Annotated in this window: 50 protein-coding genes (2 of these 50 running past the window's edge); 26 read left to right on the top strand and 24 right to left on the bottom strand. The window is 67.6% G+C overall.

The features are described 5' to 3' along the window. The 10 genes from ISF28_RS03535 to ISF28_RS03490 all read right to left on the bottom strand — a co-directional run. Positions 1–80: the beginning of a ligand-binding sensor domain-containing diguanylate cyclase gene (locus ISF28_RS03535; protein ID WP_229518891.1), read on the bottom strand. The gene continues 3,208 nt to the left of window position 1, outside the view; only the first 80 of its 3,288 coding nucleotides appear in the window; its start codon is at positions 78–80; its stop codon lies off the left edge, out of view. Between the two features lie 190 nt (positions 81–270). Then, on the bottom strand, positions 271–1,209 hold the full coding sequence (locus tag ISF28_RS03530; protein WP_198115779.1) for a carbohydrate kinase family protein: 939 nt from the start codon (positions 1,207–1,209) through the stop codon (positions 271–273). Positions 1,210–1,217: 8 nt separating this feature from the next. Beyond that, positions 1,218–2,741, bottom strand: a complete 1,524-nt coding sequence (locus ISF28_RS03525) for a DUF3426 domain-containing protein (RefSeq protein ID WP_198115778.1) — start codon at positions 2,739–2,741, stop codon at positions 1,218–1,220. Positions 2,742–2,744: 3 nt separating this feature from the next. After that, a complete protein-coding gene (gene prmA / locus ISF28_RS03520; RefSeq protein ID WP_198115777.1) occupies positions 2,745–3,668 on the bottom strand; it encodes a 50S ribosomal protein L11 methyltransferase in 924 nt (307 codons plus the stop codon). After that, positions 3,665–5,074 (bottom strand): acetyl-CoA carboxylase biotin carboxylase subunit, encoded by a 1,410-nt coding sequence (gene accC, locus ISF28_RS03515; RefSeq protein WP_198115776.1) that lies wholly within the window; start codon positions 5,072–5,074, stop codon positions 3,665–3,667. The genes prmA and accC overlap by 4 nt, the downstream gene beginning before the upstream one ends. 73 nt (positions 5,075–5,147) lie before the next feature. Beyond that, positions 5,148–5,612, bottom strand: a complete 465-nt coding sequence (accB, locus tag ISF28_RS03510; protein WP_198115775.1) for an acetyl-CoA carboxylase biotin carboxyl carrier protein — start codon at positions 5,610–5,612, stop codon at positions 5,148–5,150. Positions 5,613–5,700: 88 nt separating this feature from the next. Then, the gene (gene aroQ, locus ISF28_RS03505) at positions 5,701–6,138 is read right to left on the bottom strand and encodes a type II 3-dehydroquinate dehydratase (RefSeq protein WP_198115774.1); all 438 of its coding nucleotides are present in this window, start codon (positions 6,136–6,138) and stop codon (positions 5,701–5,703) included. Between the two features lie 119 nt (positions 6,139–6,257). Beyond that, positions 6,258–6,812 carry a TlpA family protein disulfide reductase gene (locus ISF28_RS03500; RefSeq protein ID WP_198115773.1) on the bottom strand — a complete coding sequence of 185 codons (555 nt, stop codon included), beginning with the start codon at positions 6,810–6,812 and terminating at the stop codon, positions 6,258–6,260. Further along, a complete protein-coding gene (locus tag ISF28_RS03495) occupies positions 6,805–7,434 on the bottom strand; it encodes a hypothetical protein (RefSeq protein ID WP_198115772.1) in 630 nt (209 codons plus the stop codon). The genes ISF28_RS03500 and ISF28_RS03495 overlap by 8 nt, the downstream gene beginning before the upstream one ends. A gap of 63 nt (positions 7,435–7,497) precedes the next feature. After that, on the bottom strand, positions 7,498–13,647 hold the full coding sequence (locus tag ISF28_RS03490) for an AAA family ATPase (RefSeq protein WP_198115771.1): 6,150 nt from the start codon (positions 13,645–13,647) through the stop codon (positions 7,498–7,500). Positions 13,648–13,818: 171 nt separating this feature from the next. Between ISF28_RS03490 and mpl the strand changes: the two genes are divergently transcribed. The 8 genes from mpl (at position 13,819) to corA (ending at position 22,358) form a co-directional block, all read left to right on the top strand. Further along, positions 13,819–15,189, top strand: a complete 1,371-nt coding sequence (gene mpl / locus ISF28_RS03485) for a UDP-N-acetylmuramate:L-alanyl-gamma-D-glutamyl-meso-diaminopimelate ligase (protein ID WP_198115770.1) — start codon at positions 13,819–13,821, stop codon at positions 15,187–15,189. Beyond that, the gene (locus tag ISF28_RS03480; RefSeq protein WP_198115769.1) at positions 15,186–15,815 is read left to right on the top strand and encodes a YqiA/YcfP family alpha/beta fold hydrolase; all 630 of its coding nucleotides are present in this window, start codon (positions 15,186–15,188) and stop codon (positions 15,813–15,815) included. Before mpl ends, ISF28_RS03480 begins: the two co-directional genes overlap by 4 nt. Beyond that, positions 15,812–16,393: a chorismate--pyruvate lyase family protein gene (locus ISF28_RS03475; RefSeq protein WP_198115768.1), complete on the top strand. Its 582-nt coding sequence runs from the start codon at positions 15,812–15,814 to the stop codon at positions 16,391–16,393. The genes ISF28_RS03480 and ISF28_RS03475 overlap by 4 nt, the downstream gene beginning before the upstream one ends. A gap of 2 nt (positions 16,394–16,395) precedes the next feature. Continuing rightward, on the top strand, positions 16,396–18,474 hold the full coding sequence (locus ISF28_RS03470; protein ID WP_198115767.1) for a ribonuclease catalytic domain-containing protein: 2,079 nt from the start codon (positions 16,396–16,398) through the stop codon (positions 18,472–18,474). 196 nt (positions 18,475–18,670) lie between these two features. Continuing rightward, entirely contained in the window at positions 18,671–19,522 is an 852-nt protein-coding gene (locus ISF28_RS03465) for a TonB C-terminal domain-containing protein (RefSeq protein ID WP_198116163.1), read from the top strand. Between the two features lie 11 nt (positions 19,523–19,533). Beyond that, positions 19,534–20,358: a shikimate dehydrogenase gene (gene aroE, locus ISF28_RS03460; protein WP_198115766.1), complete on the top strand. Its 825-nt coding sequence runs from the start codon at positions 19,534–19,536 to the stop codon at positions 20,356–20,358. Then, on the top strand, positions 20,355–21,095 hold the full coding sequence (mtgA, locus tag ISF28_RS03455) for a monofunctional biosynthetic peptidoglycan transglycosylase (protein WP_198115765.1): 741 nt from the start codon (positions 20,355–20,357) through the stop codon (positions 21,093–21,095). Before aroE ends, mtgA begins: the two co-directional genes overlap by 4 nt. Before the next feature lie 297 nt (positions 21,096–21,392). After that, positions 21,393–22,358 (top strand): magnesium/cobalt transporter CorA, encoded by a 966-nt coding sequence (corA, locus tag ISF28_RS03450; protein WP_198115764.1) that lies wholly within the window; start codon positions 21,393–21,395, stop codon positions 22,356–22,358. A 1-nt stretch (position 22,359) separates the two neighbouring features. Here corA and ISF28_RS03445 read toward each other — a convergent pair whose 3' ends face one another. From ISF28_RS03445 to thiD, 5 genes are all read right to left on the bottom strand, one after another. Continuing rightward, on the bottom strand, positions 22,360–22,953 hold the full coding sequence (locus tag ISF28_RS03445; protein ID WP_229518860.1) for a heme-degrading domain-containing protein: 594 nt from the start codon (positions 22,951–22,953) through the stop codon (positions 22,360–22,362). 55 nt (positions 22,954–23,008) lie between these two features. Then, positions 23,009–23,422, bottom strand: coding sequence for a hypothetical protein (locus tag ISF28_RS03440; RefSeq protein ID WP_198115763.1), 414 nt, complete (start codon positions 23,420–23,422; stop codon positions 23,009–23,011). 84 nt (positions 23,423–23,506) lie between these two features. Beyond that, positions 23,507–24,784, bottom strand: coding sequence for an NRAMP family divalent metal transporter (locus ISF28_RS03435; RefSeq protein ID WP_198115762.1), 1,278 nt, complete (start codon positions 24,782–24,784; stop codon positions 23,507–23,509). Between the two features lie 161 nt (positions 24,785–24,945). Then, a complete protein-coding gene (gene hemL, locus ISF28_RS03430) occupies positions 24,946–26,247 on the bottom strand; it encodes a glutamate-1-semialdehyde 2,1-aminomutase (protein ID WP_198115761.1) in 1,302 nt (433 codons plus the stop codon). Between the two features lie 12 nt (positions 26,248–26,259). After that, positions 26,260–27,111 (bottom strand): bifunctional hydroxymethylpyrimidine kinase/phosphomethylpyrimidine kinase, encoded by an 852-nt coding sequence (gene thiD, locus ISF28_RS03425; RefSeq protein WP_267876939.1) that lies wholly within the window; start codon positions 27,109–27,111, stop codon positions 26,260–26,262. Between the two features lie 86 nt (positions 27,112–27,197). Between thiD and ISF28_RS03420 the strand changes: the two genes are divergently transcribed. The 6 genes from ISF28_RS03420 to ISF28_RS03395 all read left to right on the top strand — a co-directional run bounded on the left by ISF28_RS03420 (position 27,198) and on the right by ISF28_RS03395 (position 36,786). Then, positions 27,198–27,350, top strand: a complete 153-nt coding sequence (locus ISF28_RS03420) for a rubredoxin (protein WP_036235743.1) — start codon at positions 27,198–27,200, stop codon at positions 27,348–27,350. A 160-nt stretch (positions 27,351–27,510) separates the two neighbouring features. Next, positions 27,511–27,906, top strand: coding sequence for a response regulator (locus tag ISF28_RS03415; RefSeq protein WP_198115759.1), 396 nt, complete (start codon positions 27,511–27,513; stop codon positions 27,904–27,906). Between the two features lie 21 nt (positions 27,907–27,927). After that, complete coding sequence (locus ISF28_RS03410) at positions 27,928–28,296, top strand: response regulator (RefSeq protein ID WP_370663384.1); 369 nt, start codon at positions 27,928–27,930, stop codon at positions 28,294–28,296. A 1-nt stretch (position 28,297) separates the two neighbouring features. Next, complete coding sequence (locus ISF28_RS03405) at positions 28,298–28,825, top strand: chemotaxis protein CheW (protein ID WP_198115758.1); 528 nt, start codon at positions 28,298–28,300, stop codon at positions 28,823–28,825. 50 nt (positions 28,826–28,875) lie between these two features. After that, a complete protein-coding gene (locus tag ISF28_RS03400) occupies positions 28,876–31,251 on the top strand; it encodes a methyl-accepting chemotaxis protein (protein WP_198115757.1) in 2,376 nt (791 codons plus the stop codon). An 18-nt stretch (positions 31,252–31,269) separates the two neighbouring features. Beyond that, entirely contained in the window at positions 31,270–36,786 is a 5,517-nt protein-coding gene (locus ISF28_RS03395) for a hybrid sensor histidine kinase/response regulator (protein WP_198115756.1), read from the top strand. On the opposite strand, the gene ISF28_RS03390 is transcribed toward ISF28_RS03395, so the two are convergent. After that, on the bottom strand, positions 36,787–38,235 hold the full coding sequence (locus ISF28_RS03390; RefSeq protein ID WP_198115755.1) for a cryptochrome/photolyase family protein: 1,449 nt from the start codon (positions 38,233–38,235) through the stop codon (positions 36,787–36,789). A 181-nt stretch (positions 38,236–38,416) separates the two neighbouring features. Between ISF28_RS03390 and ISF28_RS03385 the strand changes: the two genes are divergently transcribed. The 6 genes from ISF28_RS03385 to ISF28_RS03360 all read left to right on the top strand — a co-directional run bounded on the left by ISF28_RS03385 (position 38,417) and on the right by ISF28_RS03360 (position 43,107). After that, the gene (locus ISF28_RS03385) at positions 38,417–39,073 is read left to right on the top strand and encodes a YqgE/AlgH family protein (RefSeq protein WP_198115754.1); all 657 of its coding nucleotides are present in this window, start codon (positions 38,417–38,419) and stop codon (positions 39,071–39,073) included. Between the two features lie 45 nt (positions 39,074–39,118). Continuing rightward, positions 39,119–39,514 (top strand): Holliday junction resolvase RuvX, encoded by a 396-nt coding sequence (ruvX, locus tag ISF28_RS03380; RefSeq protein ID WP_198115753.1) that lies wholly within the window; start codon positions 39,119–39,121, stop codon positions 39,512–39,514. Further along, entirely contained in the window at positions 39,498–40,031 is a 534-nt protein-coding gene (pyrR, locus tag ISF28_RS03375; RefSeq protein ID WP_198115752.1) for a bifunctional pyr operon transcriptional regulator/uracil phosphoribosyltransferase PyrR, read from the top strand. Before ruvX ends, pyrR begins: the two co-directional genes overlap by 17 nt. After that, complete coding sequence (locus tag ISF28_RS03370) at positions 40,024–40,989, top strand: aspartate carbamoyltransferase catalytic subunit (RefSeq protein WP_198115751.1); 966 nt, start codon at positions 40,024–40,026, stop codon at positions 40,987–40,989. The genes pyrR and ISF28_RS03370 overlap by 8 nt, the downstream gene beginning before the upstream one ends. Before the next feature lie 13 nt (positions 40,990–41,002). Continuing rightward, positions 41,003–42,286 (top strand): dihydroorotase, encoded by a 1,284-nt coding sequence (locus ISF28_RS03365; RefSeq protein WP_198115750.1) that lies wholly within the window; start codon positions 41,003–41,005, stop codon positions 42,284–42,286. A 74-nt stretch (positions 42,287–42,360) separates the two neighbouring features. After that, positions 42,361–43,107: a lysophospholipid acyltransferase family protein gene (locus ISF28_RS03360; protein ID WP_198115749.1), complete on the top strand. Its 747-nt coding sequence runs from the start codon at positions 42,361–42,363 to the stop codon at positions 43,105–43,107. A gap of 8 nt (positions 43,108–43,115) precedes the next feature. On the opposite strand, the gene ISF28_RS03355 is transcribed toward ISF28_RS03360, so the two are convergent. Beyond that, positions 43,116–43,949 carry a symmetrical bis(5'-nucleosyl)-tetraphosphatase gene (locus ISF28_RS03355; RefSeq protein WP_198115748.1) on the bottom strand — a complete coding sequence of 278 codons (834 nt, stop codon included), beginning with the start codon at positions 43,947–43,949 and terminating at the stop codon, positions 43,116–43,118. 280 nt (positions 43,950–44,229) lie between these two features. On the opposite strand from ISF28_RS03355, the gene ISF28_RS03350 reads away from it, so the two are divergent. The 6 genes from ISF28_RS03350 (at position 44,230) to ISF28_RS03325 (ending at position 50,197) form a co-directional block, all read left to right on the top strand. After that, positions 44,230–45,324: an MraY family glycosyltransferase gene (locus ISF28_RS03350; protein WP_198115747.1), complete on the top strand. Its 1,095-nt coding sequence runs from the start codon at positions 44,230–44,232 to the stop codon at positions 45,322–45,324. A gap of 85 nt (positions 45,325–45,409) precedes the next feature. Beyond that, positions 45,410–45,733: an H-NS histone family protein gene (locus tag ISF28_RS03345; RefSeq protein WP_198115746.1), complete on the top strand. Its 324-nt coding sequence runs from the start codon at positions 45,410–45,412 to the stop codon at positions 45,731–45,733. Between the two features lie 227 nt (positions 45,734–45,960). Further along, positions 45,961–47,343 carry a phosphomannomutase/phosphoglucomutase gene (locus tag ISF28_RS03340; protein ID WP_198115745.1) on the top strand — a complete coding sequence of 461 codons (1,383 nt, stop codon included), beginning with the start codon at positions 45,961–45,963 and terminating at the stop codon, positions 47,341–47,343. Between the two features lie 10 nt (positions 47,344–47,353). Next, positions 47,354–48,334: a lipopolysaccharide heptosyltransferase I gene (gene waaC, locus ISF28_RS03335; protein ID WP_198115744.1), complete on the top strand. Its 981-nt coding sequence runs from the start codon at positions 47,354–47,356 to the stop codon at positions 48,332–48,334. After that, positions 48,334–49,596: a lipid IV(A) 3-deoxy-D-manno-octulosonic acid transferase gene (gene waaA / locus ISF28_RS03330; protein ID WP_198115743.1), complete on the top strand. Its 1,263-nt coding sequence runs from the start codon at positions 48,334–48,336 to the stop codon at positions 49,594–49,596. Before waaC ends, waaA begins: the two co-directional genes overlap by 1 nt. A gap of 46 nt (positions 49,597–49,642) precedes the next feature. Beyond that, a complete protein-coding gene (locus ISF28_RS03325) occupies positions 49,643–50,197 on the top strand; it encodes a YcxB family protein (protein WP_229518858.1) in 555 nt (184 codons plus the stop codon). Positions 50,198–50,286: 89 nt separating this feature from the next. On the opposite strand, the gene ISF28_RS03320 is transcribed toward ISF28_RS03325, so the two are convergent. From ISF28_RS03320 to ISF28_RS03290, 7 genes are all read right to left on the bottom strand, one after another. After that, positions 50,287–51,198 carry a M48 family metallopeptidase gene (locus tag ISF28_RS03320; protein ID WP_198115741.1) on the bottom strand — a complete coding sequence of 304 codons (912 nt, stop codon included), beginning with the start codon at positions 51,196–51,198 and terminating at the stop codon, positions 50,287–50,289. Between the two features lie 44 nt (positions 51,199–51,242). Then, positions 51,243–51,983 carry a lysophospholipid acyltransferase family protein gene (locus ISF28_RS03315; protein WP_198115740.1) on the bottom strand — a complete coding sequence of 247 codons (741 nt, stop codon included), beginning with the start codon at positions 51,981–51,983 and terminating at the stop codon, positions 51,243–51,245. 59 nt (positions 51,984–52,042) lie between these two features. Continuing rightward, positions 52,043–52,606 carry a D-glycero-beta-D-manno-heptose 1,7-bisphosphate 7-phosphatase gene (gmhB, locus tag ISF28_RS03310; RefSeq protein ID WP_198115739.1) on the bottom strand — a complete coding sequence of 188 codons (564 nt, stop codon included), beginning with the start codon at positions 52,604–52,606 and terminating at the stop codon, positions 52,043–52,045. A 12-nt stretch (positions 52,607–52,618) separates the two neighbouring features. Next, on the bottom strand, positions 52,619–54,715 hold the full coding sequence (gene glyS / locus ISF28_RS03305; protein ID WP_198115738.1) for a glycine--tRNA ligase subunit beta: 2,097 nt from the start codon (positions 54,713–54,715) through the stop codon (positions 52,619–52,621). Between the two features lie 25 nt (positions 54,716–54,740). Continuing rightward, complete coding sequence (gene glyQ, locus ISF28_RS03300; RefSeq protein ID WP_198115737.1) at positions 54,741–55,655, bottom strand: glycine--tRNA ligase subunit alpha; 915 nt, start codon at positions 55,653–55,655, stop codon at positions 54,741–54,743. A gap of 103 nt (positions 55,656–55,758) precedes the next feature. Then, positions 55,759–57,252, bottom strand: coding sequence for an apolipoprotein N-acyltransferase (lnt, locus tag ISF28_RS03295; protein WP_198116159.1), 1,494 nt, complete (start codon positions 57,250–57,252; stop codon positions 55,759–55,761). A gap of 97 nt (positions 57,253–57,349) precedes the next feature. Then, positions 57,350–57,671, bottom strand: partial view of a CorC family transporter gene (locus ISF28_RS03290; protein ID WP_198116160.1) — the end only. 557 nt of this gene lie beyond the right edge of the window; only the last 322 of its 879 coding nucleotides appear in the window; its start codon lies off the right edge, out of view; its stop codon occupies positions 57,350–57,352.

Genomic DNA, 57,671 nt, shown 5'->3' with positions numbered 1-57,671 from the left:
GGCGCCACCGCCAGGCACGGCGTTCCCGCGCACAGCAGGGTGAAGGCGCAGATCCAGCGCCGGAACACGGTCGTCTTCATCACGTGGCAACATTCGGGAGAGCCGCCCGCGCGCAAGTACGACAGGCATCTGGATGCTATCGCACGGTGGTGCGATAATGCAAGATAATTTGCCTTCGGGAAATAATTGCAACACTCGCGCGCGGCGGGCCGCAAAAACAAAGCGCGCCGGCCCGCGAGGGCTGGCGCGCCTTGTTGTCGGTGCGTCGGATCAGAAGCGGTAGCCGAAGGCCGCCTCGAAGCGGTCCGCGATCTCTTGCTGCGTGAAGCTGTGGTTCTGGCCGCCCTGGTGGGCGATCTTGATGGCGCCCAGCAGGCTGGCCAGGCGGCCCGTCGTGGGCCAGTCGAGATTGTTGGCGATGCCGTGCAGCAGGCCGGCGCGATAGGCGTCGCCGCACCCCGTCGGATCGACCACGCTGGCCGCGGGCACGGCCGGGATCTTGTGGTGCTCGCCGCCGGCATAGATGTCGGAGCCTTGCTCGCCGCGGGTGACGATCAGCGCGTCCAGGCGCGCCGCGACGTCCTGCAGGGCCAGGCCGGTGCGGTCCATCACCATCTCGAATTCGTAGTCGTTGCAGGCCAGGTAGCTGGCCTGGTCGATGAAGGTCAGCAGTTCGTCGCCGCTGAACATCGGCAGCTGCTGGCCCGGATCGAAGATGAACGGCACGCCGCGCTCGGCGCAGTCGCGCGCGTGCTTGATCATGCCGTCGCGGCCGTCCGGCGCGATGATCGCGACGCGCAGCGGCAGGTAGTCGGCCAGGCTGTTCTCGTGCGAGAACTGCATCGCGCCAGGGTGGAAGGCGTTGATCTGGTTGTTGTCCAGGTCGGCCGTGACGAAGCACTGGGCCGTGTACGCATGGGCGATCGTGCGGACCGCGTTCGTGGCGAGGCCTTGCTGCTCCATGCGGTCGAGGTATTCGCCGCCGTCCTGGCCGATGGTACCCATGATCAGCGGCTCGCCGCCCAGCAGCTTGAGGTTGTAGGCGATGTTGACGGCGCAGCCGCCGTATTCCGTGCGCAGCGTGGGCACGAGGAACGAGACGTTCACGCGGTGCAGCTGGTCGGCCAGCAGGGTTTCGCCGAAGCGGCCGTGGTATTGCATGATCTTGTCGAAGGCGATCGAGCCGCAGATCAGCGCGGTCTTGGTCATGGGAAGCCTCAAGGATAGAAAACGAAAGTGTGATAGCCGGACGGCTGCAGGCCGGCCAGCGTGAAATGCAGCGCGACCGGCTGTTCCGAGTGCGGACCGAAACCGCTTGCCGCCGGCGTGCCGTGCGGCAGATAGTCGGCCGGCGCCAGGACCCGGCGCAGCACCGGCTTGTCGTTGGCGTCGGTCAGCTCGAGCTCGATGCTGGGCCAGGCCTGCACGAGATTACCCTGGTTGCGCAGCAGCGTATTGAGCGCGTAGGTGCCCGGGCCCAGCGAGGTCAGCTCGCCCGTCTCGATGACGAGGTTCTCGGCCAGCGCCGGCAACTCGACGCGGCAGCCCAGCACGGCGCAGGCGGCGGCCAGCGCCGGCTTCATGGCCGGATGCTGCGCCGCCAGCACGTTGCGGAAATTCAGGACCACCTGGGCCGCGAGCGCGAGCAGCAGCACGAGGCTGCCCGCCGCCATCAGCAGGCGCCGCGTGCGGCCCATGCGCTCCTGGCGGCGGCTGCGCTTGACGAATTCCGGCTCGTCGGTGTCGCCGTCGGCCGCCAGGCGCAGCCTGGGCGGCTCGATCTTCGTCGGCGTCAGCTTGGAGCGGCGCGCGCGCGCCTCGGATGCCCGGGCGGCCTTGCTGCGCGCCGGCTTCACGGGCGGGATCATCGTGGGCGCCGGCGTGGACGGTTCGCTGCCGGCCGACGCGCGCAAGGGGAGAAACGCGGGCGGATTGTCGGCGGCGGGTGCGGGGGCGGCCGGCACGGACGGCTCCGGCGGCTGCGGCGGCTCCGGCATCGGCGCGGGCGGCGTCGCTTCCGGCTCACGCTCCGGCTCCGGCTCCGGCGCAGGTTCCGGTTCCGGCTCCGGTTCGTAGTCGGGCAGCGGCTGGGCGACGATCTCCTCGTCGACCGGCAGGCCGAAGCTCGGTTCGACGCGGCCGGCGGGCGCGTAGGCGCTGGCGGGCGGCGGGGGCGCGACGGCGTCCGCGGGCGTCTCGCCGGCGGGTTCGGGAGCGGCTTCGGCAGGCGCCTCCGGCGCGGTCTCGACGGCCGGTTCCGGGTGCGGCTCGGCGTGCCCGGCCGCGATATCGGCAGGGACGACATCTTCAGCCGCAACGTCCGGCTGCGCGGCGGGCGGCTCGTCGGCGGGGACGGGCGCCTCGTCCGGGGCCGCCGGTTCCGTTTCCTCGGCGTCGGACGCGCGCGGGCCGCCCGTGCGCCACACGTGCGCGCGCGGTGTGGGGACGTGGGCGGGTGCGGCGGGCGGGATGTCGACGGGTGCGGGCGGCGGCGTTTCGTCCGCCACCTTCGGCAGGATGCCGAGTGGATCGAACGTATGACCGAGGTCGAGCGTGTAGACGGGCAGCGCGTCGTCGTCCCGGGCCGGCGCGGCCGGCTTGTCCAGGTCGATCAGGTGGGCGTTGCCGTCAAAGATGCGCTGGCAGGCACCGCAGCGGACGATGCCGCCGCGGAGCTTGAGCTGGTCCGCGGCAACGCGGAACGTGGTGTGGCAATGCGGGCACTGGGTGGCGAGCGCCATGCCTTATTTGCTGCTATCGCGACCGAGCTGCCCGTGCAGGGCGACCCAGCCGTCCAGCTCGGCCCAGACGTCCAGCTTGATGAACGGCGCGTAGGCCGCGGCCACTTCCTCGGCCTGGCGCGCCAGCACGCCCGACAGGATCAGGAAACCGCCGTCGGCCACGCGGCCCGAGAGCATGGGCGCCATCAGCTTCAATGGGCTCGACAGGATGTTCGCGACGACGATGTCGAAACGTTCGCTACCGTGCTTCGACGCGACGAAGTCGTCCGGCACAAAGAAGTCGATCTCGCAGCGGTTGCGCTCCGCGTTCAGCTTCGCCGATTCGATCGCCTGCTCGTCGATGTCGACGCCGGTGACGTTGGCCGCACCGAGCTTCTTGGCGACCATTGCCAGGATGCCGGAGCCGCAGCCGTAGTCCAGCACGGACTTGCCCGGAGCGGGGTGCGCTTCCAGCCACTCCATGCACAGGCGCGTGGTCGGATGGCTGCCCGTGCCGAACGCGAGGCCGGGGTCGACTTCGAGGATCAGCGCGTCGGGATCCGGGGCTTCGTGCCAGCTCGGCACGACCCAGATGTTCTTGCCGATGTGGATCGGCTCGAATTGCGATTGCGTCAGGCGCACCCAGTCGGCGTCGGCCACGGGGCGGGTGGCGAAGGCCGGCGCCTGCGCGAGGCCGATGGCGGCGGCTGCCTCGGCCACGATCGCGGCCTGGTCGGCATCCTCGTCCGTCAGCGCGACGACGCGGCTGTGGTCCCACGCGGCTTCCTTGGGCACCATGCCCGGTTCGCCGAACAGGGGCTTTTCCGCGTCCGTGCCTTCGTCCGCATCTTCCACCGAGACCGACAGCGCGCCCGCGTCCATCAGGGCGTCGGACAGCCCCTCGGCGTGCTCGCGTGCGATCTCGATGATGACTTCAGTCCAACTCATTGATCAGCCTTTGCGTCTGCGGCCTCGGATTTGGCGCCGATCGCGCCATCCTTCGGCAGGTCCGGCTTGTGGGCCAGCTTCTGCTCCAGGTAATGGATGTTGGTGCCGCCCTCGATGAAGCGGGCGTCGACCATCAGTTCGCGGTGCAGCGGGATGTTGGTCAGGATACCCTCGACGACCATTTCCGACAACGCGATCTGCATGCGGCGGATCGCCTGGTCGCGCGTGGCGCCGTAGGCAATCACCTTGCCGACCATCGAATCGTAGTTCGGCGGGACGTAATAGCCGGCGTACGCGTGCGAATCGACGCGGATGCCGGGGCCTCCCGGCGGATGCCAGCCGGTGATGCGGCCTGGCGACGGGATGAACTTGAACGGGTCTTCCGCGTTGATGCGGCACTCGATCGCGTGGCCCGACAGCATGATGTCGCGCTGGCGGAAGCGCAGTTTTTCGCCGCAGGCGATGCGGATCTGTTCCTGCACGATGTCGATGCCGGTGATCATTTCCGTGACCGGGTGTTCGACCTGCACGCGGGTGTTCATCTCGATGAAGTAGAACTCGCCGTTCTCGTACAGGAATTCGAACGTGCCGGCGCCGCGGTAGCCGATCTTGCGGCAGGCTTCGGCGCAGCGGTCGCCGATCTTCTCGATCAGCTTGCGCGGGATGCCCGGCGCCGGCGCTTCCTCGATGACCTTCTGGTGGCGGCGCTGCATGGAGCAGTCGCGCTCGCCCAGCCAGACGGCTTGCTTGTGCTCGTCGGCGAGGACCTGGATTTCCACGTGGCGCGGATTTTCCAGGAATTTCTCCATATAGACTTCCGGATTGCCGAACGCGGTGCCGGCTTCCGCCTTGGTCATCGCGACGGCGTTCAGCAGCGCGGCTTCCGTGTGCACGACGCGCATGCCGCGGCCGCCGCCGCCGCCGGCGGCCTTGATGATGACCGGGTAGCCGACGCGGCGCGCGGTCTGGATGATTTCCTTCGGATCGTCGGGCAGGGCGCCGTCCGAACCCGGCACGCAGGGCACGCCGGCGCGGATCATCGCCTGCTTGGCGGAGACCTTGTCGCCCATCAGGCGGATCGATTCCGGACGGGGGCCGATGAAGACGAAGCCCGATTTTTCGACGCGTTCGGCGAAGTCGGCGTTTTCCGACAGGAAGCCGTAGCCGGGGTGGATCGCCTCGGCGTCCGTGACTTCGGCCGCGCTGATGATCGCCGGCATGCTCAGGTAGCTCTGCGCGGAGGGCGCCGGGCCGATGCAGACGGACTCGTCGGCCAGCTTCACGTACTTGGCGTCCTTGTCCGCCTCGGAGTGCACGACGACCGTCTTGATGCCCATCTCGCGGCAGGCGCGCTGGATACGCAACGCGATTTCACCACGATTGGCGATAAGAATTTTTTCAAACATGGTAAGTTCGGTGTTTCTTTGAGTGCCGGCGGCATGCCGGGAGGGCGCGGTCGAGCGACCGCGCCGGGAGACGTTAGCCGATCACGAACAGCGGCTGGCCGAATTCGACGGGCTGACCGTTTTCCACCAGGATCTTGGTGATGGTGCCGGAGGCATCGGCATCGATTTCGTTCAGGAGCTTCATCGCTTCGATGATGCACAGCGTGTCGCCTTCCTTCACGGTCGCGCCGACTTCGACGAACGCCGGGGCGCCCGGCGCCGAGGAGCGGTAGAAGGTGCCGACCATCGGCGACTTGACGACGTGGCCGGTGGGCTCTGCCGGCGCGGCCGGGGCAGCGGCGGGGGCGGCGGCTGGCATCGGCATGGCCGGTGCCGAGAATTGCTGGACGCCTTGCTGCGGCAGCATGACCATCTGATTCTGCGGGATTGCCGAGGACTTGACGATGCGGACCTTGCTTTCGCCTTCGGTCACTTCGAGTTCGGCGATGTCCGACTCGGCGACGAGGTCGATCAGTGTCTTGAGTTTTCTTAGATCCATGTGAAACCCCTTGGAATTATTTGTTTAAGAGCATATGGCGCGTCGGGTGGTACGCACTTGTGCGCGGAATGCGTGAAGTTGACGTAGATTAACGCTGTTTCAGCGCGAAGTCGATGGCAAAGCGATATCCATCCGCTCCCAGCCCGCAGATCGTGCCTTGCGCGATCGCCGACAAAAACGAGTGGTGCCGGAACTCCTCGCGCTTGTAAATATTAGAGATGTGTACTTCCACGAACGGAATGTCCACCCCCGCCAGCGCATCGCGCAGCGCGACGCTGGTATGGGTGAGTCCGCCCGGATTGATGACGATCGCGTCGACGCCTTCCTGGCGGGCCGCGTGAATACGGTCGATCAGCGCTCCTTCATGGTTGCTCTGGAAGCAGACGATTTCCGCCCCGGCCGCTTGTGCCTGGGCGGTGGCGGCCCGCTCGATGTCGGCCAGCGTCGTCGCGCCGTACACCGCAGGCTCACGTGTCCCCAGCAAATTCAGGTTGGGGCCATTGAGCAGCAGTAGCTTTTTCGCCATATAGAACCGTCTGTTTGCCCGAAAGACAGGCATTTTGCCGCCAACGTTACGTGTTGGCAAGCGATAAAAAGAAGTCGGAAAATAAGTGCACGACCGTTCGCGGGCCGGGGCCCCGCCGCCTACAGCTTGGCCAGGTCGGCGCGCACTTGATCGAACTTGAGACGCCCCAGATAAGTCTTGCGGACTTGCCCATCTGCGCCGATCAGCACGGTAAATGGCAATCCGCCCTGGGCATTGCCGAGATCGCGCGCCAGGTCGGTGCCGCCCATGCCGCCTACGTACAATGGGTAGGAAATCTTGATTTTGCGGGCAAACTCGACGAGGTTCGAGGGGGAATCGATGCCGATGCCGATCACATTGAAATGCTTGCCGCCGTCCTGGGCCGCCAGCTGGGACAATTCCGGCATCTCCGACACGCACGGCGCGCACCACGAGGCCCAGAAGTTCACGAGCAGCGGCTTGCCTTTCCACTGGCCCAGCGGCTGCGGCTTGCCGGCGAGGTCGTTCAGCGAGGATGCATACAAATTCGTGACCGCCGTGTGCGGCCGGCCGTCCGTCGGCTTGTAGGTCGTCGTCAGCGGGCCCTTGGCGTCCTGCTTGACGCCGGCGATGGCGCCGAGCACGGTGAAGGCGGCGGCCAGGATCACATAACCGGTTAAATGCTTTTTATTCATCTCGTTCGGGGGAGTCGTTGGACATCAGGGTGCGGACGGTCGCGGCATCGGCACGGTGCAGGCGGCCGTCGGCGCGGGGTTTCAGGGCGCCCCGCAGGTCGTTCATCTCGTACAGCTCCGCGTGCACCATCTCTTTTTGCCACATGAAGCTGACCGTTTCCACCGGATCGTGGCGGCCGCCCTTGAAATGGGGCGTCTCCGAAATGTCGATATTGACGTTGCGGTTCAGGAGCCAGATTTCGACATCCTTGGCGCTATCGGCAAACAATTGCAGGTGGATGTCGTCATGTTCGCCCGCCGTGCCATTCAATACGGCACCGGTGAGATAAGGGCGGAATTCGGCCAGCATCTCCATCACGTCGAGCGCCGCGCCGCGCATGTGCTTTACGCGCGCGGCCTGGGCGGGTCCCTGGAACAGGGCCTGGTAGCGGCGGACTTCGTCCTCGACTTGCAGATTGTCCGGCAAATAATTCGGTGAGGGACGGTCCACGCCGAGCACCTGGCGTGCCGCCTTCGTCTTTGCCGTGGAATAGTCCGCCCCGTCCTGGGCGATCATGCGGGCGGCCGTCGCGGCGATGCGTGCACGCACCTGTTGGAGGTCGTCATTTGAATTGGGCATCATGTTCGAGATCATACTCTTGAAAGGAAAATGGCACCGCGCGGGGTGCGTCCCGGCATCGCGGCGTCACGGGCCCGAATCGCTTGTCCGGTAGCCTTCCACCAGACTCAGGACGGCCTTGGATTGATAGCCCCTGGCCAGCGCGCTCAACTGGTCGGCAAAGGGGCGGTAGCGTTCGTCCTGTCCGGCCAGGCGCTCGACTTGCGCCATGATCTCCTGCATATTGCCCAGCCGGGCCAGCCGGTACAACGATTCCATCTCCTCCGCCGGCGGCACGACGACCGGGCCGCCGGCCGGACGCGGTGCCGGTTTCGCGACGCCATGCGTCCATTCCAGGTGCAGCAGCCCGGCCATCAGCGCCAGCAGCTTGTCCGTGTCGAGCGGCTTCGGCAGGAAGGCATTCATGCCAGCCGCCAGGCATTGCTCGCTGTCGCTGGTCGATACGCTGGCCGACAACGCGACGATCGGCACGTCCCGGAAGGCGTCCTGCCGGCGCAACCTGCGGGCGACCTCCAGCCCGTCCGGCCCCGGCATGGCGATGTCCAGCAGGATCAGGTCGGGATGCAGGCGGTGGACGGTCTCGAGTGCAGCCTGGCCGTCGGCCGCCTCGGTCACGTCGAAGCCGAGCGACGTCAGCAGGTCGGTCGCAACCGCCCGGTTCTCGGGCACGTCGTCGACCACCAGCACTTTCTTGCGCGGTCCCGCATAGCCGGTCACGTTCGCGGACGTCGCCGCGGCCGCCGGCGCCGGCAGCGGCGGCGCCGTTACCTCGAAACGGAAGGTGCTGCCCCGGCCGACCCGGCTGTCGACCTGGATCTCGCCGCCCATCAGGCGCACGTATTGACGGCTGATCGCCAGGCCCAGGCCGGTGCCCGCCATGTGCCGCCGCACGTCGCCGGCCTGCTCGAACGGCTCGAAGATCGCTTCCAGCCGATCAGAGGGGATGCCGATGCCGGTGTCGCGCACTTCGAAGCCGAGTCTATCCGGCGGCATGAAGCGCGCTTGCAGCGTGACCTGGCCGGCGTCCGTGAACTTGACGGCGTTGGACAGCAGGTTGAGCAAGACCTGGCGCAGCCGTTTCTCGTCGGCCCGCACCCACGCCGGCAGGTCGGGCGCGAGATCGCACGCCATGTGCAAGTTCTTTTGCGCGGCTTTCACCCCCACGATGTCGGCCACGGTCTGCACGAACCGGACGAGCTGGACGTCGACCGGGTAGAGCTCCATCTTGCCGGCTTCGATCTTGGCCATGTCCAGGATATCGTTGATGAGGGTGAGCAAGTGCTCGCCGCTCTTGCGGATGACGTTGACCGCGGCCAGTTGCCGCTCGCCCAGTGCCGGGTCGCGTTCCAGCACCTGGGCATAGCCGAGGATGCCGTTCAAGGGCGTGCGCAGTTCGTGGCTCATGTTCGCCACGAAGGCGCTCTTGGCGCGGTTGGCCGCCTCGGCCGCCTGCCGGGCCTGCCGCTCTTCCTCGGCGCGCCTGCGCTCGGACAGGTCCAGCACGAAGGCGACGCCATGGTCCGGCGAGTCGTCGAACAGGACGGCGCCGAGCAGCACGGGCAGGCGGGTGCCGTCCTTGCGCAGGAATTCCTTTTCGTAGGGCGTGCTCGTCCGGGTGGCGCGCACTTCTTCCAGTTTTTGCGCATCGATCGCCTTGTATTCCGGCAGCGTCATGCGTTCCCAGTGCACCTCTCCGGCCAGCAACTCCTGGCGCGAGTAGCCGACCATCCGCAGGAACGCTTCGTTGGCGTCGGTGATGCTGCCGTCCATGCCCCAGAAAACGATGCCGATGATGTTCGATTCCACCAGCTTGCGGATGCGGGCTTCGCGCGCCTGCAGGCTGGCGTACAGCGTGGCGTTTTCCAGGGAAATGGCGGCCTGGGACGCGAGCAGTTCCAGCACGGCGAGGTGGTCGCGCGTGAAGGCCCGCGGGGCCAGGCGGTTTTCCAGGTACAGGATGCCGACCAGGTTCGCCTGCTTGATGAGGGGGATGCACAGGATCGATTTCGGCGACTGCGTCTCGAAATACGGATCTTCGGAAAACAGGTGAGGCGCGCCGGCGTCGTCCAGCAGGACGCTGGTCCGGACCCGCGCCACGTAACGCAACAGCGAGGCGGGCAGCGCCGCCGAACTCGCCGGGCCGGGCCGCATGACGACGTCGACGTCGGCCCGGGCGCTGGTCGCTTCCGCTTCGACCTGGAACTCGCCTTCCTTGGGCAGGATCAGCAAGCCGCGGTCGGCGCCGGCGTGCTCGATGGTCATGCGCATCAGGGTCTCGATCAGCGCGGGCAGCACGATTTCCCGCGAGACCGCCTGCGACGCCTTCACGACCGTGGTGATGTCCAGTTGCCGGTTCGACGTGTCGGCCGCCGCCGGGGCCGTCGCGGACGGGCGGTTGCCGGCCGGCCGGGCATGGCGCCGGTCGAGCTGGGACACCTTGGCATCCGCGCCATAGCGGGCGTAGCCGGCGCGCGCCTGCCGCAGGTAGGTGTTGGCGATCTCCGCGAAACCGCGCGCCCGGTAGAAATCCGCCGCGAGTTCGTAGGCCAGGGCTTCGACCTGCATGAGGCCCTGTTCGCGCGCGGCGCCGATCGCGTCCTCGTAGTGGCGCATCGCCTCCATGTCCCGGTGGCCGATACGGGCGATCTCGGCGGCGATGAGCGCGGCGCGGCTCCGGAAGTTTTCCGGGCAGTTCGCCGCCCAGGCGGCGATCTGGCGGTGGTGCGCGGCGAGGGCTTGCAGCAGCTCGGGCCGCGCGCCGTCGGGCGCGTTGTCGTAGCGGGCCGCGCTCGCCAGCGCGCAAAAGAAGTGATACACGGCCAACTCGAAAAACGAGGGCACGGTCCAGAGCAACGCGTGCGCATGCGCCGCCGCGTCGAGGGCGCCGGCGGCGTCGCCGTCGAAGAAGCGGATCTGCAGCGTGCGGATCCAGTAGGCGCAGTGCGAGACGGCCACGTGCGGATCGCCTGCGAGGTGCAGCCGGAACTCGTCCTCGCTGCAGGCCACGTTGCCGGACAAGCGGAACTGCTGCGGCAGCCCGCGCAGGGCCCGCATGAGCATCAACTGTCCGTTCATGGTGGCGATGACGAGGCCGAACCGGGCCTTCTGCGCGAAGCCGAACAGATGCTCGGCCTCCTGCTGCACCTCGCCGAGCGGGGCGCCGTGCGCGAGCCGCAGCGTGATCAGGCAGTTGCAGCAATAGGACGCGTACACCAGGTTGCCGCTCTCGCGGGCCGCGTCGAAAGCGCGGCGCACGGCGTCGATGCCGATCGTCACGTGGCGCGCCCACGGACTGATCAGGAAGCCGAACCCCAGATAGGTCTGCGCCTTGAAGCGCTGCAAGCCGCGCTGCTCGAGCAGGTCCAGGCCCAGCTTGCCGAACCGGTATCCGGCCCGGTAGTCGCCGAAGTGCGGGCCCAGCACCGTGCCCAGGACGATATAGCCGAGACAGGACGCGTCGCTGTTGCCGTGTTCCATGCTGATGTTCGCCATGCGCGCGCCGATGAGGCAGAGGAGATTCGCATCCGTGTGCAGCGCCGGCCCCTGGCCCCACATGAGGACTTCGAGCGTGCCGCGCCATTGCGCCTCGGTCGTCAACGGCAAGTCGATGAGGTCCTCGATGGCGCGGCCGTCGATGCGCCGCCACATCGTGTCGAATTCGCGCCGGACGTCGTCCTCCGTCGGGTGCGGCGACCATTCGATGCCGAGGCGGCGCAGATAGTCGATCACCGCCGCGACGCTGCGGTCCGGCCGGTCCAGCATCGCCTGCAGCGCGATCTGGGCCGAGGCGACGGCGGCCGCGTCCACCAGGCCGGCCGCGCGCCGCGCCAGCATGGCCAGCCGTTCTTCCGCCACCGCCGTCCGGCCGCTCAACGTTTCGCATTCCGCCCGCCCCAGTTCCAGCGCGAAGGTGAGGGCGTAGCGGCTGTCCCAGCAGTCGTGCGGGAGCAGGCCGCAGCCGGTGCTGAAAAAGACCAGGGCCGACGCGTACGCGGTCGCCGCCTTGGCGCGCTTGCCGGCCGCGAGATTCAGTTCGGCCAGGTGCACCTGTTCCGCGGGCGCCGTCATCAGGGCGGCACCGCGGTTGAGCTGGCCCACGATCTCGAAGATGTTCTCCGCCAGTTCTTGCGGCGGCGTATGGGCCAGCAGCAGCCGGCCGATATGCAGGTGCACGGCCGCCCGTCCGGCCGCGGGGATGAGCGAATAGGCGGCCTCCTGGACGCAATCGTGGAGGAAGGCGTAGCACGTGTCCTGCCGCCACACGAGGCCGACACGGAGCGCTTCCCACAGCGCCCGGTGGCACGCTTCCTCCGTTTCGCCCCGCACCATGGCCAGCGTGGCCACGTCGCCGCTGTTGCCGAGACAGGCCAGCTGGCGCAGCGCGTCCCGGGTCGCGGCGGGCAGGCGGGCGAGTTTTTCGACCAGCAGGTCGACGACGTTGTCCGTGTAACCCTTGGCGCGGATGCGCTCGAGATCCCACGTCCAGGCCGCCTTGCGCGCGTCGAAGGCGAGCAGGCCCTCGTCGTGCAGCGCCAGGAGGAACTGGATGGCGAAAAATGGATTGCCGCCCGTCTTGGCGTGGACCAGCGCCGCCAGCGGTTCGACGGCGCGGCGCTTGCGGTGCAGCGTATCGGTCAGGATGTCGGCCACGCTGTCCACCGGCAGCGGGGCGAGGACAATCTCCGTCACACCGGTGCCGGCGCGCCGGATCGCATCCAGCCGCGGCAGGAGGGGATGATCGGGGCCCACTTCGTTGTCCCGGTAGGCGCCGACCAGCAGCAGATAGCGCACTTCCTCCTCGGTCATCACGTCGTGCAGGACGCGCAGCGTGGCCGCATCCAGCCATTGCAGGTCGTCGAGGAACAGGACGAGCGGGTGCGCGGCCTGGGCGAACACGGACAGGAATTTCTTGAACACCCGCTGGAAGCGGTTTTGCGCCTCCACCGGCGGCAGGTCCGGCACCGGCGCCTGCGCGCCGATGATGATTTCCAGTTCCGGCACCAGGTCGACCATCAACCGGCCGTGGGGATGGACGGCTTCCAGCAGCGCGTCGCGCCAACGGCCCAGTTCGGCTTCGCTGGTGCCGAGGAGCCGGTGCACGAGGGTCTGGAAAGCGTGGGCGAGCGGCGCGTAGGGAATGTCCCGCTTGTATTGATCGAATTTGCCGGACGCGAACAAGCCCCGGGGCGCCACGATTGCCCGCTGCAGTTCGTTGACGACCGCCGATTTGCCGATGCCGGCATAGCCGGAGATCAGCGCCAGCTTGCTGTTGCCGGTCGCGACCATGTCGTCGAAGGTGGCCACCAGGCAGCGCACCTGGGCTTCGCGCCCGTACAGCCGCTCGGGCACCCGCAGTTGTTCCGAGACGTCCCGGCTGCCGAGCCGGAACGGCCGGATCTTCCCCTGCGCCAGCCATTTTTCCTGGCAGCGGCGCAAGTCCGCCACGAGGCCGGCTGCGGACTGGTAGCGCGCCTCGGGCATCTTGGCGAGCAGCTTCATGACAATGGCCGAGACCGGTTCCGGCAGGCCGGGGATTCTTTCGGCGGGCGGAACGGGCTGGCGCGCGATATGGCAGTGGATGCTTTCCAGCGGATCGGTGGTGGCGAACGGCAGTTCGCCCGTGAGCATGCGGTAGAGAATGATGCCCAGCGCGTAGAAATCGCAGCGCGCGTCGACCGAACGGTTCATGCGGCCGGTCTGCTCCGGCGCCAGGTAGGGCAGGGAGCCGGCGATGATCTCGGACGGTTCCGGCACGTGGCGGTCGCACGGCAGCCGGGACGCGCGGCCGAATCCCAGCAGGCGGACCTCGTGGCCCCGCACGACGACGTGGGACGGATTGAGGTCCTTGTGGATGAGTCCACAGGCGTGGACCCGGCCCAGGGCGGTGGCCAGCGGAATGGCGAGTGCGAGCACGGTGGCCAGGTCGAGGGCCGTCCCGAGCCGGCTTTCGAGCAACTCGCCGCCGGGATCGTCGAGCAGCAGCATGAGCCTGCCCGCCTCGTGCATCAGGGCGCGGGGACACACTGCCCATGCCGGGTCCAGCTCCGATTTCAGCGCGTATTCGCGTTCCAGGCGGGCAAGCGCCGCCGGTGCCGGATGCTCGTCGAGCGCCGCCAGCATCAGGAAGGAGGTGGCGTCGCCGGCAAATCCCCGATACAGGGCGAGTTCGCCGTCCTGCCCGAGCATTTCCAGGGACTTTCCCTGAAATTTGGTCATCGTCTGTATCGCCGTCCGGGACTGTTCTCGAACGGACAAAACCGTTGACAACGATTATATAGGTTCGTGCCGGTTCGGGAGCACGGCCTTACCGCTAACTAAAGTGCGGGGAGGGAGGTGTTTGGTAGAATCGCGTATTCGCTTTCACAGCCACCTTTATTTCGGCACGTCATGCACATCCATATCCTCGGCATTTGCGGCACCTTCATGGGCGGCCTCGCGGTGCTGGCCAAAGAGGCCGGCCACCGCGTCACCGGGTGCGACGCCAACGTCTACCCGCCGATGAGCACCCAGCTCGAAGCCCAGGGCATCGAACTGATCCAGGGGTACGGGCCCGAACAGGTGAGCCTGAACCCGGACTTGTACGTCGTCGGCAACGTCATGACGCGCGGCAATCCGCTCGTCGAGGAAATCCTGAACCGCGGCCTGCCGTACGTATCTGGCCCGCAATGGATTGGCGACCACATTCTGCGCAATAAATGGGTGCTCGCGGTCGCGGGGACGCACGGCAAGACGACGACGTCGTCGATGCTGGCATGGATCCTGGAAGACGCCGGTTATTCGCCGGGCTTCCTGATCGGCGGCGTGCCGCTGAACTTCGGCGTGTCGGCGCGCCTGTCCGGCGACACCGATTCGGATTTCTTCGTCATCGAGGCGGACGAGTACGACACGGCGTTCTTCGACAAGCGTTCGAAATTCGTCCACTACCACGCGAAGACGGCCGTACTGAATAACCTGGAATACGATCACGCCGACATCTTCCCCGACATCGGCGCCATCGAGACGCAATTCCACCACCTCGTGCGCACGGTGCCTGGCGTCGGCCGCATCGTCGTGAACGGCGACGAGGCGTCGCTGGCGCGCGTCCTCAAGCGCGGCTGCTGGAGCGAGAAGGAAACCTTCGGCGCGTCCGAAGGCGTGGACTGGAGCCTCGTCGAGCATCCGGGCGGTTCCAGCTTCGACGTGCTCTTCAAGGGCGACAACCAGGGCACCGTCCACTGGGACCTGACGGGCCACCACAACCGCAGCAACGCGCTGGCCGCCATCGCTTGCGCCCGCCACGTCGGCGTGCCGCCCGCGCAGGCGATCGATTCGCTGGCGCGCTTCCAGAGCGTCAAGCGGCGCATGGAAGTGCGCGGCAAGGTCAAGGGCGTGACCGTGTACGACGACTTCGCGCACCACCCGACCGCGATCGCGACCACCGTCGGCGGCCTGCGCCAGAAGATTGGGACGAGCGGCCGGATTCTCGCCGTGCTGGAGCCGCGCTCGAACACGATGAAGCTGGGCGCGATGAAGGATGCGCTGCCGGGCAGCCTCAAGGATGCCGACCTCGTGTTCGGCTTCGGCAGCCAGCAGGCGCTGGGGTGGTCGCTGGCGGACGCGTTGAAACCGCTGGGCGCCAATGCGCACAGCTTCGACCAGCTCGACTACATGGTGCAGGCGATCGTCCAGGCCGCCCAGCCGGGCGACCACATCCTCGTGATGAGCAATGGCGGCTTCGGCGGCGTCCACCAGAAGCTGCTGGAGGCGCTGGCGGCATGAGCGGGACACGCCATCTACTCTACCTGCACGGCTTCCGGTCGTCGCCGCGCTCGTTCAAGGCACGCGTCGTGCAGCAGCGCATGGCGGCGGCCGGCCGCGCGGGCGACCTGATTTGCCCGCAACTGCCACCGTCGCCGAAGGCCGCGATGGATCTCGTGCTGACGTTGGTCGAGCGGCATGCGGCACAGGGCGAAAATGCGCTGGCGATCGTCGGTTCGTCGCTGGGCGGCTTCTACGCGACGTGGCTGGCGGAACGCTTCGGCTGCCGCGCGGCGCTGATCAACCCGGCCGTCGATCCGTTGCAAGACCTCGACCAGCACGTCGGCGTCACGACGGCCTGGCATACGGGCGAGCCGTTCGAATTCAAGCGCGAGTACATCGATGAGCTGGCCGCATTGAAGGTCGGCACCATCACGCGGCCGGAGCGCTATTTCCTGCTGGCCGCAACCGGCGACGAGGTGTTGGACTACCGCGACATGGTTGCACATTACAGGGGCGCGCACCAGCACGTCATCCAGGGCAGCGACCACGCCGTGTCGGAATTCGAGCAGTATGTCGATGAGGTGCTGGCGTTTTGCCTGGGTGATCATCAGCAAGGCGGCGCCGGATCGGACCCGGCAAGGTGAGGCCGGCATCGCTGCGCCGGGCCCGCTGGCTGGCGCATGCGGGCGGCGTGGGCGCGCCGGCCGCGATGCGCGACTGGCTGACGACACCGGGCTCGCTGACGGCGCGCCTGATCGCGCACAGCCATCATTTTCGCGTCCAGAAATTGCGCCAGGCGGGCAATGTGTGCTTGGCGGACGAGGCCGGCGCCATCGGCCTGGCGCGGCCCCGGCACGTGTGGGAACGCGAAGTGCTGCTGCGCTGCGACGGCCGGCCGGTCGTGTACGGCCACACCGTCGTGCCGATGAGCGCGAGCGCGAGCGACTGGCCATTGTTTTCGGCGCTGGGCGAACGTTCGCTCGGCTCCACGCTGTTCTACGACCCGAGGGTCACGCGCGGCGAGCTTGAATTCGCGCGGCTGCGTCCCGGTCATCCGTTGCTGGCGCGGGTGCATGCGGCGCTCGGCCGGGATGGTCCGACGGACGCAACCTATTTTGCGCGGCGTTGCGTGTATCGCCGCCGCCAGGGCCTGCTGCTGGTCACCGAGGTGTTTTTGCCCGAGGTGCTCGACCTGGCCGCAACCAATATGAATACGAAATAAACATGAACTTATTTTTCGAAGAGTCCGGCGATTTCAAGGTCGGCACCGTGCTGTCGCAGGCGGGCGAGGCCTACCAGGTCGAAATGCCGAGCGGGAAGCGTACCAAGGTCAAGGCGCGCGACGTGTTGCTGCAATTCGACAAGCCCGATCCCGCCACGCTGCTGGAGCAGGCGAAGGCCGTCGCGGCGGACGTCGACCTGGAATTCCTGTGGGAAGTCGCGGGCCAGGAAGAATTCGGGTTCGCGGAACTGGGCGCCGAATACTTCGGCCACGCGCCGCTGCCGTTCGAAGCGGCCGGCCTCGTGCTGGCCCTGCATGGCGCCCCGATCTATTTCTACAAGAAGGGCCGCGGCCGCTACAAGGCGGCGCCGGAGCAATCGCTGCGCGCGGCGCTGGCCGGCATCGAGAAAAAGAAGCAGCAGGCCGTCGTGCAGGCCGCGTACGTCGAGGAACTCAAGGCTGGCAAGCTGCCGCAGGCGATGCAGCCGCTCGTCCAGCAACTGCTGTTCAAGCCGGACAAGAACGGCATCGAATACAAGGCCCTGGAAACGGCCGCCGACGAATTGCAGACGACGGCCCCGCGCCTGATGCTGTCCACGGGCGGCATCGCGTCGGCGAAAGAGCTGCACATGGGCCGCTTCCTGTTCGAGCACTTCCCGCGCGGCGCCGGCTTCGCGCCCGTGGCCGTGCCCACGCCCCCGGCCGACCTGCCGCTGGCGAACGTGGCCGCGTTCTCGATCGACGACGTGACGACGACCGAGATCGACGACGCCTTCTCCGTCGAAAAGCTCGACGACGGCACGGTCCGCGTGGGCATCCACATCGCGGCGCCGGGCCTGGGCATCCGTCCGGACGACGCCATCGACAAGATCGCCCGCGCCCGCATGTCGACCGTGTACATGCCGGGCGACAAGATCACGATGCTGCCGGACGAGGTCGTCGACGCCTACACGCTGGCCGAAGGCAACGACTGCCCGGCGCTGTCGCTGTATGCCGTGCTGGATCCGGCCACGTGGACCGTGCTGTCGACGACGACCCGCGCCGAGCGCGTGCCGGTCAAGAACAACCTGCGCCACAACGACCTCGACGACGTCGTCAACGAAGAGACGTTGAGCAATGGCGAAGGCGATTATCCGCACAAGATGGAACTGGGCTTGCTGTGGCAATGGGCGCTGCAGCTGGAAGCGGGCCGCATGAAGAAGCGGGAGGCGTTCGGCCTGAAACCGGAGCAGGCGAACCGCGTCGACTTCAATTTCTACGTCGAGGACGACGTCGTCACGATCGTGCGCCGCAAGCGCGGGGCGCCGCTGGACAAGATCGTGGCGGAGTTGATGATCTTCGCCAACAGCACGTGGGGCAAGCTGCTGCACGACTGCGGCGTGCCCGGCATCTACCGCTCGCAGGGGCCGGGTGCCGGCGGCTGGGCCGCCAAGATGCAGGTGCGCATGGTCACGCACGCGGCGCCGCACCAGGGCCTCGGCGTCGACCAATATGCGTGGTCGACGTCGCCGCTGCGCCGCTACACGGACCTCGTGAACCAGTGGCAGATCCTCGCCTGCGCCAGCAACGGCGTGACGGCGCCGCTCGTCGCGCCGTTCAAGCACCGCGACGCGACGCTGTTCTCGATCGTCTCCGCCTTCGACGCCGCCTACTCCGCCTATAACGACTTCCAGCAGAACATGGAGCGTTACTGGTGCCTGCGCTGGCTGGCGCAGGAAAACGCGAAACAGGTCGACGCGGTCGTGCTGAAGGACGAGGTGCTGCGCCTCGTCGAGATCCCGCTCGTGATCCGCCTGCCGGGCATGCCCCAGGCGGCGCGCGGTGCCCAGGTCCGCCTGGACATCGTGCGCTGGGACGAGGTCGACCTGTCGCTGGAAGCGCGCCTGCTCGAAGTGGCCGCCGTGGCGACCGAAGCCGCGGCGGAGCTGGGCCTGGACGAGGAAGAAGAGAGCACCGACACCGGCGAAGCGGCGGCGGCGGAGGCGGCCGAGGCCGAGGGCGCCGTGGCCGTCACCGATCCGGAGACGCAGACCGACGTGGCCGGCGAGCAGGCCGGCCCGGAGGAACCGCAGGCGGCATAAATTGTCGAAAATGCATTCGATGATGTAGGGTGGGCGCCCTGCGCCCACCAAATGGTCGCGCCGCGGCGACATCACGGTGGGCACAGGGTGCCCACCCTACCAAAGATGCCGCGCCGCACGGTAGAATGGGGAGTTCCATGACCCCAACCGTCCCACCCCGCAGCGCGTGAACACCCTCCGACACAACCGTCCCCTGATGATCGCCATCGCCTGTTCGGTGCTGGCGCACGCTTCCCTGCTGGCGATCCGCTTCGCCGCGCCGGACGCGTTCCGGCTGCAGCCGGCCGATCCGGGCCTGGAAGTCATCCTGGTCAACGCCAAGCATGCGCGCGCGCCCGTCAAGGCCGAGGCGCTGGCCCAGGCCAACCTGGACGGCGGCGGCAATGCCGATGCCGGCCGCGCCCAGTCGCCGCTGCCGGACCTGCGCAAGGTCGAGAACGGCGACAGCATCAAGGCCTTGCAGCGCCGCATCGCCGAACTGGAACAACAACAGAACAGCGTCCTGACGAAAGTCCGCCAGTCGCAGTTCAACCGCATGCCCGTCGCCGACCAGGCCAAGCCGGACCCCAGCCGCACGGGCGAGGACAATCTCGATTCCACCCGCGCCATCGCGCGCATGACGGCCGAGATCACCCAGCGCATCTCCGACGAGAACAAGCGCCCGAAAAAGACCTTCATCAGCCCCAGCACGCGCGAAGTCGGCTACGCCATGTACTACAAGGCGATGCAGAAGCGCGTGGAGGAAATCGGCACCTTGAATTTCCCGCAGCAGAACGGGAAGAAGCTGTACGGCGAGCTGGTCGTCTACATCCCGATCTTCCAGGACGGCACCCTCTACGAAAAGGAGGGCGGGCCGCATATCGAACGCAGTTCCGGCAATCCAGCGCTGGACAAGGCCGCGCTGTCCATCGTGCGCCGCGCCGCGCCGTTCGGCAAATTCCCGGCCAATATGCGGTCGACCGACAAGGACGATTTGTGGATCGTCGTCACCCGCTTCAAATTCACGCGCGAGGAAAAACTGCAGGCGGAATTGCGCGGGGATGGCTGACAGGAGAGTGAATGACAGATAAATATTGCGTGATCGGCAACCCGATCGCCCACAGCAAATCGCCGGACATCCACGCCGCCTTCGCGGCCGCGACCGGCCAGGACATCGCGTACGAACGCTGCCTGGCGCCGCTGGACGGCTTCGCCGACACCGTGCGCGGTCTCGTCGCGCAGGGGTATCGCGGCGCCAACGTGACGGTGCCGTTCAAGCTGGAAGCGGCCGCGCTGGCCACCCGGCTGGAAGAGCGCGCGCGCCTGGCCGGCGCCGTCAACACCTTGCGCTTCGACGGCAACGAGATCGTCGGCGACAACACGGACGGCCCCGGCCTCGTCGCCGACATCGTGCGCAACGCCGGCGTGCCGCTGGCCGGCAAGCGCATCCTGCTGCTGGGCGCGGGCGGCGCGGCGCGCGGCGTGATCCTGCCGTTCCTGCGCGAGCGGCCGCAAGCGATCGTCATCGCCAACCGCACGCGCGCGACGGCCGATGCGCTCGTCGACCATTTCGCCGGCCACGTGGCGTATCCGGGACAGATTTCCGCCTGCGGCTTCGACGGGATCGCCGGCCCGTTCGACGTCGTGGTCAACGCGACGTCCGCGAGCCTGTCGGCCGACTTGCCCCCGGTACCCGCGTCGGCATTCCGTCCGGGCACGCTGGCGCTGGACATGATGTACGGGAAGGAACCGACGCCGTTCATGCGCTTCGCGGCGCAGCACGGCGCGACCGCGCGCGACGGCCTCGGCATGCTGGTCGAACAGGCCGCGGAGGCGTTCGCCATCTGGCGCGGCGTGCGGCCGGAGACGTCGGCCCTGCTGGCCCGCATGCGCGCATCGGCATGAGCGGCATCGGGACGCTCAAGGCGCGTGCGCCGGCGCGCGCGAAGACGGGCGGCCGGCGCTGGCTGAAATGGATTATCCTCGGGCCGCTGCTGCTTGTCGTCCTGCTGCAGCTGTACTTCTTTGCGATGGTGTGCTGGTGGACGCAATTCAATCCGTCGTCCACGAGCATGATGCGCCAGCAGCTGGCGGCGCTGCGCGCGCAGAACCCGAACGCGAAGCTGGAACACGTGTGGGTGCCGTACGCGCGCATCTCGAACAACCTGAAGCGGGCCGTGATCGCGTCCGAGGACGCCAATTTCATCGACCACGACGGCGTCGACTGGGACGCGCTGGAAAAGGCTTACGAGCGCAACAACAAGAAGCACAGGGTCGTGGGCGGCGGTTCGACGATCACCCAGCAGCTGGCGAAGAACCTGTTCCTGTCCGGCTCGCGCAACTATCTGCGCAAGGGCCAGGAGCTGGTCATCGCCTACATGCTGGAGGCGGTGATGGACAAGGAACGCATCCTGGAAATCTACCTGAACGTGGTCGAATTCGGCCGCGGCGTATTCGGCGCCGAAGCCGCCGCGCGCCACTACTTCCACGTGCCGGCCGCGAACCTGACCCCGGCCCAGGGCGCCCGCCTGGCCGTCATGCTGCCGAACCCGCGCTTCTACGACCGCCACCGCGACACGAGCTACCTGGCGCGCCGCACGGCGGTCATCCAGCGCCGCATGAATGCCGCCGAACTCCCCTAAATTCGGGGTCAGAGCACTTTTTTCCTGAAATTCGGGGTCAGAGCACATTTCGATGCGCGGAGTTCGGCCCGGTTCCGCCGGATGTGCGTTCGCCACGCGATGTTTTCGTGGCGCAAACGCTTCAAAAATTCCCTCTGACCATTGCCCCAAAAAGTGCTCTGACCCCGAATTTCCAACGAAATGGGGTCTGACCCCGAATTTGGGTTATTGCTCGGGAAAACGTGTGTACGGGCTGGCCGGGCTCAGGGCTTACGGGTACACTTGCGCTGTTTCCGAACCCGGCCGAGAAAGCAGCGCATGATCAACGTATTTGTCCTACAAAATGGCCGACTGAACCAGGTGCCCATCGCGTCGCGTGCCGATCTGGAGAACGCGCCTGCCGTCTGGGTCGACCTGCTCGACCCGACCGACGAGGAGCGCGCCTGGGTCAAGGCGGCCTATGGCGTGATCCTGCCCGGCGAGGACGAAGTCCAGGACATCGAGGCGTCGGCCCGCTACTACGAGGCGGAAAACGGCGACCTGCATCTGCGCACCGACTTCCTGCGCGAGGAAGAGGACGGCCCGTCGCGCATCGTGACGGTCGCGTTCATCCTGGCCAAGAAAATCCTGTTCTCGGTCCACACGGACGATCTGCCGGTGTTCCGCCTCGTGCGCCTGCGCGCGCGCTCGCGCCCCGGCTCGATCGAAGACTATATGGACGTGCTGCTGGACCTGTACGCGACGGACGCCGAGTACTCGGCCGACGCGCTGGAAGGCATCTACGAGAGCCTGGAAGACGTCAGCCAGCGCGTGCTGCAGAAGGAATTCACCGACCAGGACGCCGCCTCTGCGCTGAATGCGATCGCCCACGAGGAAGACTTGAACGGCCGCATCCGCCGCAACATGATGGACACGCGCCGCGCCGTCAGCTTCCTGATGCGCGGCCGATTGCTGAACACGGACCAGTTCGAGGAAGCGCGCCAGATCCTGCGCGACATCGAATCGCTGGACGGCCACACCTCATTCCTGTTCGACAAGATCAACTTCCTGATGGACGCCACCGTCGGCTTCATCAACATCAACCAGAACAAGATCATCAAGATCTTCTCGGTGGCCTCGGTCGCCTTCCTGCCGCCGACGCTGATCGCCAGCATCTACGGCATGAACTTCGAATTCCTGCCGGAGCTGCACTGGCACTTCGGCTACGGCTGGTCGCTGGGCCTGATGGTCGTCAGCGCGATCGCGCCGTTCCTGTATTTCCGCCACCGCGGCTGGCTGAAATAAATCACAGCGGCACGTCGTCCGCCTTCAGATACCACTTCAGCGCGCGCACGACCATCGCGTGGTCGTCCACGCCCGCGAGGCCCGACACCGTAATCGTGCCGATCTGCCCCGTGCCCTTGACGACGATGGGGAAGGAGCCGCCGTGCGCGGCATAGTCCTTCGGGTCGAACGTGGGCAGGTTGTCGTAGTCGCGGCCCTTGGCGACGGCGTCCGTGTGCACGTAGAACGAGGCGTGGCCCGTGCGGTTCACGAGGTTGCTCTTGCGGCGGATCCAGTCGGCGTTGTTCGGGCTCGTGCCCGCCATCGCGTGGAAGAACAGCGGGTTGCGGTTGACGCTCACGTCGACGGTGACCGCGACCTTGTCGGCCTTGGCCTGCTCGACGATCCGGTTGCCGATCGCGAGCGCCGCGTCGTTGTCGAAGGATGTGAACTGCAGCGCCTGTTCCTGGCGGCGGATGGTGTCGAGCGATATGGTCTTGTTTTCCATGGCGGTTCCTGGCGGGTTGGTCGTTGCGGCGCGGGTCGGCAACGCGGCGGCCAGCAGGCCCGCCGCCGCCAGCGCGGCACAGGAACAGCGAACGATACGCACGGCCATGACGTTGCCTCTCCGCGGAGGATGACGCAGGCAAGTATAACCGGACAGGGGTTCCTTATCGCTCCAGATTCAGGAACAGATTCGCCGCGAACGCGAGGATGGCCAGCGCGCCGACGATTTCCGCAGTCGCGAGGACGGGCGCGGCGCCGACATGGCCCAGCAGCAGCATGGTGAGCGCGCCCATCATCACAGGCAGGGCCAGGTTCAGCAGCCAGAAATGCAGGCGCGCGAGGCGGCTTTCTCCCGCCTGCGGGAATACGCTGTAGATCAGGCCGGCCAGCGCCATCGTCGTCCAGCCCAGCAGGTTGATGTGGGCGTGGACGGGGCGCAAGGTGAAATTCTGGCTGGCGCCCATGGCGATGCCGAGCGAGATGCCGAGGATGAGGTAAAGGACGGCCAGCTTGAGCCAGACGATGCCGGCGCGCGAGAACTGCGGTTGCGGGAGGGACGACGCGGTGGTGGTTTGCATGATGCGGCTCCTGGATCGGTGTTGGATGAGAGGAGCGCATCGTAGAACGTCCGTCCGCGCGGGTGCAGCCCCACGCGTGGGGGATCACAAGGTCGCGAACATCGCGATGACCGCCACCAGCATGACCGCCACGCCCACCCAGCCGATGATGGTGTGGCGCGTCGACAGCGTGTACTCGCCCATGATCTTGCGGTTATGCGCGAGCATCATCATGACGGTCATGATGGGCACGGAGATCACGCCGTTGATCTGCGCGGACAGCATCAGCGCCTCGATCGGGTGGATCGGCGCGAAGTCGAGCAGCACGCCGCCCAGGGTCGCGAGGGCGATGAGGCCGTAGAACTCGCGTGCCTCCACGACTTTCAGGTCCAGGCCGTTGCGCCAGCGGAAGCTTTCGGTGACGGCATAGGCGGCCGAGCCGGCCAGCACGGGCACGGCCAGCATGCCCGTGCCGATGATGCCCAGCGCGAACGCGAGGAACGCGAAATCGCCCGCCACCGGCCGCAGCGCCTCGGCCGCCTGGCTCGAGGACTGGATATCCGTGATGCCGTGCGCGCCGAGCGTGACGGCCGTCGTCAGCATGATGAAGAAGGCGACGATGTTGGAAAAGCCCATGCCGATCAACGTGTCGGATTTGATGCGGCGCAGCTGGGCGACGGCGTCGCGCGGACGCGTGCGCAGCGCGCGCGTGTGGTGGTCGTTGCGGATTTCCTCGACTTCCTGCGACGCCTGCCAGAAGAACAGATACGGGCTGATCGTCGTGCCGAACACGGCGACGATCAGGGCGACGGATTCCTTCGTGAACGTGAAATGCGGCCAGACGGTGCGCGCGAACACCTCGATCCAGGGCATGTGCACGGCGAACGCCGTCGCGACGTACGCGAGGAGGCCGAGGGTCAGCCATTTCAGGTAGCGCACGTACTTGGCGTACGGCAGGAACACCTGCAGCACGAGGCACAGCACGCCGAAGCCGAGGGCGTACGGCTCGCTGGACGCCGTGCCGGTCACGAGGCGCAGCGCCTCGCCCATCGCCGCGATGTCGGCCGCGATGTTGATCACGTTCGCGATCAGGAGCAGGGCGACGATCACGTACAGCAGCCAGGGAGAGTAGGCGCGGCGGATGTTGGCCGCCAGCCCGCGCCCCGTCACGCGGCCGATGCGCGCCGACACGAGCTGGATGCCGACCATGAACGGGTAGGTCAGCACGAGCGTCCACAGCGTGTTGAAGCCGAATTGCGCGCCGGCCTGCGAATAGGTGGCGATGCCGGACGGGTCGTCGTCGGCGGCGCCGGTGATCAGGCCGGGGCCGAGCGATTTCAGGGTGGCATTGTCGGTGAGGCGGCGGAAAAGCTTGAACGGCATGTTGGGCCTGGCGCGAATGAAAACGGGCGCGCGGCCGGAAAATCAGCGCGCCGGGGCGATCGGGTTAGTAGGGGGAAGGTCCATGATTGGCGCGCAGTGTAGCATGGGGGACACGTTGCGAACGTGTCCCCTTGGTAACAAAAGCGAGAAATAAGCCTGGTTTAAGCCAGGCGCGCGAACACGCGGCGGGCCGCGTCGACCGTCGCCGCGATCACGGCGTCGTCGTGCGCGGCCGACACGAAGCCCGCCTCGAACATGGCCGGGGCGAAGTACACGCCTTCGTCGAGCATGCCGTGGAAGAAGCGGTTGAAGCGCTCCTTGTCGCCGGCCATCATCTGGCCGTAGCTGGACGGGATCGCGTCCGCGAAATACATGCCGAACATGCCGCCGACCGCATCCGCGCGGAAGGCGATGCCCGCTTCGCGCGCGGCGCCCGTCAGGCCCTCGACCAGTTTCGCCGTCTGCGCCGTCAGGTGCTCGTAGAAGCCCGGTTCCTGGATCAGCTTCAGCGTCGTCATGCCGGCCGCGACGGCGACCGGGTTGCCGGACAGCGTGCCGGCCTGGTAGACGGGGCCGATCGGCGCCATCTTCTGCATCAGGTCGGCGCGGCCGCCGAACGCGGCCACGGGCATGCCGCCGCCGATGACCTTGCCGAGCGCCGTCAGGTCCGGCGTAATGCCGTACAGCGCCTGCGCCCCTTTGAGCCCGACGCGGAAGCCCGACATCACCTCGTCGAAGATCAGCACGGCGCCATGCTCGGTGCACAGTTCGCGCATGCGGTGCAGGAATTCCGGCGTCGCGCGGATCAGGTTCATGTTGCCGGCCACGGCTTCCACGATCACGCAGGCAATGGTGTCGCCCATCGAGGCGAACGCGTCTTCCAGCTGCGGGACGTTGTTGTAGTCGAGGACGATGGTGTGCTTGACGAAGTCTTCCGGCACGCCGGCCGACGTCGGGTTGCCGAACGTGAGCAGGCCCGAGCCGGCCTTCACGAGCAGCGAATCGGCGTGGCCGTGGTAGCAGCCTTCGAACTTGACGATCTTGTCACGGCCGGTGGCGCCGCGCGCCAGGCGCAGCGCGCTCATCGTCGCTTCCGTGCCGGACGAGACGAGGCGCACCTGCTCGATCGACGGCACGAGGCGGCAGATTTCCTCGGCGATCTCGATCTCGCCCTCGGTCGGCGCGCCGAACGACAGGCCCTGCGCCGCCGCGTCCTGCACGGCTTTCACGACCTTCGGATGGGCGTGGCCGACGATGGCCGGGCCCCAGGAACCGATGTAGTCGATGTAGCGTTTGTCGTCCGCATCCCAGATGTACGGCCCTTCGGCGCGGGTGATGAAGCGCGGCGTGCCGCCGACGGAGCGGAAGGCGCGCACGGGCGAGTTCACGCCGCCCGGCGTGGTCTGCTGGGCGCGGGCGAACAGGATGTCGTTCTGGGAGGTGGTGTCGGACGTAGCGGTCATGGTGGTTTGCATTCAGGTGGCCGCGCCGGGGGCGCGGAAGATCTTGTTCGGAATGAGCCGGCCCATGCCGAAGCGGCAGGCGTGGGCGAGTGCGCCGGTGACGTATTCCTGGGCCCCGGGCAGCGCGTCCCCGGCAGCGGCGCCGTGCGCCATGCGCGCCGCCAGCGCGGCCGACAGCGTGTTGCCGGCGCCGACGAACGGGCCGGGCAGGTGCTGCGACCACGGCAGGGCGGTGGCGAGGCCGTCCCCGTCGTACAACTCGTTGCAACGGGTGCCGTCGCCGCCGCCGATGCCCGTCACGAGCACATGGCCGCAGCCGATGCCGGTCAGGTCCGCCGCGTCCTCGGCGACGGTGGCGGAGCTGGCCGGGTCGCGCCAGCAGTCGGCGAAGCGCGCCAGTTCCGGCTGCGACAGCATGAACAGGCTGGCCTGCGGCACGAGCAGTTGATGAATGAGGGTCATCATGTCGTCGTCGCGCGTGCCGCAATCCGGCAGCGACGACGTGAACGGATCGAGCACGAGGGGCACGTCGGCGTAGTCGGACACGATTTCCGCGATCGCGGCGATCTGTTCCAGGCTGGCCATCGTACCGACCTTGATGGCGGCCACCGGCATGTCCTCGAGCAGCATGCGCGCCTGTTCGACGACGAAGGCGTGGTCGGTGGGCTGGACGTCGTCGACGCGCGCCGAATCGGCCACGAGCAGGGCGGTGACGACCGACAGGGCGTGGCAACCATGCATGGCGAAGACGGTTACGTCGGACTGGATGCCCATTGCCCCGACCGGGTCCGCGGGCCCGAACGTGAGGATGAGTGGAGACGGTTGGTTTTGCACAGCGGGTAGAATAAGATAGCTCCCGCCCATTTTATCTGATGGGGACCGTTAGGCTAACACTGAACTGAAAAGAGGAATCGAACGTGAGTACTGAAACACAGGTGTATCAGACCTGGATGTGCCTGATTTGCGGCTGGGTCTACGACGAAGCCGCCGGCGCGCCGGACGACGGCATCCCGCCGGGCACCCGCTGGGCCGACGTCCCGATGAACTGGACGTGCCCGGAATGCGGCGCGCGCAAGGACGATTTCGAAATGACGGCAATCTGAGCTTTTGTTTGCCGCTCGATCACAGGTGATAACGTCCCGCCAATGTTTCATGTCATTCATTCAATGAAGCGCGTACCGGTTAGTTGACGCATCGCAACACTTCATGCACAAGGCCCAGACCCTATGCTATCTTGCGGGTTCATGCTGAAGTGAAACGAATATGACGACGCAACCGACAGGCTTGACGATCATGGTGATCGACGACAGCAGCACGATTCGTCGGTCCGCCGAGATATTCCTGACGCAGGCCGGCTACCGGGTGGTGCTGGCCGAGGATGGCTTCGACGCGCTGGCCAAGATCAACGACCACCAGCCGGCGCTGGTATTCTGCGACATCCTGATGCCGCGCCTGGACGGCTACCAGACCTGCGCGCTGATCAAGAAGAGCGCGAAATTCCATGCCACGCCGGTCATCATGCTGTCCTCGAAGGACGGCCTGTTCGACCGCGCGCGCGGCGCGATGGTGGGCTCGAGCGCCTACCTGACCAAACCTTTTTCCAAAGACAGCCTGCTGGCGGCCGTGCGCGACCATGCGCAGGGCGGCGCCGCGGCTTGACCCAACGATGCGGAGCCCACCGTGGCCATACAAAAAATCCTGATCGTCGACGATTCCCCGACGGAACGCTATTACCTGACCGACATCCTCGTGCGCAACGGCTTTACCGTGACGACCGCCGACAACGGCGAGGAGGCGCTGGCCAAGATCCGCGCCGACCGGCCGGAACTGATCCTGATGGACGTCGTCATGCCCGGCGCGAACGGTTTCCAGGTGACGCGCGCGATCGCGCGCGACCCGGAGCTGGCGTCCGTGCCCGTCATCATCTGCAGCAGCAAGAACCAGGAAACCGACCGCATCTGGGGCATGCGTCAGGGCGCGAAGGATTATTTCGTCAAGCCGGTCGACCCGGTCAAGCTGCTGGCCACGATCGCCACGCTCGGCGCCTGACATGAACGCCAGCGACGCCGGCGGACAGAAAGGCGCGGCGCGGCGCGCCCGCCTGCGCCAGTACCAGGAACAGCTGCTCGAGCGCATGCAGGCCGCGCGCACGAGCAGCGGCGCGCGCGCGCACCAGCTGGGCGTGGAGATCGGCGGCGCGCGCTATCTGCTGGACCTCGTCGAAGCCGGCGAGATCGTGCCGCTGCCGGCGCTGGCCGCGGTGCCGCTCACGCAGCCGTGGTATCTCGGCCTCGCCAACGTCCGCGGCAGCCTGCTGGGCGTCGTCGACCTGGCGCGCTACCTCGATCCGGACGGCCCCGCGCACGGGCTCCCGGCCGCGGGCGCGCGTCTCGTGACGTTCGCCCCGAGCCTCGGTTTTCCCTGCGCCCTGCTGGTCGGGCGCGTCGTGGGCCTGCGCCACGCGGCCGACATGGCGCCGCTGGAAGGCCGCCTGCGCGACGCGGAAGGGCTGGAATGGACGCCGCTGTCGCTGGCCGCCCTCGCGCGCGAGGAACGGTTCCTGCAGGTCGCGCGCTAGGTAGTCCGGGTAAGTAAATCAATCACAACAGGTTTTGCACTGGAGCTGGCATGGGATTCGCATCCAAACTGTCGATGAATTTCTTCCCCAAGAGCGGGGGCGGCGATGCGCAGGCGCGCGACGGCGAGGCCGGCACTGTGCTGGCCTCGCCCGACACGCAGTTCGGCCCCGGCACGCTGCCGGCGGTGCCGCCGCCGGTCCCGGCGGGCCCGGTCAGCGGCACGGCACCGACGGGTTCCGCGGATGACGCGGCGCTGCGCCTGGGCCAGCTGGCGCGACGCCGGCAGCGCACCGCGGCGAACGCGGCCGCCGCCGCGGCCGGCGGCGACGACGACCTGCGCCTGCCGCTGATCGGCCATTTGTCGCTGCCGCGCCAGTTGCGCATCCTGCTCGTCGCCTTCGTCATCGGCATTCTCATCACCCTGCTGTCGCTGTGGCGCAATGCCGGCAGCGGCGCGATCGCCAGCAGCCAGACCCAGATCGCCAGCGAAGCGCTGATGCACTCGCAGCGCGTGGGCAAGGCCGCGCCGAACGCGATGCAGGGCGTGCCGGACGCCTTCACGCAGCTGCAGGACAGCCGCATCGCCCTGTCGCGCGACCTCGACCTGCTGGCGCACGGCGGCGACTTCAACGGCGATGCGATCCCGGCGTCGGGCGGCGACCTCGCCGCCCAGCTGGTCACGGTGCGCAAGAAGTGGCACGTGTCCGACGCGGCCGCCGCCAGCATCCTCAAGATGAAGCCGGAACTGATCGCCTTCGACCAGAACCTCAAGCAGCTCGACATCCTGGCGCCGGACATGCTGGCGCTGACGGAAGACATCCTCACCGAGCGCACGGCGCGCGGCGGCAGCGCGCGCGAACTGGCGGCGCTGGGCCGCATGATGATGCTGACGCAGCGCCTGTCGCGCAGCGCCAGCGAATTCCTGACCTCGGGCGGCATCCGCCCCGAGACCGCATTCCAGATGGGCCGCGACACGACCACGTTCCGCGCCACTGTCGACGGCCTGCTGAACGGCAGCACCGCGCTGGGCCTGGCCCCGCTGCGCGATCCGGCGCTGCGTGCCAAGCTGCAGGAAGTGCGGTCGAAATTCGACATCTGCCAGAAGCTGATCGCGACCTTCCTGGACAAGCTGTCCGACATGACGGCCGCCAAGGCCGCCGAGCAGACCATCTTCCGCGACAACGAGGCGCTGCGCCGCCAGCTGACCGACCTGCAGGCGTCGTTCCGCGGCGGCGAAGGCAGCACGAACGGCTGGTTCTGGCTGCTCGTCGCCGCGTCGATCTTCACCCTCGTCACGGCCGGCAGCATCTCGCGCGTGATGCTGCAGGATTCGCGCAACCGCACGCGCGGCGCCGACGCGCGGCGCCAGGAAGCGGAGGCGATGCGCCTGCTGGCCCAGGCCAAGGAAGAGGAAGCCAAGGCCACCAACGACCAGAACCAGGCCGCGATCCTGCGCCTGATGAACGAACTGCAGGAAGTGGCGGACGGCGACCTGACGGTCTACGCCACCGTGTCCGAAGACATCACGGGCGCCATCGCCGACTCCGTCAACTACACGGTGGAAGAGCTGCGCGGCCTCGTCGTGCGCGTGATCGCCACGGCGGAAAAGGTGACGCAGGCGTCGAACGACGCGCAGCAGGTGTCCAGCCGGCTGCTCGTCGCGGCGGGCCAGCAGGCGCGCGAGATCCAGGACACGTCGGCCACGATGCTGCGCATGGCGGGCGAGATCACCGAGGTGTCCAGCTCCGCGAAGGAATCGGCCGAGGTGGCGCGCCAGTCGGTGGCGGCGGCGGAGCAGGGCGCGACGGCGGTGCAGAACGCCATCCGCGGCATGGGCGAGATCCGCGAGCAGATCCAGGAAACCTCGAAGCGCATCAAGCGCCTGGGCGAATCGTCGCAGGAGATCGGCGAGATCACCGAGCTCATTTCCGACATCACGGAACAGACCAACGTGCTGGCGCTGAACGCGGCGATCCAGGCCGCATCGGCCGGCGAGGCGGGGCGCGGCTTCTCGGTCGTGGCGGAAGAGGTGCAGCGGCTGGCGGAACGGTCGGGCGATGCGGCCAAGCAGATCGGCGCGCTGGTGCGCACCATCCAGACCGATACGCACGACGCCGTGGCGGCGATGGAAAAGTCGACCCAGGGCGTCGTCGAGGGCGCGCGCGTGACCGACGCGGCCGGCGCGGCGCTGGCGGACATCTCGCGCGTGTCGAACCGGCTCGCGGAACTGATCCAGGGGATGGCCGTCGCGGCGGGCCTGCAGGCGACGTCCGCCAACGGTGTGGCGCATAATATGCAGCACATCCTCGCGATCACCGAACAGGCACAGGGCGGCACGCAGCAGACGGCGCAGTCGATCCGGCAGCTGGCGGAGCTCGCGCAGGAATTGAAGAATTCGGTGTCGCGCTTCCGCGTCGCCGCCTGAGCCCCTGACTGTATTCACATGACCCAGTTTTCGCACGCGTCCGCCGCACCGCCTTTCGACACCGGCCCACTGTCCTGGGTCATCGGGGAAATCCGTGATGCCCTCGAGCGCTCCGCCAAGGCATTGCGGGACGCGGCCGGCCGCAGCCCCGACGCGCAGCCGACGCTGCTGCTGCACGCCAAGTCGCACCTGCACCAGGCCCACGGCGCGCTGCAGATGGTCGACGTCGCCGGCGTCCTGCGCATCAGCGAGGCGGCCGAGCAGGTCATCGACCGCTTCAAGGACGGCGCGCCGGCGCTGGACGCCGACCGGGCCGGCGTCGTCGGCGAGGCCTACCGCGCGCTCGTCGAATACCTGGAAGAATTGCTGGACGGCGCCGCACCGCAGCCGGTGCGGCTGTTCCCGTATTACCGCGCGCTGCAGGAAATGCTGGGCGTGGAGCGCGTGCATCCGGGCCAGATGCTCGAGCTGGACCTGGCTCCGGCCTTGTTGCCGGAGGGCGGCGCCGGCCCCAGTCCGGACTACGCCGCGACCCGCGCCGCGTTCGAAAAGGCCTTGCTGCCGTTCCTGCGCAGCGCCGACGCCGATGCCCAGCGGGCGCAGGCCGGCGCCATGCGCGATGCGCTGGCACCCGTCGTGGACGGCCAGCCGCAGGCGGAGGCCCATGCGTTCTGGCTGGCGCTGCAGGCCGTCGCCGACCTCGTCGCGAGCGGCCAGGCGGCGCCCGACCTGTACGTGAAACAGCTGTTCGGCCAGATCAACCTGCAGCTGCGCCGCCAGGCGCAGGGACATGCCGAACTGCCGGAGGCGCTGCTGCGCGACGCGCTGTTCTTCATCGCCGCCGCGCCCGAGCCGGCGCCCGCGGCCCGCCAGTTGCGCGACGCCTACCGCGTCGGCGGCCAGGTGCCGCCCGATTACCTGGAGCGCCGCTACGGCCGCGTCGACCCGGACGTCCTCAAGGATGCCAAGGAAGCGCTGATCGAGACCAAGCAGGGCTGGGACCGCGTGGCGTCGGAAGGCGGCGACGCGACGGACGGCGGCTTCAACGACGCCCTGGCCAAGCTGGCCGGCGCCAGCGAGAAGCTGGGCGCCCCGGCGCTGGCGAACCTGCTGCGCGAACTGGGCCAGGCCGCGAGCGAATCGATGGCGGGCCACCGCAGCGACCAGTTCAGCCTCGAAATGGCCGAGGCCATGCTGTTCGTCGAGCACGGCCTGGACCAGGTGCGCCAGCTGCCCGAGGACTTCGGCCAGCATGCGGAAGCCGTCGGCCAGCGCCTGCTCGCGCTGGCGCACGGCGCGACCCCGCCGGACGCGCCGGCCTGGCACGGCGAACTGGCGCGCGAACTGCAGCAGGGCCAGACCGTGGCCGTGCTGGCGGGCGAAATCCGCACGGGCCTGCGCCAGGTCGAAAAGCTCATCGACGACTACTACGAAGACCCGGCGCGCGTCGCGTCGCTGGAACAGGTCGACCCGCTGCTGCACCAGCTGCGGGGCGCGCTTGCCATCCTCGACCAGGACCAGGCCACGCAGGCGGTCGACCACGTGCGTGCCCGCGTGCGCAGTCTCATCGACACGCAACCGGACGCCGCGACGCGCGGCGCCGTGCTGGACAACCTGGCCCGCAACATCGGCGCGCTCGGCTTCTTCACGGACGCGCTGGCCCAGAACGTCGACGGCGCGCGCAAGCGCTTCCGCTTCGACGCCGCCCCTGGCCTGTTCCACGAACTGCCGATCGAAGGACAGGCACCCGCCGCGCAGGCCGAAGCAGCGCCGGCCGAGGCGGCGCCGCCGGAACCCGCGCCGGTGCCGGAACCCGCGCCGGCGGCGGACGATGCCGTCGAAGCGGAACTGCTGGAGATCTTCATCGGCGAGGCGCGCGATGTGCTGGACGTCGTCGGGCGTGCGCTGCCGCTCGCCACGGCAGCTCCGGCCGACCAGGACACGTTGACCCGCCTGCGCCGCGGCTTCCACACGCTCAAGGGCAGCAGCCGCATGGTCGGCCTGGAGCAGTTCGCCGGGGCCGCCGCCGCCATCGAAAAAGTCATGAACCTGTGGCTCGCCGAAGCGCGCGCCGCCACGTCCGACCTGCTGGCGCTGCTCGCGCATGCGCACGCGGAGCTGGCGGCCTGGGTCGACGAACTGGCCGCGGGCGGATCGCGGCGCGACGGCGATGCGCTCGTGCGCGCCGCCGCGCGCGTGCAGGACGGCGGGCCGTTCGCGGTGACGGAGTCCGCGCCGGAAGCGTCGGTGCCGGACGTGCCGGAAGTGCAGGAAGTGCCGGCTGTCGATGCGCCGGCCGAGCTGGCGCCGGAGACGGTCGGCGCGTTCGACGCCGCGGCCGCGGCCGGACTGGCGGAAGACGAAGCGGCGCAGCCGGCAGGCGCGCCGCCCGAACCGATCGAGCCCGCCGCCGGCTTCGACGTCGCGCCGGAGGAGCCGCCCGCGCCGCTGCCGGCCCTGTCGCCGGAGGAGCTGCCGGACAACGTGCTGGCGTTCCCCGTATCGGAAGGGAACATGCGGCGCGTGGGCGACCTGGAGATCCCGCTGCCGCTGTATAACATCTACCTCGGCGAAACCGAGGCGCTGGTGCGCACGCTGGCCGACGACTTCGCCGCCTGGCGCGCGGAACCGCTGCGCGCCGTGACGCCGCAGGCCCTGAAGGCCGCGCACACGCTGGGCGGCACGTCGGCCACCGTCGGCTTCAACGCGCTGCGCGAGCTGGCCGTGGCGCTGGAAGAGGCGTTGCAGGTGGCCGTGTCGCCGCTGCAGGGCGCGCAGTTCGACCTGCTGGAGGAGACGGTCGAGCGCGTGCGCGTGATGCTGCAGGTGTTCGCGCTGGGCGAACTGGCGCCCGCGCAGCCGGAATTGCTGGCGCGCCTGGAAGCGTTGCGCGACGAGCTGGGCAAAGTCCGCGCCGACGCGGTGTTCGCGGACGCCGACACGGAACTGGCGCAGCGCCTGGACGCGCTGTTCGCCGCCACCTATGCCAGCATCTTGGCCGATCCGCCGCTGGCGCCGAGCACGCCGGCGCTGCCCGCCAGCACGGAACTGGCGCCGCGCGCACCGGCGCCGCGCCAGGACGACCCGGCCGTCAACGCCGTCGACGACCTGTTCGATTCGTATTTCGACGATCCGTTCGCGGCGCCCACGCTGGAACAGGCCGAACCCGCGCCCGCGCCCGCGCCGGCGCAGCCGGATGCCGGCGACGTCATCGACGTCGACGCGCTGTTCGACTTGCCGCCGGCCGCGCCGGAGCCCGAACCGGAGCCCGAGCCGCAGCCCGTCGCCGAGCCCGAGCCCGAGCCCGAGCCCGCCCTGGCCACCGAGCCGGTCTTCGTCGACGAACTCGACCCGGACCTGCTGCCCGTCTTCATGGAAGAAGCGGCGGACCTGCTGCCGCAGATCGGCAACGGCCTGCGCCAGTGGCAGCAGAACCCGGCCGACGCGGCCGTCGCGCAAGGCCTGCTGCGCGCCCTGCACACGGTCAAGGGCAGCGCGCGCATGGCCGGCGCGATGCGCCTCGGCCAGCACACGCACGCGCTGGAAACGCAGATCGAGAACATGCTGCACGCCGGGACGACCAATCCGGCCGCATTCGACGAGCTGCTCGCCAACTACGACCAGGCGCAGCTGCTGTTCGAGCAGCTGCAGCAGCCGGCCGGGCCGGCGCAGCACGAGGCGCCGGTCCCCGCCGCGCCGGAACCGTTGGGCGCGGCGCCGGCGGACGAGCAGGCCGCGCGCGCGCCGCTCGTGCGCGTGCGCGCCGACATCCTCGACCGCCTCGTCAACCAGGCCGGCGAGGTGTCGATCACGCGCTCGAAACTGGAGACCCAGGTCGGCGCGTTGAAAGGCATGCTGTCCGACTTCGCCGACAACCTCGCCAACCTGCGCCGCCAGCTGCGCGAGGTGGAGGTGCAGGCCGAGTCGCAGATCGCGTCGCGGCTGTCGATTTCCGGCGAGCGCGAATTCGATCCGCTCGAGTTCGACCGCTTCACGCGCCTGCAGGAACTCACGCGCATGATGGCCGAGAGCGTGAACGACGTCGGCTCGTTCCACGAGGGCCTGGCGCGCACGGCGGAGGCGGCGGCCGACGACCTGGCCGCGCAGTCGCGCCTCACGCGCGAGCTGCAGCGCGACCTGATGCGGGTGCGCATGGTGCCGTTCGCGAGTCTGTCCGAGCGCCTGTTCCGCGTGGCGCGCCAGACCGCGAAGGAAACGGACAAGCGCGTGAACTTGGACATCCGCGGCGGCGGCGTCGAGATCGACCGCAGCGTGCTGGAACGCATGGCCGCGCCGTTCGAACACCTGCTGCGCAACGCCATCGTGCACGGCATCGAAGCGCGCGCCGCGCGCGTCGCCGCCGGCAAGCCGGAAACGGGCGAGCTGCTCGTGCAGGTGAGCCAGCAGGGCAACGAGGTCGAGATCCGCTTCGCCGACGACGGCGCGGGCCTCGACCTGGCCCGCATCCGCGCCAAGGCGGCGGCCCTGGGCCTGCTGGCCGAGGGCGAGGACGTGTCCGACCAGGACGCCGCGGAACTCGTGTTCGAGCCGGGCTTTTCGACGGCGGACACGCTGACGGAACTGGCCGGCCGCGGCGTCGGCATGGACGTCGTGCGTTCCGAAGCGCGCGCGCTGGGCGGCCGCGTCGACGTCGAGACGACGCGCGGCAGCGGCGCCGCCTTCGCCATCCACCTGCCGCTCACGCTGGCCGTCACGCAGGTCGTGCTCGTGGCCAGCGGCGCGCGCACGCATGCGCTGCCGGCCGTGCTGGTCGAGCAGGTGCTGCAGGTGCGCGAGGCGGACCTGGACGCGGCCTTCGAGGCGGGGGCGATCAACGTTCACGGCGAGAGCATCCCGCTGCACTACCTGCCCGCGCTGCTGCACGAGCCGGGGAGCGCCGGCGGGCAGCGCTCGTCGCCCGTGCTCGTCCTCAAGAGCGGCAACACGCGTCTTGCGCTGCGGGTGGACGAGGTGCTGGGCAACCGCGAGGTCGTCATCAAGAACATCGGGCCGCAGCTGGCCCGGATGCCGGGCATCGCCGGCGCCACCGTGCTCGGCTCCGGCGAGATCGTGCTGATCCTCGATCCCGTGCAGATGGCCGGCCAGGGCGCCCGCCCCGGCCGCGCGCCCGCCGCACCGGCGGAACCGGCGCCGGCGCGCATCGCGACGATCATGGTCGTGGACGATTCGCTCACCGTGCGCAAGGTCACCCAGCGCCTGCTGGAACGCGAAGGCTATCGGGTGCTGCTGGCCAAGGACGGCGTCGACGCGCTCGAACAGATGCAGGAGACCCGGCCCGACTTGATGCTGGTCGACATCGAGATGCCGCGCATGGACGGTTTCGACCTCACGCGCCACGTGCGCGGCGATGCCGCGACCCAGGCGCTGCCGATCATCATGATCACGTCGCGCACGGCGGACAAGCACCGCAACGTCGCGCTGGGCCTCGGCGTCGACGCGTATTTCGGCAAGCCGTTCCAGGAGGACGCGCTGCTGGCCGCGATCACGGGGTTGCTGGAAGCGCGGGCGTCCTGATCATCCGGAGCGGACCGCCTGGAACCGCGCCAGCGTCCTGGCGCGCGCTTCCTCGTGGTCCACGACCGGCAGCGGATAGTCCCGTCCCGGCACCACGCCGGCCTTCTGTAAAACCTCCGGCTTCGCCAGCCACGGCGCATGGATCGCCGCGCCCGGCAGCCCGGCCAACTGCGGCAGGTACTGCCGGATGAAATCCCCGTCCGGATCGAACCTGCGCGACTGCGTGACGGGATTGAAGATGCGGAACCACGGCTGCGCGTCGCACCCGGTCGATGCTGCCCACTGCCAGCCGCCGTTGTTCGACGCCAGCTCGTAATCGTTCAGTTTCAAGGCAAACCAGCGCTCGCCCCGTTGCCAGGCGATCCCCAGGTCCTTGGTCAGGAAACTGGCCGTGACCATGCGCAGGCGGTTGTGCATGAAGCCCGTCCGTTCGAGCTGCAGCATCGCGGCGTCGACGAGCGGATAGCCCGTGCGGCCCGCGCACCAGGCGGTGAACCGCGCGTCGGCCTCCGGGCCTTCGTCCCAGGCGACGGCATCGAAGGCCGGCTTGAACGCATGCGTGACGACGCGCGGATGGCGCGCCAGGATCATCATGTAGAACTCGCGCCAGACGAGTTCCGACAGCCACACGGGCGCGCCGGGGCCGCCGCTGCCGTCCGCGATGCGCGCCTGCAGCATCGCGACGAGGCCGCGCACGGAGAGCGTCCCGAAGCGCAGGTGGACCGACAGGTGCGACGTGGCGTCCAGCGCCGGGAAATCGCGGTCGTGGTCGTAGCGCGCGAGGCGCCGTTCGAATTGCGCCAGCAGGTGCTCGGCACCGGCCATGCCGGGATCGGCAATGGGCGCGGCGTTCGGCACGAAGCCCAGGTCGGCGAGCCGGGGCAGGGCGTGACCGGCCGGCGGCGGCGCGAGCGCGGCCGCGTGCGGCGCCGTCTCGAACGGCCGCACCGCCTCCGGCATGCGCGCGAGGCGTTTCAGCCACGCGTTCTTGTAGGGCGTAAAGACGGAGTATGGGCCGCCGGCCAAGGTCAATACCTCGTCGTGTTCGAAGATCACCTGGTCCTTGAACGTCTGCAGGCTGCGCCCGGCCGCGCGCAGAGCGTCCTGCACGGCGCCGTCGCGCGCGCGCGCCTGCGGCTCGTAGTCGCGGTTGGCGAACACGGATTCCGCATCCAGCTCGGCCGCCAGTTCGGGGATCGCCTGCGCGGCGCGCCCGTGCCGCACGATGAGGTAACCTCCAAATGCACGCAAGCGCGCATCCAGCTCGCGCACGCTGTCCACCAGAAATTGAACGCGCCGGTCGTCGGCCGGCAAGCCGGCCAGGATGTCGGTATCGAAGATAAACACGCCGAACACGCGGCGTCCGGAGCGCAGGGCGTGATGCAGCGCGGCATGGTCGTCCACGCGCAAATCGCGCCGGAACCAGACTAAGGAGTTTCTTAACGTCATCTTCTGTGTGCGGAGTCAATGCGGTCCAGAATTTTACTGTCTACCATCTCTCAGGTTTGGCCCGGCAGAGCGGCTTCCCATGGCTGGTCGGGCAATTCGGTGTAAACTAGCGAAAAGTCCAGCTTTTCAGCGTAGAAATGCCGCGGTAACCCCAGAGAGTGAGCCAACAGAGAGTATGAGCATGAAAAAAAGTAAGGTCGGCAAGCCTCTAACCATGCCCGGGATGCACCAGGAAGACGCCCTCGATATGGGGACGGCAGGTACGTCTGCTTCGCAGCTGAACCTGGCTAATCATTTCCTGATTGCCATGCCGTCGATGAATGACCCGATCTTCGGCGGCACCGTCGTGTATATCTGCGAGCACAACGAGAAGGGCGTGCTCGGCGTCGTCATCAACAAGCCGACGGACATGACCATGGACGTGCTGTTCGACCGCATCGACCTGAAGGTGGCGGAAGGGCTGCGCGCCAGCGTCGTCAATGAGCCGATCATGTTCGGCGGCCCCGTCCAGGACGACCGCGGCTTCGTGCTGCATTCGCCCGGCGGCCGTTATTCGTCGTCGCTTTCCGTCACCGACGAGGTCGCGTTCACGACGTCGATCGACGTGCTGGAAGCCGTCGCCAGCGGCTCCGGTCCGCGCCGCATGCTCGTGTCCATCGGCTATGCCGGCTGGAGCCCGGGCCAGCTGGAAGAGGAAATTGCCCGCAACGGCTGGCTGACGGTGGGCGCCGACGCGCACGTGCTGTTCGACCTGCCGATCGACGAGCGCTACAACGCCGCCATCAAGCTGCTGGGCATCGACCCGCTGATGCTGGCTTCCGAGGCCGGCCATGCGTGACGGTTGCGGCCTTAGTTACTCATTTGCCCGGAGCCGATGCAGGTAATGGTCGACATCGTTCTCGGCTTCGACTTCGGCATCAAGCGCATCGGCATTGCCATGGGGAATACCCTGACGGGACAGGCGCAGCCGCTGTCCGTCATCCAGGCGGTCGACAATGCGACCCGCTTCAAGGTCATCGGCGACCTGATCGAACAATGGCGGCCCGCGCGCCTCGTCGTGGGCGAGCCGCGCCATCCGGACGGCGCGGAGCACGAGATGACCCTGCGCGCGCGCCGCTTCGCCAACCAGCTGAACGGCCGTTTCGACCTGCCCGTCGAGCTCGTCGACGAACGCTATTCGTCGGCCGTCATTCCCGCCAAGCGGGGCGAGATCATCGACGCCAAGGCCGCCGCCATCATTTTGCAACAATACTTTGACGATCATGCCAACTCATATTAACGACGCGGAACCGGCGGACCTCGACGCCGACGCCCTGTACCGCGACCTGCTCGCGCAGGTGCGCGCGGGGATAGCCGGCGTAGCGGACGCCGCCATCGTCGGCATCCACTCGGGCGGCGCCTGGCTGGCCGAGCGGCTGGCCGCCGACCTGGGCCTGCAATCCCGCCTGGGCTTCATCGACGTCTCGTTCTACCGCGACGACTATGCCCGCAAGGGCCTGCATCCGGACGTCAAGCCGACCCGGATCGAATTCAACGTCGACGGCGCGACCATCGTGCTCGTCGACGATGTGCTGTACACCGGCCGCACGGTGCGCGCGGCGATCAACGTGCTGTTCGACTATGGCCGTCCCGCGCGCATCAAGCTGGCCGCGCTGGCGGACCGCGGCGGCCGCGAACTGCCGGTGGCCGCCGATTTCGTCGGCGCGCACGCACAGCTTGCCCCTGGCCGCTCGCTCGCGCTGGCGCGCGACGCGTCCGGCCGACTCTCGCTCACGATCGAAGACGACAATGCATAACCCGCAACTGAACAAGAACGGCGAACTGCAGCACCTCCTCACCACCGAGGGACTGCCCAAGGCCATCATCAACCACATCCTCGACACCGCCTCGAGCTTCGTGAGCATCTCCGACCGCGAGGTCAAGAAGGTGCCGCTGATGCGCGGGAAAAGCGTCTTCAACCTGTTCTTCGAAAACTCGACGCGCACGCGCACGACGTTCGAGATCGCGTCGAAGCGCCTGTCGGCCGACGTCATCAACCTGAACATCGCCGCCTCGTCGACGAGCAAGGGCGAATCGCTGCTGGACACGATCGACAACCTGTCGGCCATGCACGCCGACATGTTCGTGGTGCGCCACGCGCAGTCGGGCGCGCCGTACCTGATCGCCAAGCACCTGAACGACACGAAGCAGAACCACGTGCACGTGGTGAACGCGGGCGACGGCCGCCACGCGCACCCGACGCAGGGCCTGCTCGACATGTACACGATCCGCCACTACAAGAAGGATTTCACGAACCTGCGCGTGGCCATCGTCGGCGACATCCTGCACAGCCGCGTGGCCCGTTCGGACATCCACGCGCTGACCACGCTGGGCGTGCCGGAAGTGCGCGCCATCGGCCCGCACACGCTGCTGCCGGGCGGCCTGGAACAGATGGGCGTGCGCGTGTTCACGAACATGGAAGAGGGCCTGAAGGACGTCGACGTGATCATCATGCTGCGCCTGCAGAACGAGCGCATGTCGGGCGCGCTGCTGCCGTCGGCCGGCGAGTATTTCAAGAGCTACGGCCTGACGCCGGAGCGCCTGGCGCTCGCCAGGCCGGACGCCATCGTGATGCACCCGGGCCCGATGAACCGCGGCGTGGAGATCGATTCGGCCGTGGCGGACGGCGCCCAGGCCGTGATCCTGCCGCAGGTCACCTTCGGTATCGCCGTCCGCATGGCGGTGATGAGTATTCTGGCCGGTAGCCACACTTAAATTCGCACGCATAATGAAACTGCACATCAAGAACGGGCGCCTGATCGACCCGGCGGGCGGCATCGACGCCGTCCAGGACCTCTACATCGCCGACGGTAAGATTGCCGCCATCGGCAGCGCGCACGCCGGCTTCACGGCCGCGCGCACGATCGACGCGTCCGGCCTCGTCGTCGCGCCGGGCCTCGTCGATCTCTCCGCCCGGCTGCGCGAGCCGGGCTACGAATACAAGGCCACGCTGGAATCGGAAATGCAGGCGGCCATGCAGGGCGGCGTGACGACGCTCGTGTGCCCGCCCGACACCGACCCCGTGCTGGACGAGCCGGGCCTCGTCGAGATGCTCAAGCACCGCGCGCGCCTCTTGAACCAGGCCCACGTGCATCCGCTGGGCGCGCTGACCGTCGGCCTGAAGGGCAAGTCATTGACCGAGATGGCCGAGCTGACGGAAGCCGGCTGCATCGGCTTCGCCCAGGCCGAGGAACCGATCGAGGACACGACCGTGCTGCTGCGCGCCATGCAGTACGCGAAGACGTTCGGCTACACCGTCTGGCTGCGCCCGCAGGACCCGCACATCGGCCGCGGCGGCATCGCCCACAGCGGCCCGCTGGCGTCGCGCCTGGGCCTGTCGGGCGTGCCCGTGATGTCCGAGACCATCGCACTGCACACGATCTTCGAACTGATGCGCGCATCCGGTGCGCGCGTGCACCTGTGCCGCATCTCCTCGGCCGCCGCGCTGGACCTGATCCGCGCCGCCAAGAAGGAAGGCCTGCCCGTCACGTGCGACGTCGGCGTGCACCACCTGCACATGACGGATGCCGACATCGGCTTCTTCGATTCCAACGCGCGCCTGACGCCGCCGCTGCGCGGCCAGCGCGACCGCGACGCGATCCGCACGGCCGTCCTCGACGGCACCGTGGACGCCGTCTGCTCGGACCACACGCCGGTCGACGACGACGAGAAGCTGCTGCCGTTCGCGGAAGCGTCGGCCGGCGCCACGGGCCTGGAACTGCTGCTGTCGCTGATGCTGAAATGGGCGGCCGAGCAAGGCCGTGACGGCAAGGTCCTGTCGACGGCGCTGGCGAAGATCACGAGCGACCCGGCGCGCACGGCGGGTCTCGCCGCCGGTACGCTGGCGCAAGGCGCGCGCGCGGACGTCGTGCTGTTCGACCCGGACGCGCGCTGGACCGTCAACGCGGGCGCCCTGGCCAGCCAGGGCAAGCACACGCCTTTCCTCGGCTACGAACTGACGGGCCAGGTGAAGGCGACGATCGTCGCCGGCCACGTCGCGTTCGAACGCTGATTCCCTTCGCACCCGGCCGCGGCGGTACAATCGCTGCGGCCGCGGCCCGCGCGGCATTTCCATCCGAGCTTCCATTGAAGATCAAGCTTGCGTGGCGTCTTGCGCGCCTCGTTCTCCATCTCGTCCAGGGCCTGGCCACGTGCGCCCTCGTGTTTCCCTGGGCGGGCGATGCCCTGCGCCAGCGCCTGGTCCGGCGCTGGTCGGCGCGCCTGCTGGGCATTTGCCGCGTGCGGCTCGAGCGCACGGAGGGCGGCGCCCTCGCGCACGCGCTCATCGTGGCCAACCACATCTCCTGGCTCGACATCTTCGTCATCAATGCCGTGCACCCGTGCCGCTTCGTGGCCAAGGCCGAGATCCGCGCCTGGCCCGTCCTGGGCTGGCTCGTCGCGCAGGCCGGCACGGTGTTCATCGCGCGCGGCAACCGGCGCGACCTGCGCCACATCTTCAAGGGCCTCGTCGACGCCCTCGGTCAGCGGCGCCGCGTGGCCTTTTTCCCGGAAGGGACGACGGCCAGCCAGGGCGCCCTGCTGCCGTTCCACGCCAACCTGTTCGAGGCCGCCATCGACGCCGCCGTGCCCGTGCAGCCCGTGGCGCTGGCCTATCTCGACGGCAGCGGGGCCTGGCACCCCTCGGTCGACTACACGGGCGACACGACGTTCGTCGACAGCATCGTGCGCATCCTGGGCGGCGCACCGGTCACGGCGCGGGTGGCTTGCCTCGCGCCGATTCCGGCGGCGGGCGCGCACCGGCGCGAGCTGGCGCAGGCGGCGCATGAGGCGATCGCCGGCGCGCTGCGGCAGGGCGCGGCGCAGCACGGCTGAACGGCCGGCTATTTTTTGCCGCCGTGTTCCCGGTATTCGGGACAATCGACCTGCAACAGCGACCGGTCGTCCAGGCACACGGCCGTCAGCTTGCCGCCCCACACGCAGCCGCTGTCCAGGCCCACGAGATTGGGCCGCAGCACGAGGCCCAGCGCCGACCAGTGTCCGAACACGACGGTGACGTCCAGCGTGCGCCGGCCGGGCAGGTCGAACCACGGCTGCAGGTCGGAGCCTTCCGGTCCCTTGTCGCTTTCCTTGTGGGTGAAATCCATGCGTCCGTCCGGCCAGCACAGGCGCATGCGCGTGAGGGCGTTGACGATGCAGCGCAGGCGGGCGATGCCCGTCAGGCCGTCGTCCCAGCGATCCGGCTCGTTGCCGTACATCTGGCCGAGGAACTCGATCCAGTGCTCGCCGCGCAGGACCGACTCGACTTCGGCCGCGAGCGCCACCGTCTGCGCCGCCGTCCATTGGGGCGGCACGCCGGCGTGGACGAGCAGGTGCGCGTCCACGAACATCGCGAGCGGACGCCGGCGCAGCCAGGCGATCAGCGCGTCGCGGTCGGGCGCGGCCAGGATCTCGTCCAGCGTGTCCGAACGACCCAGCTTCTGGGCGCCGACGGCGACGGCCAGCAGGTGCAGGTCGTGGTTGCCGAGCAGCGCGTCGACGCGGCCGTCGCTCGCCTCCGCCAGCGCCTTCATGCGCCGTAGCGCGCCCAGGGAGTCCGGGCCACGGTTGACCAGGTCGCCGACGAACAGGATGCGCGCATCAGGCTCGATTTGTTCCAGCAGCAGGCCGGCTTCGTGGGCGCACCCTTGCAGGTCGCCGATCACATAGGTTTTCATTTCGGATTCTTCGTTTTTTCAGTGTCCATACTAATGGATTTATCCGTGGTTCGTGCGCGAGCCGGTCCGGGCGGGCATTACTGATTGTAAATTGTCTTGCCGCTTAGTCAAAGTTTCGGTATTTCGTATTTTCTCAATCAAAACGCGGCGCGCACGCGTACACTGCTCAGGTTCGGATTGCCGAGTGCCAATCCGGTACAATGGCGCGTCTTCGCGCATGGCCGTCGCATTTCCCGCGCCCGCTGGCCGGCATCCGCCGGGTTGCATCTGAAAAATAATAATGTTTTCTTTCTTCGTAAGTTTTGTCGTGTCCGCGCTGCTGACGCTCCTGATCGTCAAGCATTCGAAATTGCACGGCCCGGCGCTCGACGATAATTTCAACGGCGTGCAGAAGGTCCATCAGCATGCGGTGGCGCGCATTGGCGGATTGCCGATTTTTCTCGCCGTCGCCTTGAGCGCCGGGATTACCGTATGGCGGGTGCCCGGCCTGGGGCATTGGCTGGCGGCGTTGCTGGGCTGTTCGGCGATCGCATTCGCGGGCGGAATCCTCGAAGACTATACGGGAAAGGTACGTCCCTCGCGCCGACTGATATTGACGATGGTCGCCGCGCTGCTCGGCTATCTGGTGCTCGACGCGAAAATCGCGCGCCTGGATATGCCCTTCATCCGCCTGAGCCTGGATTCGCTGTGGGTAGTATTGCCGTTGACCGTGCTGGCCGTTGCCGGTATTGCGAATGCGGTGAATATCATCGACGGCTTCAATGGCCTGGCGAGCGTCGTCACGATCTTCATGCTGCTGTCGCTCGCCTACGTCGGTTGGCGCGTGGAGGATATGTTCGTGCTGGTGTCCGCGCTGACGGTGGCCGGCGCGACGGCCGGTTTCCTGATCTGGAATTACCCCGTCGGCCTGATCTTCCTCGGCGACGGCGGCGCCTATTTCATCGGATTCATGCTTGGCGAGCTGGCTTTGCTGCTGGTGATGCGCAATCCGCAGGTATCGACGTGGTATGCGGCATTGCTACTGATTTATCCGACTTTCGAAACCGTTTTCTCCGTTTATCGCCGAATGTTTGTGCGTGGGAAATCTCCTACAATGCCGGACGGAATCCACCTGCACAGCCTGATTTTCCGGCGCATCGTGCAATGGACCGTCGGTCGCAAAGAAGCCCGCGCACTGATGAAAAGGAATGCGCGCACCTCGCCTTACCTGTGGCTGTTTTCCCTCACTGCCGTTATCCCCGCCACCGTGTTCTGGCGGGATACGGGAATTTTGATATTCTTCTGCTTGTTGTTCATTATCAGCTACGTGTGGTTGTACGCGCGTATCGTGAGATTCAAGTCTCCGCGTTGGCTGATTTGGCACAAAAAACACTGAAGAAATTTCAGATGTAGTATATTGCGAGAATTGGTGAATATTCGATAAAATCCCGGTACACCTACTCTACATATAAGGAATCAAGATGGATCTGTCTAATTTGTCCTTGAGCGATTTGCGCAACCTGCAAGAGCAGATCAAGCAGGAAATGAAGAAACGTGAGGTTCAGGAAGTGCAAAAGGCACGCGAACAGATCCTGGCCATCGCGCAGAGCGTGGGTATGCCTCTGAAAGACCTGATCAGTGCCACCGGCCGCGGCGGCAAAGCGGGCGCGAATACCGGTTCCGTCGCCGTTCGTTATCGCAATCCGGACAACGCGTCGCAACAATGGACCGGCCGCGGCCGTCAGCCGAAATGGGTCAAGGAATGGGTCGAGGGCGGTAAATCGCTGGACCAACTGCGCGTCTGATTCCCCGCCCCTTCTTTTACAGGGGGTATTCGCGCCCGCGGATCTCCCTGTAAAAGGTCACGTTCGGCCGGATATCCATCCGCGCCGCATCACGCAACGCAGCAATCGGCCCCCGGCCGTGGTGCTTGCCGTTACAATATCCCTTTTTCCGTCAATCCGATCCAAGCGGCGATCGCAATGTCCGTGCGCGTGCGTTCCGGCGCCCAGTCCAGCAAGGTAGATAATCCATGGTTCCTCTCTCGAAAACGATCTTCAAGGCTTATGACATCCGCGGCGTCATCGGCAGCACGCTCGACGCGGGCATCGCGCGGCGCATCGGCCAGGCCTTCGGCGCCGCCGCGCTGGCCAAGGGGGAGCGTACCGTGATCATCGGCCGCGACGGCCGCCTGTCCGGCCCGGAACTGGCCAAGGCGCTGGCCGAAGGCCTGCAGGCCGCGGGCGTGGACGTCATCGACCTCGGGATGGTCGCCACGCCGATGGTCTATTTCGCCACCAACGTGTTGAACGCGCGCTCGGGCATCATGGTCACGGGCAGCCACAACCCGCCGGACTACAACGGCTTCAAGATGGTCCTCGCGGGCGAGGCGATCTACGGCGACGCCATCCAGGCGCTGTACCAGGCCATCGAACGCGATGACTTCCAACCGGCGCAAGCACAGGGCGGCTATTCGACCCACGACATCAAGGCCGCCTACGTCGAACGCATCGTCGGCGACGTCAAGATCGCGCGCCCGATCAAGATCGCGGTCGACTGCGGCAACGGCGTGGCCGGCATGGTCGCGGGCGACCTGTTCCGCGCGATGGGGTGCGACGTGATCGAATTGTTCTGCGACGTGGACGGCCACTTCCCGAACCACCACCCGGACCCGGCGCACCCGGAAAACCTGCAGGACCTGATCGAGTGCCTCAAGACGACGGACGCCGAGATCGGCCTCGCGTTCGACGGCGACGGCGACCGCCTGGGCGTCGTCACCAAGGACGGCCAGATCATCTTCCCCGACCGCCAGATGATGCTGTTCTCCAAGGATGTCCTGGCGCGCAACCCGGGCGCCGAGATCCTGTACGACGTGAAATGCACACGCCACCTGGGCCCATGGATCGAGCAGCACGGCGGCCGCCCGCTGATGTGGAAGACGGGCCACTCGCTCGTCAAGGCCAAGCTGAAGGAAACGGGCGCGCCGCTGGGCGGCGAGATGAGTGGCCACATCTTCTGGAAGGACCGCTGGTTCGGCTTCGACGACGGCCTGTACACGGGCGCGCGCCTGCTCGAGATCCTCACGCGCGAGCTTGACCCGTCGGCGCTGCTGAATGCCCTCCCGATCGCATCCAGCACGCCGGAACTGCACCTGCACCTCAAGGAAGGCGAGAACTTCGCGCTGATCGACAAGCTGCGCGCCGAGGCCGAATTCCCCGGCGCCGACCGCATTGTCGACATCGACGGCCTGCGCGTGGAATACCCGGACGGCTTCGGCCTGGCGCGCGGCTCGAACACGACGCCCGTCGTCGTGCTGCGCTTCGAGGGCGAGAATCCGGCCGCGCTGGACCGCATCCAGAAAGAATTCGCTCGCGTGATCCTGGCCGCCAAGCCCGACGCCGAGTTGCCGTTCTGAGAGTGACGCCTTGAACATCCTGCTGGTGCGGGTCTCGTCGCTGGGCGACGTCCTGCACAACTTGCCGATCGTGGCGGACATCCACCGCCACTTTCCGGATGCCCGGGTCGACTGGGTGGTGGAAGAGGGCTACGTCAGCCTCGTGAAGCTCAACCCGCACATGCGCAAGGTGATCCCGTTCGCGCTGCGGCGCTGGCGCAAGGGGCTGGGCAAGGCGTCCGTAAGGGCGGAACTGTCCGGCTTCTTCCGCGATCTGCGCGCCGAGCAATACGACTATGTGTTCGACACCCAGGGCTTGATCAAGACGGGCATCGTCATGGCATGCGCGCGCACGCGCCCGGGCGGGCAGAAGGTCGGCCTGGCCAACGGCACCGAGGACTCGGGCTACGAAGGCATCTCGCGCATCTTCCACAGCCGCAGCATCCCCGTCGACCCGCGCACGCACGCGGTGGCGCGCGGACGCCAGGTCGTGGCCGCGGCGCTCGGCTATGCCGTCGACACGCCGCCCGACTTCGGCCTACCGGCGCCGGAAGGCAGTGCACGTCCCGCCTGGATGCCGTCCGAGGACTACGCCGTGTTCTTTCACGGGACGGCGCGCGACGCGAAAAAATGGCCGGCGGCGCACTGGATCGCGCTCGGCCAGGCGCTCGCGCCCATGACGATCCTGCTGCCGTGGGGTTCGCCGCGCGAGAAGGAAGAGGCCGAACGCCTCGCGCAAGCGCTGCCGCATGCGCGCGTGCTGCCGAAACTGTCGATGATGGACGCGGTGGAACTGGCGCGCCACGCCGCGCTGGCCGTCGGCGTCGATACGGGCCTCACGCACATCGCCGCCGCCTTCGTGCGGCCGACGGTCGAGATCTACGCCGATTCGCCGCGCTGGAAGACCGAGGGCAACTGGTCGCCGCGCATCGTCAACCTGGGCGACACGGACGCGCCGCCGGCGGTGGCCGAGGTCGCGGCGGCCGCGCGGCGCCTGCTGGAGAGCCGCTGATGCGCGTGCTGTATTCGCTGCTGTGGTGGCTGGCGCTGCCGCTCGTGCTGGGCCGCCTGTGGTGGCGCGGCCGGCGCGAACCCGGCTACCGCGCGCATGTCGGCGAGCGCCTCGGCGTCTACGGCCGCAAGCTCGGGAGACGCCCGACCATCATGGTGCACGCCGTCTCCGTCGGCGAGACGCGCGCGGCGGAACCGCTCGTCGAAGCCTTGTTGGCCGCGCGGCCGGATTGCCGCATCCTGCTCACGCACATGACGCCGACGGGGCGGGCGACGGGCAAGGCGCTGTTCGCCAGGCACGGCGACCGGGTCGTCCAGTCGTTCCTGCCCTACGACACCGGCTTCATGGTCGGCCGTTTCCTGCGCCATTTCGAGCCCGCGATCTGCATCCTGATGGAGACCGAAGTGTGGCCGAACCTGATCCACGGCTGCGCCGCGCAGGGCGTGCCCGTGGCGCTCGTGAATGCGCGATTGTCGGAACGTTCGCTGCGCCGCGGCCTCAAGTTCAAGGGACTGATGTCGGATGCGGCCCGCGCGATCACGCTCGTCGCCGCGCAGACGGACGCGGACGCCGGGCGTATCGCGTCGCTGGGCGCGCCGCATGTCGCCGTCACCGGCAGCATCAAGTTCGACGTCGTGCCGCCGCAGGCCGCGCTGGACACGGGCGCCATGCTGCGCGCGCGGTTCGCGCATCGTCCCGTGCTGCTGTGCGCCTCCACGCGCGAAGGGGAAGAGGCGCTCATCCTCGACGCCTACCGGGCCATGGACGAGCGCCCGGCCGGCATGCTGCTCGTGCTGGTGCCCCGTCATCCGCAGCGTTTCGACGAGGTCGCGCGCATGGTCGGGGAACGCGGCCTCGCGCTGGCGCGCAGGTCGGCGCTGCCCGAACGGGTGGACGCCGACGTGCTGCTGGGCGATTCGATGGGCGAGATGTTCGCCTATTACGCGGCCTGCGATTGCGCCTTCATCGGCGGCAGCCTGCTGCCGCTGGGCGGGCAGAACCTGATCGAAGCGTGCGCGCTGGCCAAGCCGGTGCTCGTGGGCGCACACACCTTCAACTTCCTGCAGGCGACCGAGGAAGCCGTCGCCGCCGGCGCCGCGCTGCGCGTGTCCGATGCGCCGGCCTTGCTGCGCGCCGCCGCCGGCCTGCTCGATGATGACGGCCGCCGGACCGCCATGGGCGCCCAGGCCCTGGCTTTCGCCGCCCGCCACCGGGGCGCAACAGTGCGCACTGTTGAACTCTTGCAACAAATTATCGCCTAGCTTTTGCTACCATTCTCTTTACTTAGAAAATGAAAAGGGGATGCACATGTTGTGGTCAAATCGCTCGCGAGCGGCCGGCAACGTGGATGGCGGGGCCGCGCTTCTGGACCAGCCGGACACCGAGGATCTAGGCGCCGACGCGATGCCGGCGGCCACGATCCCGGTCGTGCATCCACCGGCGGAGCGTTACAGCCTGCATTTCTGGGTGCGCTATTCGTTCGCCGAATACGTGCGCTTCATGTGGGAGCACGGCGGCTATTTGATCCGCCGGCGGCACATCCGCTGGCCGATGGCGGTTTATCTGCGCCTGAAAAGCACGCTGGCGGCGGCCGCGAACTTCGTGCTGCTGCGGCGCGGGAAGCGCACCTACGAATTCCAGATCGACCAGCACGGCATCGTGCGCACCAGCGACACGGGCGTGAGCCTGATCGGCTGGGACGACGTGCAGCGCATCCGCATGTATTCGAGCGGCTTCATGATGATCCTCAAGCGCGGCACCTTGCCCATTCCGTTCCGCTGCCTGAACAAGGATGAAGTCAGCGCGATGCGGGGCATCGTCGAGGCGCGCGCGGCGGGCGAGCTCCAGTTCCGCGCCTCGTAAATTTTTGACGTTTGGTGGGCTCGGGGAGTCCACCCTACGGCGATCGCATATCGTAGGGTGGGCACCCCGTGCCCACCATCGCGTCCCGATTACTCGTCAGGGAAGAGGATCGGCATCTCCACCGACCGCTTCTTGAGCGCCGCCTTGGCACCCTCGTAATCCGGAAACACCTCGCCGACGACGGCCCAGAACGCGGGGCTGTGGTTCATCTCGCGCAGGTGCGCCAGTTCGTGCACGACCACGTAATCGAGCAGCGCGAGCGGATAGTGCACCAGCTTCCAGTTCAGGCGGATATTCCCCGCCACCGTGCACGAACCCCAGCGCGTGCCGGCCGACGAAATCGCGCACGAGCGGTACGTCACGCCCACGTGCGGGGCGTACAGGTCGAGGCGTTCGCCGAACAGGCGCCTGGCCTCGTCCTGGAACCACAGCTTCACGCGCTCGCGGATCTGCCAGGTCTCCAGTCCCGGCGTCACGCCCAGGCGCAGCGTGCGCGTGTCGGCATCGTAGACGCAGTGGCTGCGCGCGGCCGGCTCCAGGCGCAGCACGACGTCGTTGCCCAGGTAGGGCAGTTGCGCGCCGTCGACCCATTCCACGGGTGCGCGTTCGGCGCGCTGGGCGCGGCGCTCGCCCCGCTCGAACAGCTTGGTGAGGATCCAGCGCTGCTTGGCGCGGATGGCGCGTTCGATGTCGTCCAGCGGCGCGCGGTTCGGCGACGTCACGAACAGGCCGTCGTCGCACACCATGAAGCCGTGCGAGCGGCGCGCGGAGCGGCGCAGCACGTAGTGCACGGTGTGCGATCCGAGCTGGATGCGCCGCAGCGGCGGATCGTTCGGGCCGATGGGCGGGATGGGTAAGGTGCGGGTCGGCACCGGCGGTGCCTTGAACAGCGGGGCCGGCGGCGTGGGCTTGGCCGCCGGCGCGGGAGGTGGATCGAGCGTCGCGGCGAGTTCCTGGGCAAACAGCTCCAGCTGGCTCGCGTCGGTCTTGGGGGAGGTCATGGTGGGCGGCTTCGATGGTGCTTTGGTCTGCGCGCCCAATTCGTTCAAGTACCTGAATAGGCGTGGGGCGAAATGACGCGCATTTCCGATTCTATCCAATTTTCGACCTCTTGCATCAGGCTGTCGGCAGTGTGGTTTTCCGGCGATATCGGCGTGCCGATCGAAACGGTGATGAGGCCCGGCCGCTTGATGAACGAGTTCTTGGGCCAGCACTCACCTGAATTATGCGCGATCGGCACGACCATGGCACGTGTTTCTATCGCCAGGCGCGTACCGCCGCTTTTGTACTGTCCTTTCTGGCCCACGGGGATGCGCGTCCCTTCGGGGAACATGATGATCGACTGGCCGTCCGCCAGGCGCGCCTTGCCGATCCTGACGACGTGCGCGAACGCGCGCTTGCCCTTGCTGCGGTCGATCGGAATCATGCGCAGCAGCGCCATGCCCCAGCCGAAGAAGGGAATGTACAGGATTTCCTTCTTGAAGACGTAGACGAGCGGCCGCTTCATGTTCGGCAGCATGAAGATGGTCTCCCATGCCGACTGGTGCTTCGACAGCAGGATCACCGGATGGTCCGGCAGGTTCTCGTAACCCTTCACCTGGTAGCGGATGCCGCAGATGACGCGGGCGCACCAGATGATGAAGACGTTCCAGCGCGACGTGACCCAGAAGCGCGTCTTGTACGGGAACGGCGCCGCCAGGAAGCAGACGCAGGCCCAGACGACGGTGGCGACGGTCATGACGATCGTGAAGAGCAGGGAACGCAGGAACAGGGCGGCGGTACGCAAAGGCGTGGTCTCCGTGGCTTGGGTGGCTGTGGTGGTGGCTCGGGTGGTGGTGGTGGCGGTCATGCGCCGGCGGGCGCCGGCGCGGGCGCGGCCTTGAGGAAGGCGTCGACCATGGACGCGAGGTCGGGGAAGACCTGGGTGCCGGGCGGCAGGCCGCCCGTCTCGTAGGTCTTCTCGCCCTTGCCGGTCAGGACCAGGTAGGGCACGCAGCCGCAGATGAAGCCGGCCTGCAGGTCGCGCAGCGAATCGCCGACGGTCGGCACGCCCTTCAGGCTGATCTTGAAGCGCTTGCTGATCTCCTCGAACATCCCGGCCTTGGGCTTGCGGCAGTCGCAGTTGTCGACCGCCGCATGCGGGCAAAAGAAGATCGCGTCGATGTCCGCGCCCACCTGCTGGGCGCTCGCGTGCAGTTTCTGGTGGATCGCGTTCAGGGTCGCGATGTCGAACAGCTCGCGCGCGATGCCCGACTGGTTCGACGCGATGACGACGCGGTAGCCCGCCTGATTCAGGCGCGCGATCGCCTCCAGCGACCCCGGAATCGGGATCCATTCGGCGGGCGACTTGATGAATTCGGGGGAGTCATGGTTGATGACCCCGTCCCGGTCGAGGATGATCAGCTTCATGCTTCGTTCCGCTTATGCCGCGAGCTTCGAGATGTCGGCCACGCGGTTCATCATGCGGTGCAGGATGGACAGCAGGGCCAGGCGGTTGTTGCGCAAGGCGACGTCGTCGGCCATCACCATCACGTCGTTGAAGAACGCGTCGACGTCGTCGCGCAGCTGGGCCAGCGTCTTCAGGGTGCCCGCGAAGTCGCCGCGCTCGAAGGCCGCGTCGACGGCCGGCTGCACGCGCTGCACGCTCGCGTACAGCGCCTTTTCGGCGGCGTCCTGCAGCAGCGCGGGATCGACCGATCCCGCCTGCGCCAGTGCTTCCTCGTTCTTCTTGAGGATGTTCGAGATGCGCTTGTTGGCGGCGGCCAGCGACGCGCTCTCCGGCAGCGCGGCGAACGCCTGCACGGCCTCGAGGCGCTGCACGACGTCGTCCACGCGGTCCGGGTTCTGCGCCAGCACGGCTTCCACTTCGTTCGGCGCGAAGCCGCGGTCGCGCAGCAGGCCGCGCAGGCGGTCCAGCATGAAGGCCGTTACTTCCGCCGTCGGGTCCTTGAACGTCGGCATGGTGGCGAACACGCCGGCGGCATCTTGCAGGAGGTCGGACAGCGCGAGCGGCAGGCGCTTTTCGACCAGCATGCGCATCACGCCCAGCGCGTGGCGGCGCAGCGCGAACGGGTCCTTCTCGCCGGTCGGTTGCAGGCCGATCGACCAGATGCCCACCAGCGTTTCCAGCTTGTCGGCCAGCGCGACGGCGAGGCCGGTGTTCGTCGACGGCAGCGCGTCGCCCGAGAAGCGCGGCTGGTAGTGTTCGGACGCGGCCAGGGCCACTTCCTCGTGCTCGCCGTCGTTGCGGGCGTAGTACGTGCCCATGATGCCCTGCAGTTCCGGGAACTCGCCGACCATGTCGGTCAGCAGGTCGGCCTTCGCGAGCTGCGCGCCGCGTTCGGCCAGCAGCATGTCGTAGCCGAGGCGGCGGGCGATGGCGCCGGCCAGGCGCGTGACGCGCTGCGTGCGTTCGGCCTGCGTGCCCAGCTTGTTGTGGTAGACGACGTTCGCCAGCAGCGGCAGGCGCGATTCCAGCGACTTCTTCTTGTCCTGTTCGAAGAAGAACTTGGCGTCCGACAGGCGCGGACGCACGACGCGCTCGTTGCCATCGATGATGGCGGACGGGTCGTCGGTCGCGAGGTTGGAGACGATCAGGAAGCGCGAGCGCAACTTGCCGTTCGAATCCGTCAGCGCGAAGTACTTCTGGTTCGTCTGCATCGTCAGGATCAGGCATTCCTGCGGCACGGCCAGGAAGGCGTCCTCGAACCGGCATTCGTAGACGACGGGCCATTCGACGAGGGCCGTGACTTCGTCCAGCAGCGCTTCCGGCATCAGGACCTGGTCGGCGCCGGCCTTTGCCAGCAGCTGGCTGCGGATCGATTCCTTGCGCTCGGAGGCCGAGGCGACGACCTTGCCGAACACCTTCAGCAGTTCGTTGTAGACGTCGGCGTGCGGGATGTCGAACGGATGGCCGTTCGACAGGAAGCGGTGGCCGAGCGTGCTGCGGCCGGCCGTCAGGCCCAGCAGCGACAGCGGCACGATGGTGTCGCCGTGCAGCGCCAGCAGCGAGTGCACGGGGCGCACGAACTGCACGGTCGCGCCGTCCGGACGCTGGTAGCTCATCACCTTGGGGATCGGCAGCTTGGCGACGGTCTCTTCCAGCACCGGCTGCAGGCCGTCGGCGAGGACGCTGCCCGGCGCCGTGTACGTGTAGAAGAAGCTTTCGGCCTTGCCGTCCTGGGCGCGTTCCAGGTCGCTGACCTTCAGGTCGGGGAAGCCGAGGGCCGCCAGTTTCTTGGCCAGCGGCGCGGTCGGGTTGCCGTCCTTGTCGAGGGCGACTGACAGCGGCAGCACTTTTTCGCGGATGGTCTTGTCGGCCGACGTGGCGCGCACGTTGGTGATGGAGACGGCCAGGCGGCGCGGGGTGGCGTAGGTGGCGACGACGCTGTCGGCGTTCAGGAAGTCACGGGCTTTCAGGCCGTTCGCGATGCCGGCGGCGAAAGCGGCGCCCAGTTTCGCGAGCGCCTTCGGCGGCAGTTCTTCGGTCTGCAGTTCGACGAGTAGTGTTTGATTCATGGTGTCGTTCTATTCTGTTCTGGGCTCAGGCGGCGGCTTGTTCGGTCTTCGGCAGCATCGGGAAGCCCAGCTTCTCGCGCGAATCGTAGTAGGCCTGGGCGATGAGGCGCGACAAGGTGCGCACGCGGCCGATGTAGGCGGCGCGCTCGGTGACGGAGATCGCGCCGCGCGCATCCAGCAGGTTGAAGCTGTGCGACGCCTTCATGATCTGCTCGTACGCCGGCAGCGTGAGTTCCAGTTCGATCAGGCGCTTGGCTTCGCTCTCGTGGTTATTGAAGGCCTGGAACAGCAGGTCCGTGTTCGAGTGGTCGAAGTTGTAGGTCGACTGCTCGACCTCGTTCTGGTGGAAGACGTCGCCGTACGACAGCGTCTTTTTAATACCGTTCTCTTCCCACTCGGTCCACACGATGTCGTAGATGCTCTCGACGCCCTGCAGATACATGGCCAGGCGCTCGATGCCGTACGTGATCTCGCCCAGGACCGGCTTGCAATCGAGGCCGCCGACCTGCTGGAAGTAGGTGAACTGGGTGACTTCCATGCCGTTCAGCCAGACTTCCCAGCCGAGGCCCCAGGCGCCCAGCGTCGGGCTTTCCCAATCGTCCTCGACGAAGCGCACGTCGTTCTTTTTCAGGTCCAGGCCCAGCGCTTCCAGCGAACCGAGATACAGGTCCAGGATGTTTTCCGGCGCCGGCTTCAGCACGACCTGGTACTGGTAATAGTGCTGCAGGCGGTTCGGGTTCTCGCCATAGCGGCCATCCTTCGGGCGGCGCGACGGCTGCACGTAGGCGGCGCGCCAGGGTTCCGGTCCGATCGCGCGCAGGAAGGTGCCGGTGTGGAAGGTGCCCGCGCCGACTTCCATGTCGTACGGCTGGAGCAGGGCGCAACCCTGCTTGTCCCAGTAGGTTTGCAGAGTCAGGATGATTTGTTGGAATGTGAGCATCTTGTGTAGGCTTCGCGCGCACGGGGCGCGAACACGGTGGGTTTGCTAAAACACCAATTCTAGCGGGTTTTACCAGTTGGCTTGAAGTGAATCGCTCGCTATTTTATCCGGTTGTCTGGCGTCGCCGTCCAGCCAACCAGGCGCCGCCCAGCAGCAGGGCACCCAGCGCGAGGAACAGCAGGTTGCCGAAGCGGATGTACGGCGTGCTGCCGGTCATGCCCTGCACCGTCGCCGCCAGCGTGCCCTGGCGGTAGAACGGGAGCAGGGCGGTGACGTTGCCGCGGCCGTCGATGACGGCGGTGGCGCCGTCGTTCGTCGCGCGCAGCATCGGGCGGCCCGTCTCCAGGGTGCGCATGCGCGAGATCTGCAGGTGCTGCGGGATCGCGACCGATTCGCCGTACCAGGCCAGGTTCGACACGTTCAGCAGCACGGTGGCCGGCTGTGCCTCGGCACGCAGGTTCTTCGCGATCTCTTCGCCGAACACGTCCTCGTAGCAGACGTTGGGCAGCACGCGCTGGTCCTTCACGGCGAACGGCGCCTGCACGTCCGGGCCGCGCGTGAAATCGCTCAGGGGGATCTGCATCAGGTCCGTGAACCAGCGAAAGCCGGTCGGGATGAATTCGCCGAACGGCACGAGGTGCTGCTTGTCGTAGCGGTACGACTGTCCCTGCGGGCCGATGCCGGCCACGCTGTTCGCGTACACCGTCATGCTGTCGGCCAGCGGGATGCCGAACATGAACGCGCTGCCCGTGCGGGCGGCGTAGTCGCGGAACGTCTGCAGATAGCCGGGCGGCAGCTGGTTCGGGAATACCGGGATCGCCGTCTCCGGCGCGGCGATCAGGTCGGCCGGCGCGGCCGTCATCATGTCGCGGTAGCGCACGAGGATCTCGCCCAGGTGCGCGGCGTCGAACTTCTCGTCCTGGCGGATGTTCCCCTGCAGCAGGCGCACGGTGAGCGGCTTGCCGGCCGGTTCGGTCCATGCGACGTGCTTCAGGCCCCAGCCCGCGAGCAGCAATGCGGCGAACAGGCCGACCGCGGGCAGCTTGCCGCGCTGGGTCAGCATCACGATGCAGGCGGAGCACACGGCGGCCAGTATGCCGATGCCGTACACGCCGAGGATCGGGGCGAAGCCGCCAAGCGGCGCCGCCACGTGCGCATAGCCGGATGCGGCCCACGGAAAACCGGTGAACACCCAGCCGCGCATCCATTCCGACACGCCCCAGCAGGCGGGGAAGACGAGCAGCAGGAAGGCGGGAACGGGCAGCGACCAGCGCTTTCTCAGCCATGCGGCCATGCCGGCCGCGCACGCGCCGAACAGGCCCATATAGAGGCCCAGCAGCGCGATGGCGATGGCGGACAGCACGGCCGGCAGGCCACCGAAGCGGTTCAACGCGATGTACAACCAGTGCATGCCCGCCACCGACCAGCCGAAGCCGAACGCCCAGCCGAGGAACACGGCGCGGCGGGTCGAACTGCCCATGCCGACCTGGTAGAACAGGTAGGCGAGCGCCAGGAACTGGATCGGCCACCAGCCGAACGGCTCGAACGAGAACAGGGTCGCAAAGCCGGCCAGCGCGGCGACGAGGAGGCCGGCCATGCTCGGCCGCGTGCCGCGCAGCGCGGGGTCGGGCGCCACGGCGGGCTTGCGGCGGCGCCGCAGGTTCAGGCTGGAGTCGAGCAATGCGGGACCTGCGTCAATCGTGGTCGTCGTCGGCGGCCGGGAGTTTTTCGACCAGCAGGACGTGGATCTGGCGCGCGTCGGCGCGCAGCACTTCGAAGCGCAGGTTGTCGAGGTCGAACACCTCGCCCTTGTGCGGCATGCGGCCCAGGTGGCTGGCGACGAGGCCGCCGATGGTGTCGACGTCGTCCTCGGGCAGGTCGACGCCGATCTCTTCGTTGAACTGCTCGATTTCCGTCAGCGCCTTCACGCGCCAGCGCGGGCCGTGCTGGCCTTCCTTGATGGAGAGGATGTTGTCCTCTTCCTCGTCGAAGTCGTACTCGTCCTCGATGTCGCCG

Source organism: Massilia rhizosphaerae (assembly GCF_016093545.1).
Lineage (GTDB): Bacteria > Pseudomonadota > Gammaproteobacteria > Burkholderiales > Burkholderiaceae_D > Telluria > Telluria rhizosphaerae.
The sequence above is the reverse complement of the archived record's forward strand: the minus strand, read 5'-3'. Positions and strand labels throughout refer to the sequence as shown.

Bases quoted from the DNA above. Each gene is read 5' to 3' on its own strand.
- mpl (WP_198115770.1), top strand. From the start codon at position 13,819: ATGCACATCCATATCCTCGGCATTTGCGGCACCTTCATGGGCGGCCTC.
- ISF28_RS03405 (WP_198115758.1), top strand. From the start codon at position 28,298: ATGAACGCCAGCGACGCCGGCGGACAGAAAGGCGCGGCGCGGCGCGCC.
- ISF28_RS03420 (WP_036235743.1), top strand. From the start codon at position 27,198: ATGTGCCTGATTTGCGGCTGGGTCTACGACGAAGCCGCCGGCGCGCCG.
- ISF28_RS03395 (WP_198115756.1), top strand. From the start codon at position 31,270: ATGACCCAGTTTTCGCACGCGTCCGCCGCACCGCCTTTCGACACCGGC.
- corA (WP_198115764.1), top strand. From the start codon at position 21,393: ATGATCAACGTATTTGTCCTACAAAATGGCCGACTGAACCAGGTGCCC.
- ISF28_RS03325 (WP_229518858.1), top strand. From the start codon at position 49,643: ATGTTGTGGTCAAATCGCTCGCGAGCGGCCGGCAACGTGGATGGCGGG.
- thiD (WP_267876939.1), bottom strand. From the start codon at position 27,111: ATGGGCGGGAGCTATCTTATTCTACCCGCTGTGCAAAACCAACCGTCT.
- ISF28_RS03525 (WP_198115778.1), bottom strand. From the start codon at position 2,741: ATGGCGCTCGCCACCCAGTGCCCGCATTGCCACACCACGTTCCGCGTT.
- waaA (WP_198115743.1), top strand. From the start codon at position 48,334: ATGCGCGTGCTGTATTCGCTGCTGTGGTGGCTGGCGCTGCCGCTCGTG.
- ISF28_RS03390 (WP_198115755.1), bottom strand. From the start codon at position 38,235: ATGACGTTAAGAAACTCCTTAGTCTGGTTCCGGCGCGATTTGCGCGTG.
- aroQ (WP_198115774.1), bottom strand. From the start codon at position 6,138: ATGGCGAAAAAGCTACTGCTGCTCAATGGCCCCAACCTGAATTTGCTG.
- mtgA (WP_198115765.1), top strand. From the start codon at position 20,355: ATGAGCGGCATCGGGACGCTCAAGGCGCGTGCGCCGGCGCGCGCGAAG.
- ISF28_RS03435 (WP_198115762.1), bottom strand. From the start codon at position 24,784: ATGCCGTTCAAGCTTTTCCGCCGCCTCACCGACAATGCCACCCTGAAA.
- glyS (WP_198115738.1), bottom strand. From the start codon at position 54,715: ATGAATCAAACACTACTCGTCGAACTGCAGACCGAAGAACTGCCGCCG.
- ISF28_RS03445 (WP_229518860.1), bottom strand. From the start codon at position 22,953: ATGGCCGTGCGTATCGTTCGCTGTTCCTGTGCCGCGCTGGCGGCGGCG.
- ISF28_RS03320 (WP_198115741.1), bottom strand. From the start codon at position 51,198: ATGACCTCCCCCAAGACCGACGCGAGCCAGCTGGAGCTGTTTGCCCAG.
- ISF28_RS03415 (WP_198115759.1), top strand. From the start codon at position 27,511: ATGACGACGCAACCGACAGGCTTGACGATCATGGTGATCGACGACAGC.
- ISF28_RS03470 (WP_198115767.1), top strand. From the start codon at position 16,396: ATGAACTTATTTTTCGAAGAGTCCGGCGATTTCAAGGTCGGCACCGTG.
- prmA (WP_198115777.1), bottom strand. From the start codon at position 3,668: ATGAGTTGGACTGAAGTCATCATCGAGATCGCACGCGAGCACGCCGAG.
- ISF28_RS03355 (WP_198115748.1), bottom strand. From the start codon at position 43,949: ATGAAAACCTATGTGATCGGCGACCTGCAAGGGTGCGCCCACGAAGCC.
- ISF28_RS03440 (WP_198115763.1), bottom strand. From the start codon at position 23,422: ATGCAAACCACCACCGCGTCGTCCCTCCCGCAACCGCAGTTCTCGCGC.
- glyQ (WP_198115737.1), bottom strand. From the start codon at position 55,655: ATGCTCACATTCCAACAAATCATCCTGACTCTGCAAACCTACTGGGAC.
- accB (WP_198115775.1), bottom strand. From the start codon at position 5,612: ATGGATCTAAGAAAACTCAAGACACTGATCGACCTCGTCGCCGAGTCG.
- ISF28_RS03370 (WP_198115751.1), top strand. From the start codon at position 40,024: ATGCATAACCCGCAACTGAACAAGAACGGCGAACTGCAGCACCTCCTC.
- ISF28_RS03490 (WP_198115771.1), bottom strand. From the start codon at position 13,647: ATGACCAAATTTCAGGGAAAGTCCCTGGAAATGCTCGGGCAGGACGGC.
- ruvX (WP_198115753.1), top strand. From the start codon at position 39,119: ATGGTCGACATCGTTCTCGGCTTCGACTTCGGCATCAAGCGCATCGGC.
- accC (WP_198115776.1), bottom strand. From the start codon at position 5,074: ATGTTTGAAAAAATTCTTATCGCCAATCGTGGTGAAATCGCGTTGCGT.
- ISF28_RS03340 (WP_198115745.1), top strand. From the start codon at position 45,961: ATGGTTCCTCTCTCGAAAACGATCTTCAAGGCTTATGACATCCGCGGC.
- ISF28_RS03345 (WP_198115746.1), top strand. From the start codon at position 45,410: ATGGATCTGTCTAATTTGTCCTTGAGCGATTTGCGCAACCTGCAAGAG.
- ISF28_RS03465 (WP_198116163.1), top strand. From the start codon at position 18,671: ATGATCGCCATCGCCTGTTCGGTGCTGGCGCACGCTTCCCTGCTGGCG.
- ISF28_RS03365 (WP_198115750.1), top strand. From the start codon at position 41,003: ATGAAACTGCACATCAAGAACGGGCGCCTGATCGACCCGGCGGGCGGC.
- lnt (WP_198116159.1), bottom strand. From the start codon at position 57,252: ATGGCCGGCCTCCTCGTCGCCGCGCTGGCCGGCTTTGCGACCCTGTTC.
- ISF28_RS03500 (WP_198115773.1), bottom strand. From the start codon at position 6,812: ATGAATAAAAAGCATTTAACCGGTTATGTGATCCTGGCCGCCGCCTTC.
- aroE (WP_198115766.1), top strand. From the start codon at position 19,534: ATGACAGATAAATATTGCGTGATCGGCAACCCGATCGCCCACAGCAAA.
- ISF28_RS03530 (WP_198115779.1), bottom strand. From the start codon at position 1,209: ATGACCAAGACCGCGCTGATCTGCGGCTCGATCGCCTTCGACAAGATC.
- ISF28_RS03385 (WP_198115754.1), top strand. From the start codon at position 38,417: ATGAAAAAAAGTAAGGTCGGCAAGCCTCTAACCATGCCCGGGATGCAC.
- hemL (WP_198115761.1), bottom strand. From the start codon at position 26,247: ATGACCGCTACGTCCGACACCACCTCCCAGAACGACATCCTGTTCGCC.
- ISF28_RS03400 (WP_198115757.1), top strand. From the start codon at position 28,876: ATGGGATTCGCATCCAAACTGTCGATGAATTTCTTCCCCAAGAGCGGG.
- pyrR (WP_198115752.1), top strand. From the start codon at position 39,498: ATGCCAACTCATATTAACGACGCGGAACCGGCGGACCTCGACGCCGAC.
- ISF28_RS03350 (WP_198115747.1), top strand. From the start codon at position 44,230: ATGTTTTCTTTCTTCGTAAGTTTTGTCGTGTCCGCGCTGCTGACGCTC.
- gmhB (WP_198115739.1), bottom strand. From the start codon at position 52,606: ATGAAGCTGATCATCCTCGACCGGGACGGGGTCATCAACCATGACTCC.
- ISF28_RS03480 (WP_198115769.1), top strand. From the start codon at position 15,186: ATGAGCGGGACACGCCATCTACTCTACCTGCACGGCTTCCGGTCGTCG.
- ISF28_RS03495 (WP_198115772.1), bottom strand. From the start codon at position 7,434: ATGATGCCCAATTCAAATGACGACCTCCAACAGGTGCGTGCACGCATC.